Here is a 53,873-nt window from a genome sequence, read left to right as displayed (position 1 = left end):
TGATGGCGAAGAGGTCACACCCGTTCCCATACCGAACACGGAAGTTAAGCTCTTCAGCGTCGATGGTAGTTGGGGGTTTCCCCCTGTGAGAGTAGAACGTCGCTAGGCACTAAGAAGTCGTTACCGAGCAATCGGTAGCGGCTTTTTTCGTTTATTAACCAATAAATAAGGTGCCGAAGGCAATTTGTAGAATGAGTAGCGAGAAAGTAGAGGAACAAAGAGTTCGAGGAAGAAAAGAAGAGAGACTCGGAGCGTATAACATACGCGAGAATCGAACGACTGCGGATGACGAAGAAATCTGCCGTTCATCTGCTTTCGTAGCCCGAACACGGAAGTTAAGCTCGCGCGTCGATGGTAGTTGGGGGTTTCCCCCTGTGAGAGTAGAACGTCGCTAGGCACTAAGAAGTCGTTACCGAGTCATCGGTAGCGGCTTTTTTCGTGTGTGAGCCAGAAAATGAAATGCCGAAGGTAAACTGTAAAAGGAGTAGCGGGAAAGTAGAGGGACAAAGAGTTCGAGTATTTTATTCAGTCTTGTTCAGCAATTAAATAATAATTATTTTTTATGAGCATTAAAACATTTTTTAAGTTGAAAATCATATTTCAATACTTTAAGAGTAGAAACTCTATTAATTTTAAAAGTTCTCCAAAGTGAATTAAAGACTGTGTACACTTTATTCATGTATAATAGAAGAAGGAAATTTGAACGAAATAGTGGGGTAATAAAAGATGCAACAGAAACGTCCGTTAGTCGAAGCATTGGAAAAATTTCATAATCAAAAAAACATTTCATTTCATGTACCAGGACATAAAAATGGACTGTTATCTAATTTACCAAATGCAATGAAAAATTCCATGCAGTACGACTTTACGGAGTTAAATGGACTGGATGATTATCATCATCCAGAAGAAGCTATTAAAGAAGCCGAAGAGTTACTCGCGGAAGTATATGGAGCACAAAAAAGTTTCTTTCTAGTAAATGGAACAACGGTAGGGAATTTAGCAATGATTTATGCTAGTTGCCAGTATGGAGAGCAAATTATTGTCCAGAGAAATGCGCATAAATCGATTTTTCATGCAATTGAGTTAGTTGGAGCAGAACCAATTTTTGTTACTCCAGAATGGGATGATCGAACGAAAACGGCTTCCTATGTTTCAGCTGAAATAATTCAAGAAGCGTTAGAAAAACATCCTTTTACTAAGGCGGTTGTGTTAACGTATCCCAATTATTATGGAGTAGCAACTTCTCATCTTGAAAGCATTATAAGCATATGCCATGCAACCAATATTCCTGTGCTAGTGGATGAGGCACATGGGGCACATTTTCATGCACATAATAATTTTCCGAAATCAGCACTTCAACTAGGAGCTGACGTAACTGTTCAATCGGCTCATAAAACCTTGCCAGCATTAACGATGGGATCTTTTTTACATGTGAATTCCTCATTAATTGATGTAAGTAGAGTAAATAAATATTTGAGAATGTTACAATCGAGCAGTCCTTCCTATCTATTATTAGCATCTTTAGATGATGCAAGAAGTTACGTGGATAGATACAATGAGATGGATTTTAAACAGTTCTTAAATAGAAGGAAGTTATTTATAGAATCTTTAGAGACTCTAAAAGATATTAAAGTCGTACAAGTAGATGATCCACTTAAATTGTTAATACGAGTTGGGAAGTATTCGGGCTTTCAAGTACAAAGTGTATTAGAAAAACAAAATATTTATGTGGAATTAGCGGATACATATCAAGTGTTACTGATTTTACCATTATTAAAGGTTGAGCATGAATTTGGTTTTGCAGAAATTAGAAAACGGATAAAACATGCATTGGATAAATTACGGATAGAGATTCCAATGAGTCCAAAGAACACTCAATTAGTAAAACAAAAATCTATTTCAACATTACATATGAATTTAAGTTTACTAAATGAAAAACGAGGAGAATGGATACCATACGTTAGATCTTTGGGGAGAATTGCAAAGGGAATGATTATCCCGTATCCACCGGGGATTCCGTTAGTAATAGCTGGGGAGAAAATAACAATAGCTATGTTAACGGAGCTAGAGGAGTGGATGGAAAAAGGAGCTTTATTTCAAGGCGAACATCGATTAAATGAAAAGTTAATATATGTAGTGGAGGAATAAGTGTGCAGAACAAAGGGTATTTTATTTCCAGTGAGGGTCCAGAAGGTGCTGGAAAAACAACCGTAATGAATTTACTTGGTAAAAAATTAAAAGATGAAGGCTACGATGTTGTTATGACTAGAGAGCCAGGTGGAATTATGATTTCTGAAAAAATTAGAAACATAATTTTAAATAATGAGCATACAATGATGGATAGCCGTACGGAAGCATTATTATATGCTGCAGCTAGAAGACAGCACTTGGTAGAAAAAGTACAACCTGCTATAGAGGCAGGAAAAATTGTAATTTGTGATCGATTTATAGATAGTTCACTTGCGTATCAGGGCTATGCAAGAGGTATCGGGGTCGAAGAAATATTAGCAATTAATAAATTTGCAATTGGTCAAACAATGCCAAACAAAACAATTCTTTTTGACATCGACCCAAGCATTGGACTTGAGAGAATTGAAGCACATAGTAATCGTGAAAAAAATCGCTTAGATGTTGAAAGTCTTGCTTTTCACGAAAGAGTAAGAGAAGGTTATTTATCGCTTGCTGGCCAATATCCAAATAGAATTCAAGTAATTGATGCTTCTCGTACTTTAGAGGAAGTATTAGAAGAAGTTTATATAGTTATAAAAAGGGAATTAGAAATTATTAGATAATTCATGTTATACTAGTAAGAAGAAAAAATTACAGGGGTGAGTCTCGATGAAATTGATAGTAGCGGTAGTGCAGGATCAGGATAGTAATCGTTTGTCTAATGCTTTAACAAAAGCCAAGTTTAGAGCAACAAAGCTTGCAAGTACAGGTGGTTTTTTACGCTCTGGAAATACTACATTTTTAATCGGTACAGATGACTCATTGGTATCATCAGCATTAGAATTAATAAGAGATAATTGTAGAGCGCGCGAGCAAATGGTTGCACCAGTATCTCCTATGGGAGGAAATGCAGATTCGTATATTCCTTATCCAGTGGAAGTAGAGGTTGGGGGAGCAACTGTATTTGTTCTACCGATTGAACAATTCCATCATTTTTAATAAATGAAGGAAGGGATAGAAAACGTTGAAAATAAATCAAGATTTACGATTAGGAATAGATAAAATTCGAAAAGAATCTATTCAAAATAATACACAGGCTACAAAGTTTGGACAAATGATAACTAAACACGAACAACGAATGCAAACCGACACAATGACTAGGCTGCTAGGGGATATTTCAACTGCTGGCGACCGCCTTGCACGCTCAAGAAATTTACGTGATATGGCAAAATTTAAAATGCTAATACGAAAGTTTTTACAAGAAACTGTGGATTTTGGTATGGGATTAAAGCAATCACATACATGGAACCGGTTTGGTGAAGGTAGAAAATTGAAAATTGTAGAGACAATTGATGAGAAATTAGTAGAATTAGCAGAAGAAATTCTAGACCAAGAGAAAAGCTCCATTGATTTATTAGATAAAATTGGAGAAATAAAAGGTCTACTTATCAATCTTTACACGTAAGTTTCCCGTGTTTTCGCGTTATGCGAAGCACGGGATTTTTAAAAGAGAAGGTGATGTACATGGAAATCTGGTCGATAGAGGGTGTAGAAAGACTACAGCCTGTTACGGTAAAGCAAATACAATCCATTGTTTTGAAAAATCGTATTGGACATGCCTATATAATAGATGGCGCCAAAGGGACAGGAAAAACGAAGGTTATGCAATTTTTTGTCCAACTTATTTTATGCGAAAATCCGACAAAAAATGTTCCATGTGAAACATGTCGATCGTGCAAAAGGTTAAAATCAAACAATCATCTAAATTTTATTCAACTCGAACCAGACGGGCAATTTATTAAAAGAGGACAAGTTGATGAATTAATACAAGAGATGAGTAAAACAGCTATTGAGACTGGCCGTAAAATATATGTTATACATCATGCAGATCAATTGAACTCTAGTGCGGCAAATACTTTGCTAAAATTTTTAGAAGAACCACATAGTGAGATAACTGCCATACTTTTAACTGATAGAGTTCATGCATTAATACCAACAATACGTTCTAGATGTCAACAATTTAGTTTAGCTTCCATGCCACAGTCTATCTTAAAACAGAAATTAGTAGAAGAAGGAATTACAGATTCTATGGCCTCTACTGTTTGTAAAATGACGAACCAAGTCGATGATGCAATAAATTTAGCGAAAGACGAGCATTTTGGACTTGCACGTAAATCAGTGTTAAAATTGGTTGAAGCAAGTGGTAAAAGTGTGCAAGATGCCCTAATGTGTATTCAGGAGGATTTTGGACCACTTTTAAAAGAGAAAGAACAAGCAGAACAAGCATTAGATTTACTACTGTTTGCCTATCGTGATATAGTAGCAATAAAAGCAAGTCCCATCGCAGTGTGTACTTATCCGGATATGATACATTATTGGAAACAGATTGCTCTACATACAACGTATGAGCAATTATCCAGACAACTAGAAATGATTTTACATGCTAAGCAAAACTTGCATAAAAACATGAACCGGACACTGATGATGGAGCAGTTAATGCTGAATCTGCAGGAGGGATTTACTTTTGTATAATGTTGTAGGAGTTCGCTTTAAAAAAGCGGGTAAAATATATTATTTTGATCCAGTGGATTTTACGTTACAAAAAGATGATTATGTAATTGTAGAAACTGCTAGAGGAGTAGAATACGGCAAAGTTGTGGTTCCTATAAAGCAGGTAGGAGAGCACGATGTTGTGCTTCCTTTAAAACAAGTCGTAAGACCTTCTACTGATAAAGATCGAATACAAGTGGAAGAAAATCGAATAGAATCTGCACAAGCTTTAGCTCTAGGAACAGAAAAGATATTAGAAAGAGAACTTGAGATGAAGCTTGTAGATGTTGAATATACATTCGACAGAAATAAGATTATTTTTTACTTTACTGCAGAAGGTCGGGTAGATTTTAGGGATTTAGTAAAAGATTTAGCTTCTGTATTTAGAACTAGAATTGAGTTAAGACAAATTGGTGTTCGTGACGAAGCAAAAATGTTAGGTGGTATAGGTCCATGTGGACGTATGCTATGCTGTTCGACGTTTCTAGGAGATTTCGAGCCAGTCTCTATTAAAATGGCAAAGGATCAGAATTTATCACTAAATCCATCTAAAATTTCAGGATTATGTGGTCGTCTTATGTGCTGTTTAAAGTATGAAAATGACGAGTATGAAACAGCAAGAGAGCAAATGCCAGATATTGGAGAAAAAGTGGAGACTCCAGATGGTCTTGGTAAAGTTGTGAGTATGAATATTTTAGAAAGAGTTTTACGTATAGAGTTAAATGATCCACAAAGAGTGTTAGATTACACGTTAGACGAAATTATTAACCATACGGAAAATCCGGTACAATGGTCGGGGCAATGAGGTGAATGTGTGATGGACCGTAATTTTTTGGATACAATTATAGAATTTGAAAAACAATTAGAGTCCACGCAGCTGCAATTTCGCGCTTTAAAAGAATTTGTAGCGATAATGGTAGAAGAACGTCAGGCGCTGCAACAAGAAAATAATCATTTAAGGCAAAGACTCGATGAAATGCATGAAAAAGAATTATTGCTTGAAAAAATGCAGGAAGAACAAGAACAAATGAGTAAAACAGATATTGGTGAAGGCTATGATAATTTGGCTAGACTATATCAGGAAGGCTATCATGTTTGCCATGTTCATTTTGGAAGTTCTCGTAAGGAAGAAGATTGTTTATTCTGCTTGTCGTTTTTGAGTAAACAAAATATATGATCAATTGACTGATGCCACTCCGTAAGTGGGTGTCAGTCTTTTGTTTTGTTGGAGGAGTCAATTATGGATCAATGGTTAAAGGCCGACGAGCGTCTTGATTATTTACTGGCGGAAGAATTGAGAATCATTCAAAGTCCATCTGTTTTTTCATTTTCGTTAGATGCAGTGCTACTATCAAGATTTGCTTATGTGCCAATTAAAAGAGGGAAAATTGTAGACTTATGTACTGGAAATGGTGCAATTCCATTGTTTTTAAGTGCACGTACAAATGCCGAAATTATCGGTATTGAGTTACAGGATCGACTAGCAGATATGGCGACTAGAAGCGTACGATACAACAGTTTAGAAAAACAAATAACGATTATACAAGGCGATGTCAAAGGGATTGCAAGTCAAATTGGCTCAGAGAAATATGACGTCGTTACGTGCAATCCGCCTTATTTTCCTGCACATGAAGCGAGTGAAAAAAATTTAAAAGAACATTTAGCGATTGCTAGACATGAAATTCACTTAACTTTAGAGGAGGCAGTTCAATCAGCTAGCGAGTTATTAAAGCAAGGTGGAAAAGCAGCATTTGTTCATCGTCCAGGTAGACTTTTAGATATAGTTACTGCAATGAGAGCTCATCGCTTGGAGCCGAAGCGAATCCGATTCGTTTATCCTAAAGAAGGGAAAGAAGCAAATACATTATTAATAGAAGGAATAAAAGATGGTAAACCAGATTTAAAAATCTTGCCTCCTTTATATGTGTATGGTGAAAATGGAGAATATACAGAAGAAGTGACAGAGATGCTTTATGGAAAAGAATAAAAAAGAGCATACATTTTACGTATTAGAGTGCAAGGATGGGTCTTTCTATGCTGGATACACGAATGATTTAGAAAAAAGAATTAGCGTACATAATGAAGGAAAAGGAGCAAAATATACACGAGCGAAAAGACCGGTTCTTTGTATTTATAATGAGATTTACGAAACAAAGCAACAAGCAATGCAAGCAGAATATGCATTTAAACAATTAACAAGACAGCAGAAGATTCATTATATGGGAGGACAAGCAAACAATGAAATCGCAAAAATCGACCGAACATGAACAGAGTAGCTGTTTGTATTTAGTTGCGACACCTATTGGAAATTTAGAAGATATGACGATGCGCGCAATTAGGATTTTAAAGGAAGTAGACATAATAGCAGCGGAAGATACAAGAAATACAAAAAAACTATGTAATTATTTTGAAATAACAACACCTCTCATAAGTTATCACGATCATAATCTTGAAGTAGGTGGAGAAAAGTTATTAGATTTATTGAGACAAGGAAAACAAATTGCATTAGTAAGTGACGCAGGCTTACCTTGTATTTCAGATCCTGGAGCAGATATTGCAGCAAAAGCTGTTAATGAAGGATTTGCAGTTGTCCCTATTCCAGGGGCAAACGCAGCCCTTAGTGCATTAATAGCATCGGGATTAGTGACACAGCCATTTTTCTTTTATGGATTTTTAAGTAGAAATAAGAAAGAGCGAAAAGAAGAAATTACTAAGATTCAAAAAAGACAGGAGACCATTCTATTATATGAATCTCCACATCGCTTAAAGGAATCCTTAAAAGATATGCAAACAATTATGGATGGAAGCAGAAGAATTGTCCTAGCAAGAGAACTAACGAAAAAATTTGAAGAGTTTTTAAGAGGTACGATAGATGAGGCTGTAGCATGGGCAGAGCAATCAGAAATTCGTGGAGAATTTTGTATCGTGTTAGAAGGAGCAAATGAAGAACAAGTAGATGAGATGGAGTCTTCATGGTGGGAGCAGTTATCTATCGAGGAGCATGTGAATAATATAATGGAGGAGAAGCATTGTTCTTCAAAAGAGGCTATAAAAGAAGTAGCTATTCAAAGAGGGGTATCGAAAAGAGAGATTTATCAAAATTACCATGTAAAATAAATTTGCAAATTTATACTGTTCTATTAAATAATAAAAACATCCGATTCCAAAAGGAAACGGATGTTTTTATTATTTAAGATTGTTTTGAATTTCTTTAATAAGTAATTCTGCGCCTTCAGGGCTTAGAATTAATTTTCCACCAACAAGACGTAGGTTGTCATCTGATACTTCACCAGTTACAGCACAAGTCATGTTTGGCATATATTTTTTTAGGATGATTTTGTCATCATCAACGTATATTTCTAAAGCATCCTTTTCTGCAATACCTAGTGTGCGACGAAGTTCAATTGGAATAACTACGCGACCTAATTCATCAACTTTACGAACAATACCTGTAGATTTCATAATAAAGTTTCTCCTCTCGTGAGTGCATATTTTTCGTCAGAATTCGACATAAATCACTTTCATGTACTTAATCATACCAAGTAATGCCATTTCCGTCAATAATTTAACTTCATAAATTATTGCGTTTATTAATAATAAATTGATGTAATTACAAACTATTTATTAAAAAATTGATGTATTTTTTATGAAAATAGTAATTATTTTGATATATTATCTATTTAAATGGAAAACTACTTTTCACAACTATAATTCGACAATTTTTGACGCTTATTAATTAATTGAAACAATTTCGTCATTTAGATAGAATAAAGTATAAAGTAGATTCAACATTGGAGGCATCCTTACATTGAAAGAACAACAGAAAACATTTTACTTAACAACACCAATTTATTATCCAAGTGGGAAATTTCACATTGGTACTGCCTATACAACAGTAGCATCCGATGCAATGGCGCGATACAAAAGATTAAGAGGTTATGACGTGAGATTCTTGACGGGAATGGATGAACACGGTCAAAAAATTCAAGAAAAAGCACAAGAAGCTGGTATGGAGCCTCAAGTATATGTAAATGAGATTGCAGAGGCCGCTAAAAAAGTCTGGGCATTAATGGATATTTCTTATGACGATTTTATCCAAACGACAGAAGAACGTCATAAAGCTGGTGTAGAAAAGATTTTTCAAACGTTTTTAGATAATGGGGATATTTACAAAGGTGAATATGAAGGATGGTATTGTACACCTTGTGAATCATTTTTCACGGAAACACAATTAAATAATGGGAACTGCCCTGATTGTGGTCGCCCTGTGCATAAAGTAAAAGAAGAATCATACTTCTTTAATATGAAGAAGTACGCAGATCGTTTGTTAGCCTATTACGAAGAAAATGTAGAATTTATCGAGCCTGAGTCTAGAAAAAATGAAATGATTAACAATTTTATAAAGCCAGGATTAGAAGATTTGTCTGTATCTCGTACTTCGTTTGACTGGGGAATCCGTGTACCCGGAGATCCAAAACATGTTATTTATGTATGGGTAGATGCGTTAACAAACTATATTACGTCTCTTGGATATATGTCGAATGATGATACATTGTTCCAAAAATTTTGGCCAGCAGATGTACATGTTGTAGGAAAAGATATTGTACGCTTCCATACGATTTACTGGCCTATTTTCTTAATGGCTTTAGATTTACCACTTCCGAAAAAAGTGTTTGCACATGGATTTATTATGATGAAAGATGGCAAAATGTCCAAATCAAAAGGAAACGTTGTATATCCAGAAATGTTAGTGGAACGCTATGGTTTAGATGCAACACGTTATTTCTTATTACGTGAACTTCCATTTGGACAAGATGGTGTCTTCTCTCCGGAATCTTTTGTAGAACGAACAAACTTTGACTTAGCAAATGACTTAGGGAACTTATTAAATAGAACAGTTTCAATGATCAATAAATATTTTGATGGGAAAATTCCAGTAAACCATGCAGAAGCAACAGAATTTGATGGTGCTTTGTATGATTTTGCAAAAGAAACCGTTAAAAAATACGAATCAAATATGGAAAAAATGCAATTTAGCATTGTGTTAGGCGATTTATGGGCTCTCGTGTCTCGAACAAATAAATATATTGATGAAACTCAACCATGGGTACTTGCAAAGGACGAAGCATTGAAGGGTCAATTGGCAGCTGTAATGACTAATTTAGCAGAAAGCTTGCGTCAGATTGCTACATTAGTTCAACCATTTATGACGAAAAGCCCAAAAGAGATTATTGGACAGCTTGGATTAACAGAAGAACATTTGAATTGGGACCATCTAGCTTCATTTAAAGTGATTAAAGATGGGGCAGAAGTAATTAAAACAGGAGTTCCAATTTTCCCACGATTAGATGTAGAAATAGAGGTAGCTTATATTCGAGAGCAAATGCGTAGTTCTGTACAAACTCCACAAGAAGATTTAGTAGACGAAGAGGTTCAAGAGGAGGAAGAAATCTCCATTGATGATTTCTTTAAAGTAGATTTACGTGTAGCTACTGTAATTGAATGTGAGGCAATTCCAAAAGCAGACAAATTGTTGAAATTACAATTGGATATGGGATATGAAAAACGTCAAGTTGTATCAGGAATTGCTCAGCACTATAAACCAGAAGATCTTATTGGAAAAAAAGTTATTGTAGTAGCAAATTTAAAACCTGTAAAACTTAGAGGTGAACTTTCTCAAGGGATGATTCTTGCTGGTGAAAAAGACGGTTATTTAACACTTGCTACAGTCGATGAGAAATTAGAAAACGGTGCAAAAGTAAAATAATGATTCTATGAGGGGGAAAGCATAAGTTAACTTATGGTGCCTCATTCGATTTTTCAGAAACGCTGTTATAGCAGCGTTTCTGATTTTTCATTTCTAAGAGATTTGCGATTTATGACAGCCAGCTCATTCATTTATAAAATATTCTAGAATAATATTATCAAATAACATTGAAGGATATTTAATTGTTATTACAGGGAATTAATGTATATTTCGAAGTTGGGATTATGCCTTTTTTCATGCAATTGTAATAGTATTGTGATGTAAGCGAAAATATCGCCGTGTAAAATTAACCTAAGTGAGGAGATAACACTATGTATATAGATACACATGTTCATTTAAACGCAGACCAGTACGATGAGGATCTTCAAGAAGTGATTGACAGAGCTTTAGAAGCAAAAGTCTCGAAAATGGTTGTTATAGGGTTTGATCGAAAAACTATTGAACGAGCAATGAAGCTTGCAAAGGATTATTCATTTATTTATACGGTAATAGGGTGGCACCCAGTTGATGCAATTGATTGTACAGAAAAAGATTTACAGTGGATTGAAGAACTTGCAGCGAACGATAAAGTTATAGGTATTGGAGAAACTGGGCTCGATTACTATTGGGACAAGTCTCCAAAAGATATACAGCAAACATTATTCCGTAAACAAATTCGATTAGCTCAAAAGCTAAAATTACCAATTATTATACATAATCGTGAGGCGACGGAAGACGTTCTACGAATTTTGAAAGAGGAAGAGGCGCATTTAACAGGAGGGATCATGCATTGCTTCGGAGGAAGCGTAGAAACCGCTAAACAATGTATAGATATGAATTTTATGATTTCTCTAGGAGGGCCTGTCACTTTTAAAAATGCCAAAAAACCAAAAGAGGTGGCTACTGAAATTCCGTTAGAGTATTTATTGATTGAGACAGATGCACCTTACTTAGCTCCTCATCCCCATAGAGGAAAGCGAAATGAGCCTTCTCTTGTTCCGCTCGTTGCAGAAGAAATTGCACGCTTAAAAGGGTTAACTGTAGAAGAGGTTGCAATAGCAACTACTCAAAATGCCGAGAAATTTTTTCGTTTAAATGATTAAAAAAATGAATCCTTCCCATACTGGAATCAGAGGAAACTTTTAACACTTATGAATAATGAAAAAAATTCGTTAGTGTTGACAAGCTGAAAAGTACTCTATATAATCACACGAGTGAACAAGGAGGCGTTTTTCATGTCAAATAATACCATGAAAAACCTGTTCTTTCATTCATTGAGGAGCAAGCAAACAATAGTCACAATCGCATCTTTACTATTGTTTCTTGCAGTGGTTTCCTTCGTATTATTCGAAGGAACAAAGAAAACTGTTGCTTTAACAGTTAACGGTGAACAACAAGAGATATTAACACATGCAAATACAGTTGGGGAACTACTAGAACAAAATAACATAGTAGTTGCCGACGAAGATTTTTTACAACCCTCAGTGAACACATCAATCAACAACAATTTAGTGATTGAGTGGGAGCAGGCAAGACAAGTAGAAGTCACAGTAGATGGAGAAATTCAAACAATCACTACTACTGATGATTTAGTTTCAGAAGTACTAGCAAAGGCAAATGTTCAAATAAACGAACAAGATGCAATAACACCTGCTGCAGATGCAGAGGTTGGACCTGATAACAAAATTGCTGTTGAAAGAGCGTATGAAGTAACTCTTTTAGATGGCAACGAAGAGAAGAAGGTATGGTCCACTTCGACTACGGTCGCTGACTTTTTAAAACAACATAACATTCAAATGAATGAATTCGACCGAGTTGAACGGAAAATGGATGAATTAGTACTTCCGAATTCTGTAATACAAATAGTGCGAGTAGAAAAGGTCACCGATGTAGTTGAGGAAGAAACAAACTTTGCAGTAGAAACGAAAAAAGATAACTCGCTGCTAAAAGGGCAAGAAAAAGTAGTGCAAGCAGGTGAAAAAGGTACTGTTTCACGAACATATGAAGTTTTGAAAGAAAATGGCAAGGAAGTATCTCGTAATGTAATAAGTGAAAAAATTACAAAAGAGCCGACGAAGAAAGTCGTGGCGGTAGGGACAAAAATCGTAACTGCGAGTGTGTCTCGAGGAGAACGTGCAGCTACTGCACCATCAGGTGGAAGTGAATTTTACGTGACAGCAACCGCATATACAGCTCAATGTAATGGGTGCACTGGAGTTACCGCAACAGGAATTAATTTAAAATCAAATCCAGATGTGAAAGTTGTAGCGGTAGACCCTAGCGTTATTCCACTGGGCTCCAAAGTTTGGGTAGAAGGCTACGGTTACGCAGTAGCTGGTGATACTGGTGGAGCTATTAAAGGCAATAAAATCGACCTATTTATGCCATCAAAATCAAAAGCGTATAACTTCGGCCGTAAGAAAGTACGTATTAAAGTATTAAATTAACTTAATCCAGCGTGGTTCAATCCTGGCTGGATTAAGTTAAGTCCTCGTGATGCCACAGTTTTTTATTAAGAAAGCTCGATAAAAAATCTGTATGCAAATATACTTGGACTATTTATTTCTCTATAGCTTTCCCTTTCGTTGATAGGGGAAGCTTTTTTACGTTATGATAGAAAGCAATAGAAAGACAGAAAAGAGGAAGCTTGATTGCGAATAAAAGAAATAATTGTCGTGGAAGGAAAAGACGACACAACTGCTATTAAACGAGCTGTCGATGCAGATACAATAGAAACAAATGGGTCTGCTATTTCAAAAGAAACTCTGATTAAAATCCAACACGCTCAGGATAAACGGGGGGTCATTGTTTTTACAGATCCAGATTATCCAGGCAGACGCATACGTGCAATTATTGAAGATCATGTACCAGGTGTGAAGCATGCGTTTTTATCGAAAGAAAAAACGATAGCCAAAAATGGTAAAGGATTAGGAATTGAGCATGCAAAAGATGAGGATATCCGCCGGGCTATTGAAAGTGTCTATACTCCAAAGTCGGAAGGTGATGTAGTGCCAAGTGTTCCAGTTGAGGTTTTAGTAGCCGGAAAACTTATAGGTCATCCAAACTCTAAAGAACGAAGAACAAAGCTAGGTGAGTTATTAAAAATAGGATATACAAATGGAAAACAGCTACAAAAGCGCCTTTCCATATTTCAAATTAGTAGACAGCAACTAGACGAAGCAATCTTACAGCTTGATATGGAGGAAAAGTGAATGACTCAGAAGGATATTGCAACGCCAATTCGAACGCAAGAAATATTAAAAAAATATGGATTCTCTTTCAAAAAAAGCTTAGGGCAAAACTTTTTAATCGATCCAAACATCTTGCGAAATATTGTTGGACATGCAGATCTTACAAAAGATTCTGCAGCAATTGAGATAGGACCTGGTATTGGTGCGTTAACAGAGCACTTAGCAAGAGAAGCAGGGAAGGTAGTTGCTTTTGAAATTGACCAACGACTGTTGCCGGTTTTAGAAGACACATTGTCTCCGTATAATAATGTGGAGATTATTCATTCCGACATTTTAGAGGCAAATGTGAAACAAATGTTTGAAGAAAAGTTGTCGGAATATGAAGATGTTATGGTTGTAGCAAATTTACCTTATTACGTGACAACGCCAATACTATTAAAATTGCTAATGGATCGTTTACCAATTCGAGGCATGGTTGTCATGATGCAAAAAGAAGTTGCTGATCGAATAACTGCATCACCTGGTACAAAGGATTATGGTTCACTCTCTATTGCTATTCAATATTACATGAAAGCTGAAGTAGCGATGATAGTACCGAAAACAGTTTTTATGCCACAACCGAATGTAGATTCTGCTGTTATAAAGCTAACTCGACATGAGATACCACCAGTGGACGTAATAGACGAAGACTTTTTGTTTAAAGTATCAAGAGGTTCATTTGTACAAAGAAGAAAAACGATAATAAATAATTTACAATCCTCTTTACCTAACGGAAAAGAAAAGAAAGAACTAATTCTACAATCGCTAGAAAAAGTAGGTATCAATCCGACAAGAAGAGGAGAGACTTTGTCTATTGAGGAATTTGGGCGTTTAGCAGATGAACTGTACTCCCATTTTCATTAATGATACTTGTTACAATATTAGTAATGTTTATAAATAAAAGCACTTATATTATGTAATAAAAGTATTGACAAGAGGTGCTTCTGGTTGTTAAAATGTTTTGTTTGACAAAAAAATAAATAGATGGTATAGTAATATTCAGTGAGGTGTAAGCGAAATGCCAAAAACTTTAGCTGATATTAAGAAGTCATTAGATCATCATTTAGGCAAGCGTTTGCAGTTAAAAGCAAACGGGGGACGCAAGAAAACAATCGAACGAGCTGGCGTATTAAGAGAGACTTATCATGCCGTATTCGTTATCGACTTGGATCAAGATGAAAACTCTTTTGAACGTGTATCTTACAGTTATGCCGACATTTTGACAGAAGCAGTAGAAATCACTATTTTTGACGAAGCAAATAATTTAATAGTTGTAAAATGATTGTTTAGAACTTTTATTTTTTCTATTTTTATATTTCGAAGGAAACTTCTTTTGCATTCTGCTGAATGTAAAAGGAGTTTTTTTCTGTTTTTCGGACATACTAAAAATACTAGTTGTTGAAAAGGAGGATACACCGTATGGCTAGAAAAGGTATAATGTCTGATCAATTGAAAGAAGAGATTGCAAAAGATCTTGGATTTTATGATGTAGTCAAAACCGAGGGCTGGGGTGGAATTAAATCACGTGATGCGGGGAATATGGTAAAGAGAGCAATTGAAATGGCTGAACAAGCAACAAAGTCACCAAAGTAAATGTTGTTCGTTTCCTTTAAGAGGAGTTTACTATACGTTATAACGCGAACAAATAAATCCATAACAACTAGTAGGCGGAGTAATCCGCCTTTTTTTTAGCTATGAAAATATAATCATTTAAATCCTAGTTTTTATTTGTATTATCATAACGTCTTACCATTTGTTCTAGGAGCATAAACTTTTATAATCAGTATCGATTCAGCTTCAGCTCCTAGCCCCTCGAGGTAAAATAACCTTCACCAATGTAGTCAAAGAACGACTTCTATGGTGAAGGTTATTTGCTTGTTGGGGCTAATCAATACGCCTGTGTTCTTCTTATGCTAGTTTCCTTTTTTTCAAATAGAATGTACTGTGGTAAAATAGGGAACAGCATACGTTTGAAAAGGAGCAGATGAAATGTACTATGTAAAAGCACCTGCTAAAATAAATTTAACGCTTGATGTATTACATAAACGTCCGGACGGTTACCATGAAGTCGAAATGATTATGACGACGGTTGATTTGGCAGACCGAATCGGATTAGAGAATAGAGAAGATGGAAAAATACATATTCTTTCTGTTGATCGTTTTGTTCCAAATGATTATCGAAATTTAGCTTATCAGGCAGCTAAACTATTGAAAGAAAAGTACCGAGTGAAACTAGGAGTTACGATAAAGATTGAAAAAAGTATTCCAGTTGCAGCGGGACTTGCTGGAGGAAGTAGCGATGCAGCAGCAACTTTAAGAGGTCTTAATACGTTATGGGGTTTAGGATTGTCATTAGATGAACTCGCACAAATTGGTACAAAAATAGGATCCGATGTTGCTTTTTGTGTTTACGGAGGAACGGCGCTTGCAACAGGTAGAGGGGAAAGGATTCAAGAACTACCGGCACCTGCTAATTGCTGGGTGATACTAGCCAAACCAACTTTAGGAGTTTCTACAGCTGATATTTATGGCAATTTAAAAATAGATCAAATTGTACATCCAAATACAAAGCAAATGATTGAAGCTATTGAGCATAAAAACTTTGATCAAATGTGTGCTTCCGTTGGTAATGTGCTAGAAGATGTCACATTAAAGCTATATCCAGAAGTTGCAGGATTAAAAGGACAGATGCAAAAATTTGGCGCTGATGCTGTATTAATGAGTGGTAGTGGTCCAACAGTGTTTGGTCTAGTTCAACAGGAAACGAAAGTACAAAGAATTTACAATGGACTTCGTGGTTTTTGCGATGAGGTTTATGCTGTTCGATTAATGGGCGAACGGGATACACTTGCTTAAATGCGGATGATTGTGATAAGTTTTCTATAAAACATTCGTGTTTGGAGGTGATTGTGTGAAATGGAAAAGAAGTGAACGACTTGTAGACATGACGCAATATTTGATGGAACATCCCCATAAATTAATTCCTTTAACTTTCTTTGCTTCTTTGTACGAATCGGCCAAATCCTCTATTAGTGAAGATTTAACGATTGTAAAAGAAACTTTTGAAGAGCGGGGGAGTGGGTTGCTTGTAACCGTGCCTGGAGCAGCTGGTGGAGTGAAGTTTATACCTACCATGTCCCGTGTAGATGTAAAAGAAATAACTGTCGATTTAATGGGACAACTTTCAAAAGCAGAGCGCTTATTACCTGGTGGTTATTTGTATATGACAGATTTGCTAGGAAATCCAACGATGATGAACAAAGTTGGGAAAGTATTTGCATCCGCTTTTGCCCATGAAAAAATAGATGCTATTATGACAGTTGCAACGAAAGGTATTCCAATTGCCCATGCTATTGCAAGACATTTAAATGTACCGGTAGTTGTTGTACGTAGAGATAGTAAAGTAACGGAAGGTCCTACCGTAAGCATTAATTATGTATCTGGATCAGCCAGACGTATTCAGACGATGGTTCTTTCAAAAAGAAGTATGGAAAAGGGTCAACGCGTATTAATCACTGATGATTTTATGAAAGTTGGCGGAACAATAAATGGAATGAAGAGTTTACTTGAGGAATTTAATTGTGAGTTGGCAGGGATTGCTGTATTAGTAGAGGCAGAGCATGAAGGTGAACAGTTAGTCGATGATTATTTATCTTTAGTAAAACTACATGAAGTAAATGAAAAAGATGGTACAATTGCTTTAACGGAAGGTAATTATTTCGAGAAGGGTGGCAAATTAGATGAAAGCAGTTTCAACAACTAAAGCTCCTGCAGCTATCGGACCATATGTACAAGGAATTGTAGTAAATGGAATGTTTTACAGTTCAGGTCAAATTCCGCTAACTCCCCAGGGAGAGGTAGTAGAAGGATCTATTACGGAACAAACAGAACAAGTATTTGCGAATTTAGATGCAGTACTTACAGAAGCAGGAACATCTTTATCAAAAGTTGTCAAAACATTAGTGTTTTTAAAAGATATGAATGATTTTGCAGAGTTTAACGAAGCGTATGAAAAGCATTTTGCAGGTCATAAACCGGCTCGTTCTGCAGTAGAAGTAGCGAGACTTCCAAAAGATGTGAAAGTTGAAATTGAAGTAATAGCAGTTATTTAAACTGAATAAAAGGCGTATTTTCTTTGGAAAAAACATGTCAGACTGTAGAAAAACTCGATAAAATTGAGTTTTTCTACAGTCTTTTTTCTTATAAAATTGAATGAATACTAGTTGATTTTCCGAAAAAAGCTACACGCTTTCCGCGGACGAACCGCCAAGGGTCCTCCTCGCTGCGTTTTGGGCTCTGAAAAAGTCCCTATAATTCGACGTTGTACAATATCAAAAAAATAAGAAAATCGTTGAAACGGCTCCCTTTCCGCGGGCGTTGCCTCAGTCTCCTCGCTTCGCTGTGGGGTCTTCGACTAACGCTAATCCCGCAGGAGTGTCGCCTTTTTCAACGATTTTCTAGGGATGAAAAAGTATTTACATTAAAAAATAGACAGTTTTTTAGTACCTTCGCTACGCTCATGCATCCAGATGGGGTTATACAATATTCCAATAAATAAGAAAATCGTTGAAACGGCTCCCTTTCCGCGGGCGTTGCCTCAGTCTCCTCGCTGCGCTGTGGGGTCTTCGACTAACGCTAATCCCGCAGGAGTGTCGCCTTTTTCAACGATTTTCTAGAAATGAAAAAGTGTAACCTAGAAATAGACAGCATTTCAGTGGCCTCGCTAGGCTCGTGTGGTTATTGAACATATGTACTATAGTCCCATACTTCAATCATTGATTGAGAGTTTCAGAAATGTCCAACAATCCTAAAAGTCATTTGTATTCTATATGGCAAGTTTTCTTTGGAAAACATGTTTTTTTTATACAAAAAAATATTGGTGACGAGATGGTAAATATATTAATTATAATATTAAAAAAATTATTGTAAAAAAGAAGGAGATAAAAAAGTTTTGTGGAATAGTAGTATGAGAGTTTTTGCAACTATGAAGAGGGGGTTGGTGAGGAAATGGAAGTAACTGACGTGAGATTACGCAGAGTATTATCAGATGGTCGTATGAGGGCTATCGCTTCCATTACACTGGACAACGAATTTGTTGTACATGATATTCGAGTTATTGACGGGAATACGGGATTATTTGTTGCAATGCCAAGTAAAAGAACTCCAGAAGGTGAATTTAGAGATATAGCACATCCAATAAATTCTGGAACCCGGACAAAAATTCAAGAAGCGGTACTATATGCTTATCATTTAAGCAGCGATCAGGAGGAACAAATTGCAGAAGCTAGCTATTAATAACTAGGAAGTCCGCCTTATTAAGGAGTCTATTTGTCTCCTACATTTAAATAGTTATTTTTCTAGTAAAACCATTTCTATATTAGAAATGGTTTTTTTGTGAATAAAAGTTAATTATATTACTTGTTTTGTCATGTACTTGTCAAGAGATATTTCCTTGAAAAATCGTTTCATTTCCGCTATAGTCAAAAGAGGAAATTAGCCCACTGGAGGGAAGACGGAGAATGACAAATACTTATGCGGTTGTATTAGCTGCTGGTAAAGGAACTCGTATGAAGTCTAGTCTATATAAAGTACTGCATCCTGTATGTGGGAAGCCGATGGTTGAACATGTTGTAGAAAATATGGAAAAGCTAGGCGTTGAAAAAATTGTAACAGTCGTTGGCCACGGAGCAGAGACAGTGCAAAGCGAACTTGGTAGCAGAAGTGAATATGCACTTCAAGCAGAGCAACTTGGTACTGCGCATGCGGTTATACAAGCGGAAGACATACTTGCTAACCTTTCTGGAACAACGATTGTCATATGTGGAGACACACCACTTATTACCTCGGAAACAATGAATGATTTATTAAATCATCATAAACAAACGGGAGCGAAAGCAACCATTTTAACTGCAATTGCGAATGATCCGACTGGATATGGAAGAATTATTCGTGCAGAAGATGGTCATGTAAAAAGCATCGTAGAACAAAAAGATGCTTCAGATGAAGAACAGCTTGTAAGAGAGATTAACTCTGGTACTTATTGTTTCGATAATGAAGCATTGTTTAAATCGTTAAAATTAGTAAAAAATGAAAATGCGCAAGGTGAATATTATTTACCGGACGTAATCGAGATTTTACAAAAAGAAGGCGAAATTATTTCTGCTTTCGCAGCAAAGGATTTTGACGAAATTCTTGGAGTAAACGATCGAATTGCACTTTCTCAAGCAGAACAAATTATGCGATCTCGTATTGCTTATCACCATATGCGTGAAGGCGTAACAATCATTGATCCTCAAAATACATACATTAGTAGCGATGCAGTGATTGGTGCAGATACGGTTATTCAACCAGGAGTTATTATCGAAGGAAAAACTACAATTGGAGAAAACTGTATGATTGGTCCAAACAGTCATATCGTCTCAAGTGTTGTTGGGAATGGAACAACAATCCATTCATCTGTTGTATTATCCAGCGAAGTCGGTGACCATACAGCAATTGGTCCGTTTGCACATATTCGACCGCAATCAGAAGTCGGAAATGATGTGAAAATAGGTAATTTTGTTGAAGTGAAAAAATCGACAGTAGGGAATGGAAGTAAGATTTCTCATTTAAGCTACATGGGAGACGCGTCTATTGGTTCAAATGTAAATATTGGATGCGGGACAATTACTGTAAACTACGATGGTAAAAACAAATTTGTCACTACAATTGAAGATGATGCTTTTGTTGGTTGTAACTCCAATTTAATCGCACCGGTCACTATCGGAAACAAAGCATACGTAGCTGCAGGGTCTACCATTACAAAAGATGTACCAGGTGAGGCGCTCGCTATAGGTCGTGCTCGACAAGAAAACAAAGACGGTTATGCAAACAAACTAAAACTAAAATAACCCATTCCTCAGGAGGATTATCATGGCAGAACAATATGCAAATTCGAAGTTGAAAATATTTACTTTAAATTCTAACAAAAAATTAGCCGAAGAAATCGCTAGAGAAGTAGGAGTTCCACTAGGAAAAAGCACTGTTACTAGATTTAGTGATGGGGAAGTCCAAATCAATATCGATGAAAGTATTCGTGGCTGTGACGTATTTATCGTTCAATCAACTTCAGGTCCTGTAAATGAGCATATTATGGAATTATTAATAATGCTAGATGCAGTAAAACGTGCTTCTGCACGCACAGTTAGTGTCGTATTGCCTTACTATGGCTATGCACGTCAAGATCGTAAAGCACGAGCTCGTGAACCAATTACTGCTAAGCTTGTTGCGAATTTATTAACAACAGCAGGAGCAACAAGAGCTATTGTTTTAGATTTACATGCACCTCAGATTCAAGGATTCTTTGATATTCCAATAGACCATTTAGTAGCTGTTCCAATTTTATCTGACTATTTCTTAAGCAAAAACTTAGATCCATCAGAAGTAGTTATAGTATCTCCAGACCATGGTGGGGTTACGAGAGCACGTAAAATGGCAGACCGTTTGAAAACACCAATTGCAATTATCGATAAACGCCGTCCACGTCCAAACGTTGCAGAAGTAATGAACATTGTAGGTAACGTAGAAGGGAAGACTGCTATATTAATTGATGACATAATTGATACTGCAGGGACTATTTCTATAGCAGCACAAGCATTAATGGAAAGCGGTGCAAAAGAAGTTTACGCATGCTGTACACATCCAGTATTATCAGGTCCAGCAATAGAGCGTATTGATAATTCTGTTATTAAAGAATTAGTTATTACAAATTCCATCCAATTGCCAGAAGAAAAATACTCTCCAAAAATTAAAGAGCTATCAGTAGCAAAATTATTAGGAGATGCAATTGTCCGTGTTTTTGAGGAGAAATCAGTAAGTACACTATTTGATTGATCTTAATATGTTTGAAACATCCTCTATGTGGGTATACATCTAATTAGTAACCTACAGGAGGATGATTTATGAGTACTTTAGTGAAAGCGAAAAAACGTGCACATAAAGAAAATGCAAGTTTGAGAAAAAATGGCTTCATCCCGGCAGTTGTTTATGGTTTTGAAATGGAGTCACAACCAATTGCAGTAGATGAAAAAGACTTGGCAAAAACACTTCGAGAAGTTGGTCGTAATGGTGTTATGAAGCTAGAGGTAGACGGGGAACCTGTCAATGTTGTTATGAATGATTACCAAATGAATATTCTAAAGGGTCAAATGATTCATGCAGACTTTCTAGCGATTAACATGAAAGAAGAACTTGAAGTAAACGTACTCGTAAATATTACGGGTGATTCGATAGGTGTCTCCGAAGGTGGAATACTTCAACAGCCAAATCGAGAAGTGACGATAACTGTAAAACCATCTGATATTCCAGAGAGTATTGAAGTAGATGTGTCGCAAATGGCTATTGGGGATACATTAACTATTGCGGATGTTCGAGACAAAATAAATTATACTCTTGTAAATGAAGATGACTATACACTAGTAACTGTATCAGCTCCTCGTGTAGAAGAAGAAATTGAAGAAACCGAAGAAACCGAAGAAACCGAAACCAAAGAAGAAACACCAACAGAAGAATAATGTACAAAAGAGATTGTCTATAGGCAATCTCTTTTTTCTTGAAAGTTCAGTATCAGTTCTGGCTGATCCTGCTACTTTTTCTCTTGGATATGCTAAAATAGATGAAATATGTATTTAAAGGAATGGAAACGAATGAAAATCATTATCGGTCTTGGGAATCCAGGAAAGCAATATGAAGCAACAAGACACAATATCGGATTTCATGTAATAGATGAATTAGCAAAACGATTAAATATTCCTCTTACTCAATCGAAATTTAATGGTATGTATGGCATCTCACATATTGGTACAGAAAAAGTAATGCTTTTAAAGCCATTAACATATATGAATTTATCTGGTGAATGCATTGTACCTATGATGGATTATTTTGATGTAGAAGACGAAGAAATTGTTGTAATTTATGATGATCTAGATTTACAGGCTGGAAAACTACGTCTCCGTCAAAAAGGAAGTGCAGGAGGACATAATGGTATTAAATCCATTATTCAACACTTAGGTACACAAGAATTTAATCGGATTCGTATTGGCATTGATCGACCTAAGAACGGAATGAAGGTTCCTGACTATGTATTATCTAGATTTAATGAAGAAGAAAAAACGGATATAGAGCATGCTGTGAAGAAAAGTGCAGATGCTTGTGAAGCGTGGATGTCGAAAAGCTTTTTAGAAGTGATGAATAACTTTAATGGTGCATAAATTTTAAGTCTAAGGCCTATACTTCCTAAAAAGGAGGTTTTAGGCATGCCGATTCGTTATAAATGCCGCCATTGTGAAACGGAGATAGGACAATTGCCGTTAGATTCGATCGATGAGCATTTTTTACAAAAAAATGATATTACAGTTGATGAACAAGAACTTTATATAGAACATGGAGCATCAGGAGATTACACTGTACAGTGTATTTGTGAAGAGTGTCAAAGTTCACTTCAAAAATTTCCTAATTATTATGCGTTAAAAAAGTGGATACAGTAAAGTTGCTTTGGCACGATATCGTGCACAAAGCCTTTTTCTGTTTGGATGTTATCAGTTAAAAATGCATATGCATTTGAAGAGCGGGGGTTTGAAATGGAACTTTTAAGCAATTTATTAATAGAAGATGCACATATTCAAAAGCTATTGAAAGAATTGGAGAGCGGTAAAGATCAACAATTACTAACGGGTCTCTCTGGAAGTGCTAGAGCGGTTTTTAGTAAAATGCTATACAGTGCACGTAAAAAAGCAATTCTTATAGTCACACCTAATTTGCTACATGCTCAAAAGATGACAGAGGATTTAGTAAAGTTAGTTGGGGATGATTTAGTGCGCCTATATCCTGCAGATGAGCTTATCGCTGCAGATATTTCGATTGCAAGTCCAGAACTGCGAGCACAGCGTATTGAAGCATTAGACCATATGTTAACGAAAAAAAATGGAATTTATATCGTACCGATTGCAGGATTAAAAAAACATATGCCAACTGTAAAGGATTGGCTTGAAAGTACAGTCTCTATTGCAGAAGGGGAAGAGGTAACACTAGAAACACTGCTGCAAAGACTAGTGGATATGGGGTATGTCCGACAACCTATGGTTACAGCCCCTGGTGAGTTTGCTATAAGAGGTGGGATTATCGATATATATCCTCTCTATTTAGAACATCCAATTCGTATTGAGTTATTTGACACCGAAGTAGACTCTATTCGTACATTCTCTGCGGAGGATCAGCGATCGTTAGAAAAATTGAAGGATATTCGAATATTACCTGCAACGGAGTATGTCCTAACAGAAAGTAAAAAAAAGTTACTTGCGCATAAGTTAGAAGAGTCGTTAGCAGAAAGTCTAAAAAAAGTTAAAATACCTGAAATGAAAGATCAGTTTTATCAAAATATACAGCATGATATTGAACTTTTAAAACAAGGTGAACAACCAAAAGAATATATGAAGTACGTTTCACTGTTAGAAGAAAGTAATAGCTTTTTAGGGAACTATTTTGATCAAAATGGAATGATTTTATTTGACGAGCTCGGAAGAATCCAAGAAGTTACTGAAACGCTAGAAAGAGAGGAAAATGATTGGTTTCTAGCATTGCTGGAAGAAGGAAAGACAGTCCATAATGTTAAGCCCTCTTTTAGTTTGAAAGAAATCATTCAAATGTTACCAGGTGAAAAACTGTATCTCTCCTTATTTTCTCGAACATTTTCAGGTGTAACGATTAAAAGGAATATTAGTTTCTCTTGTAAACCGATGCAAAACTTTCATGGTCAAATGCATCTCTTGAAAAATGAAATAGAGCGATTTACACAAGGGAAGTTTCGGGTCGTTATTCTTGCAGATGGAAAAGAGCGTGTGCAGAAGGTTCATACTGTTCTTGAAGATTATGAAATAGTTTCGAAGATTGGTGCTTCCATCGACGATATGAAAAATTCTGGAATTTTTATAGTAGACGGTGATTTGGAATCTGGTTTTGAATTACCTCTTCAACGAATTGCAGTAATTACAGATGCCGAATTGTTCAAACAAAAACATAAGAAAAAAGCGAGAGCCCAAAAGGTAACCAATGCTGAGCGAATTAAAAGTTATTCTGAAATAAAGCCTGGGGATAATGTCGTACATATTCATCATGGAATTGGGAAGTATATCGGAATAGAGACGCTTCTAGTAAATGGTATTCATAAAGATTATTTGCACATTCGTTATCGTGGTGAGGATAAGTTATTTGTTCCAGTGGATCAAATTGACCTTATTCAAAAATATGTTGCTTCAGGAGAAAAAGATCCAAAGCTTCACAAATTAGGTGGAGCAGATTGGAAAAAAACGAAATCCAAAGTTTCAGCTGCTGTTCAAGATATAGCCGATGAGTTAATAAAACTGTATGCAAAACGAGAGTCGGAAGTTGGATATGCGTTTGAGCCAGATGGTGATATGCAGCGCTCGTTTGAAGCTGCTTTCCCTTATGAAGAAACGGAAGACCAGCTTCGTTCGATTGCAGAAGTAAAGAAAGACATGGAAAGGCCAAGACCAATGGACCGCCTAGTGTGTGGAGATGTTGGGTACGGAAAAACAGAGGTAGCTATTCGATCAGCTTTCAAGTCAGTAATGGAAGGAAAACAGGTTGCTTTCCTTTGTCCAACGACTATACTTGCTCAACAGCATTACGAAACAATGTTAGAGCGATTTCAGGATTTTCCAATTGAAGTTGGTTTGCTAAGTCGTTTCCGTTCCAAAAAACAACAAGCAGAAACATTAAATGGGCTAAAAAAAGGTATGGTAGACGTAGTAGTTGGTACACACCGAATATTATCAAAGGACGTTGTATATCATGATCTAGGTCTTTTAGTTGTCGATGAGGAGCAACGATTTGGTGTAAAGCATAAAGAAAAAATTAAACAATTAAAAACAAATGTAGACGTTTTAACGTTAACAGCTACACCGATCCCACGTACATTACACATGTCGATGATTGGAGTACGTGATTTATCGGTTATCGAGACACCACCTAAAAATCGTTTCCCGGTACAAACATATGTAATGGAATTCAATGGTTCCTTAGTTAGAGAAGCGATTGAAAGAGAACTAGCAAGAGGCGGACAGGCATTTTATCTATACAATCGTGTGGAGGATATCACACGTAAAGTGGATGAAATTCAAATGCTTGTTCCATCTGCGAGAGTTGGCTTTGCACATGGTCAGATGTCTGAAACAGAGTTAGAATCAGTAATCATTAGCTTTTTAGAAGGTGAATATGACGTTCTTGTTACAACTACGATTATTGAGACAGGTATTGATATTCCTAACGTGAACACACTAATTATTCACGATGCAGATAAGATGGGATTATCTCAACTTTATCAATTACGTGGTCGAGTAGGGCGCTCTAATCGTGTGGCATATGCTTATTTAATGCATCAAAGAGATAAGGTTTTAACAGATGTCGCTGAAAAGAGACTACAGGCTATTAAAGAGTTTACTGAGTTAGGATCTGGATTTAAAATTGCGATGCGGGATCTATCTATTCGAGGAGCAGGAAATTTATTAGGATCTCAACAACATGGGTTTATTGATTCGGTTGGTTTTGATTTATATACACAAATGCTTGAAGATGCAATCGAAGAAAAACGTACAGGAACTAAAAAAGAAGATATACCAGATCTTGAGATTGTACTTTCAACAGATGCTTATATTTCAGATGAATATATACCAGATGGATATCAAAAAATTCAAATGTATAAACGTGTGAAAGCCATGGATAAGGAAGAAGAGTATTTTGATCTCATAGATGAATTACAAGATCGTTTTGGAGATCTTCCACTTGAAACTGAAAAATTACTGCGAATTGCCCGCATGAAAGTTTGGGGGAAAAATGCAGGAGTGGAATCAATTAAAGAAGTGAATAAAATTGTTTCCATTCGTTTCAGCGAGGAAGGAACAAAGAGTATAAACGGTGCCATGCTTGTTGAAAAGTCAATGAAGTACGGACGTGCGGTTGGATTTGGTATGGATAATGCAACTCTTGTCATTACAATAGATGAACGCAAAACAGCTAAGTTCAATCCTTTCGATGTATTAGAAGAAATGATGATTCTTTTACCAGATGCAAAAAAAGAAAAAGCAGAAGCGAAATAACAGTTTGCATATTTTTTGGTAATGTGATGCATACTATGGCAGAAATGAAATTTAATACCCAATCTGTCGAAAGTGAGGCACATTACATGAAAGCAACAGGCATCGTACGTCGTATTGATGATTTAGGTAGAGTGGTTATCCCGAAAGAAATACGCAGAACGCTTCGCATCCGTGAAGGAGATCCTTTGGAGATATTTACGGATAGAGAAGGGGAAGTCATTTTAAAAAAGTATTCGCCTATTAATGAGCTTGGAGATTTTGCGAAGGAGTATGCAGAAACTTTATATGAAACATTAGGAACACCAGTATTAATAAGTGATCGTGATGAAATGATTGCCGTGGCTGGGTTATCTAAAAAAGATTATTTGAATAGAAGAATAAGTCCAGATGTAGAAGAAATCGTAGGTAAACGAGCAATTGTTACAGAAAAACACGAAAACTCCGTAGAATGGGTACAAGGAGTTTTTGAAATGGTAAAGTCATACTGTATCGCTCCAATTACCGCATCTGGAGATCCGATCGGAGCAATCTTTTTAATTTCCAAAGTTCACTTTATAGGTGAAGCAGAAATAAAAGCAGTGGAAACAGCAGCAAACTTTTTAGCAAAACAAATGGAAAGTTAGACAATTTCCAAGAAACTTACTGCAATGAAAAGGTCTTTCTCTACTAATAGAGGAAGGCTTTTTTGTATTCATGTATAATGAATGCATTGCTGGAAGGAAGAAGGATTGGCGTATGAGTAATGAATGGAATATGAAAACCTATATGAAAGGAGCAGCAATGCTGACGATTGCGGCGATTATTGTTAAGCTGCTAAGCGCTGTTTATCGTGTACCTTTTCAGAACTTAGTTGGGGACGAAGGATTTTATATTTACCAACAAGTTTATCCGTTCATAGGTATAATCACGACATGGACTTCTTTTGGATTTGCTGTAGCATTATCAAAAATTTTATCTGATTATAAAGCAGCAGGTAAATCATATGCAATTCCAAATATTTTACAGATAGCATTTGTATATATCGGAATTATTTCCATTACGTTTTTTATTTTATTGTTTTTTGGCTCAGAATTTTTAGCGAAAGCGATGGGAGATGCTGGATTAGCTCAGTTATTAAAAGCTGGTGCATATGTCATTCTATTAATGCCAATGCTTGCTGTTTTAAAAGGAGAATTTCAATCAGACGGTCGCATGGGACCCGTAGCATATGCACAAGTCATAGAGCAAGTTGTTCGAGTGACAGTCATTTTGCTGGGGACATGGATTATCATTTCTAATAGTTTGGATTTATATAAAGCTGGAAGCATGGCAATGTATGGAGCTGTTGCTGGGGAGTTCGCAGGCGTTCTATTTCTTTCATTTCTTTACTGGAAAGGTCTTGTCCATAAGCGAGAGAAACAGCAAAAGCAACAAGTACCTACTTGGAAAATTGTGAAGGATTTGACGATGATTAGTATTAGTGCGAGTATTAGCGCGCTTTTATTTTTACTATTGCAGCTTGTTGATTCGTTTACTGTTTTTCAACTGTTATTGGAAAATGGGATGGAGAAACAACAGGCAATGGAGAATAAAGGGATATATGATCGGGGACAGCCCCTTGTACAATTAGGAATTGTTATTGCCTCCACTTTATCTTTAGCGATTGTACCGCTAGTTGCACATCGAATGAACAAAGAAAAAGGAAGAACAGCTATACCATTTATGCAACTGACGTTCCGTGTAGCTTTCACGTTCGGTATAGCTGCAGCTATAGGGCTTATCGTAGTCCTTCCTTATGTAAATGAAATGCTATTCCAATCGAGAGATGAATCAGTCACTTTAATGGTATTTTCTTTTCAAATTGTGTGGATGTCTTTAATACTTACGTTAATGGCAATGCTGCAGGGAAGTGGAAAAGGGAAGATTCCTACTTTATTTTTAATGCTGGGTGTATGTAGTAAATGGCTATTCAATGATATGCTTATATCATCTTATGGCGTGTTGGGAGCAGCTATTTCTGGGAATATTAGTTTGGCTATTGTATTTGTATTAATGTTTTATTATTTTAAAAAGAACTGGAAAATTTCATTTGCACCTTTAGCCTTTTATAAAGGGATTGCGATTGCGTCCCTCATGATGATTGTTTGCGTTACAGTGTATGTGTGGATTGCAGATGCAGTATTATTTGACAGCTTATCTAGCCGTATTCAGTCTGTAGTGATTTCTCTTAGTGCTGTAACGATTGGTGCAACTGTTTTCTTACTAATTATTGCGAAAAGAAGAGTTATCGGTGAAAAAGAGTGGTTTTTATTGCCTTTCGGACGAAGAATGGCTACCTTTCAGCTTTGGTTGAATAAAGAAAAGTAAGGTTGTGATTAGATGAATGAAATTACTATTATTGGGCTTGGAGCAAGTGATTTAGATCAGTTACCCCTAGGTATATATAAGAAACTAAAAGCAGCAGAGTATTTGTATGTTCGAACAGATCAGCATCCTGTGTTGGAGCAATTAAAAGTAGAAGGACTCCTCTGGACAAGCTTCGATTCAGTATATGAAAAAAATGACCGATTTGAAGGGGTATATGAGGAGATTGTAGAGACACTTCTTGAGTTAGCAAGTGAAAAGCCTGTTATGTATGCAGTGCCAGGACATCCCCTAGTTGCTGAACAAACAGTGCAGCTACTAATCCAAGCAGAGAGAAAAGGGGAAGTAAAAATTCGTATCGAAGGTGGACAAAGTTTCTTAGATCCTATTTTTGCAGCTCTTCGAATCGATCCAATAGAAGGCTTTCAATTATTAGATGGAACTAGTTTAAAACGCGATGAAATTCAAATGAACTCTCATGTCCTAATTGGACAAGTGTATGATGCATTTAGTGCATCAGAAGTAAAATTAACACTTATGGAAAAATATCCAGATGAGTATGAGGTCACAATTGTTAAGGCTGCAGGATCCTCCCAAGAGAAATTAACAAAAGTACCATTGTATGAGTTAGACAGAGTAATGGAACTGGATAATTTAACAACTTTGTATGTGCCTCCGCTAAAAGAACAGGAAAATCGTTTGAAGGAATGGCAAACACTTCGTCAAATAGTGGCTGATTTAAGGGGGCCTAATGGCTGTCCGTGGGATAAAGAGCAAACACATTCCACTTTGAAGAAATACGCGGTAGAAGAAGTGTATGAGCTTTTACAAGCAATCGACGAAGAAGATGATGAGCATATTGTCGAAGAACTTGGAGACGTGTTACTTCAAGTATTTTTACACGCTCAAATTGGTGAGGACAGCGGATATTTCAGCTTAGAAGATGTGCTCCATTCAATATCAGATAAAATGATTCGTAGACATCCTCATGTATTTGGAGATGTTATTGCAAATAATTCAGAAGAAGTGCTACAAAATTGGCAACAAATTAAATTGGAAGAGAAAACAGAGTCCTCTGAGTCGCTATTAGACGGAGAAATGCGGGCTTATTCTTCTTTACTCACATCTTTTAATTATCAAAAGAAAGTGGCAAAAGTCGGTTTTGATTGGCCAGATGTGTCTGGTGCTTGGGAGAAGTTCGAAGAAGAGCTTATAGAGTGGAAGAATGAGCTACGGGACGGTACGAAGGATACACAAGTAGACGAACTTGGAGATGTATTATTTACAATCGTCAATTTAGCTCGTTTTTATGGTCTTTCTCCGGAACAAGCGATGATGCAAGCAAATGAAAAATTTAAAAGAAGATTTCAATATATTGAGTCGAGTGTGAAAAAAGGAAGAGGCAATTTCGCTAATTATAATTTGGAAGAACTCGACGGATTTTGGAAAGAAGCGAAAAAACTAGAGAGGTAGTGTTGATATGAGATTAGATAAATTTTTAAAAGTATCTCGATTGATTAAACGTAGAACATTAGCAAAGGAAGTTGCAGATCAAGGAAGAATCACGATTAACGGGAAAGTTGCGAAAGCAAGTTCAGATGTGAAGGCTGGAGATGAACTGTCCATTCGATTTGGACAAAAAGTAGTGACGGCTTCGATTGATGCAATTAAAGATTCCGCAAAAAAAGAAGACGCCGCATCGATGTTCACCATAATAAAAGAAGAACGGCTAGAAAAAGTAGACCCGGAATTTATAGATGATGAAGATTAACATGTGAAACCAACTCTACAGCTAGATGATAATAAAAGTGAAAAGTTTTTATAAGAAAAAGCATGGCAGTTTGTCATGCTTTTTTTTTATGTGCATACAATAAGTTAGGACAAGGAGAGGAGAGAGTATATGCAATATCAAGCAGAAAATCAAACAATAACAATTCCATCGGGGGACCATTTAATTTCTTTAAGAAATCGAAAAAGAATGGATCTAACATCTGTTAAAGCGATTGAACGATTTGATCAACAAGAATTTTACGTAAGAACTTCACAAGGGATTCTTCATATTAAAGGAGAAGATCTAAAGATTGTCCATTTAGACGTAGATAAAGGACTACTAACGTTAGAAGGAATAGTTCGAGTGATGCAATATGATGAGGAGCAGCAGTTAGACGGAGCAAGAGGATTACTTCATAAACTATTCGGATGACACTCTCTCTACAGTTTGTTAGCCTAGTTTTGATGATATTGAGTGGAGTATTAATTGGGGCGATAGTTGAAGGAACGCGCTTTCTATGCGAGAGTTTTCCAAAGCGTTCCTTTGTTTTTAAATATCGATCAGGTTTAGAAGTGATTGTTTGGATATTACTTGGAGTGGGAACTTTTTACATGCTATATGAAGTACGGGATGGGATATGGAGGGTGTATGACCCACTAGCCCAAGTTTTAGGTATTCTTTTATATGAACAGATTTTTCAACCTTTGTTTCGATTCCTTGGTAGGACTTTTTTACTCTTAGTTGTCAAGCCAATTTGGTTTATAATACGTTTTATATTAACAATTATTAGGAAAATAATACATTTTATAGTGTTGATAATAGTAACAATCATGAAGCCTTTTCATTTTCTGTATAATAAAATACTGCATTTGGCCCTTCTGAAAATACCGAACTTCCGTTATAATAAAAAGTACACCAAAAATTGAGATACTTTGACGGGAGAGAGCGAAATGGAACAGAAGCAAAGAAATGTATCCGTAGGAAAACAACTTGCATCAATTAACACAGATTACGTTCGCTCAATTGAACGTCAAGAAAATCGCAAACAGGCAAAAAAAGTTCGTTTATATAGACGCTTGGCAACTTTTTGTGTTGTGTCCATTGTAGTTATCGGTTTTTTAGTTTCCACAATAATAACAAGTAATAACGCATTGAACGAAAAAGAAAAGCAAAAAGCTCAAGTGGAAGATGAACTTGCAAAGGTACAAGAAGAGCAGGAAATGCTAAAACTACAAATTTCCAAACTAAATGATGATGAGTACATTGGAAAGATATTAAGAAAAAACTATTTTCTTTCAGAAGAAGGAGAAATTATTTTTACCTTGCCTGAAAGCGAGAAGAAATAAGATAAAAATAACGCTTCGAAAGAGTAGTCTTATTGACACTCTTTTTTTGTTAGCTATAATAAAGATAGAGACTGTATGAAAAAATTCGTACTAACTCGTTAAAGAGTCGCTTAAATTTTAAGGAGGAGCATTTTTTTTATGTCAATTGAAGTAGGCAGCAAGGTACAAGGTAAAGTAACAGGAATCACTAACTTCGGAGCGTTCGTCGAGCTGCCAGGAGGCTCAACAGGTCTAGTTCACATTAGTGAAGTTGCGGATAATTATGTGAAAGATATTAATGAGCATTTAAAGGTTGGAGATGTTGTTGAAGTTAAGGTGATGAATGTTGAAGCGGATGGCAAAATTGGATTATCCATTCGTAAAGCGAAACCTCAAGCGGAAAGACCAGAGAGACCAGAGCGTCCTCAACGTCCACGTAACAACAATCGCCCAAATGATCGTGATCGCCCAAGCAAAGAGAATTTTGAGCAAAAAATGGCACGATTCCTAAAAGATAGTGAAGATCGTTTGTCTACGTTAAAGCGCGCAACAGAATCTAAGCGTGGTGGAAGAGGCGCAAAAAGAGGATAACCTGCTGTCTGTTTTATCGGTAGAAAAAATGTTTAATAGATGAAAGTACAAAAAGTCCAACCCGAGTTGGGCTTTTTTGTTTTGGCATTTGAAAGTGGAGAACGCAAATCACCAGCTGAATAGGTGACCACAACATGAGAGGTGCTCATCGTAAATTCAATCGAGAGCTTAATTTGAGAAGCGTTATCCGCAAACTTAAGCCCGTTAAGCACAAGTTCAATGGTCGTAAGCGCAAATTCCGAAGCACTAAGTGCAAATTAAAAGAGAGAACGCAACTTCGGAAGCGTTATCCGCAAGATCACCCCCGTTATGCGCAAATTCAATGGTCATAAGCGCAAGTTCTGAAGCACTAAGCGCAAATTAAAAGAGAGAACGCAACTTCGAAGCTTTAACCGCAAACTCCACCCCGTTAAGTGCAAATTCAATGGTCATAAGCGCAAGTTCAAAGTCCTTATCCGTAAGTTCTGGTGCCCTAAGAGCAAAATCCTGGACATTCTACTCTAATTCAATCCTCGAATTTTAGGGAAGTAAGTCTGAAAAATAAAAATATAAAAAAGAAGGTAGATTGGAAATCCATCTCGAATTAAAGAGTGAAAGAATTAGTAGGGGTGATTTCATTTGAAAAAAGAAGAAATACTAGAGTACCAACAAAATTATGTAAACTGGCTTGACTCCTTGCAAGACCTGCCTGAAGAAAAAGCATTGGCTCCTTACAAAGAAGGAAAATGGTCTCCTAATGAAATAGTCATGCATCTAGGGGAGTGGGATCGATTTACTTTAGAACAGCGTATACCGAATATGAGAGAAGGTGAGAAGTTTGAATCGTTTCCAAATTTTGAAGCCTTTAATGAAAAGGCCGCAGCCCGTGCTCATGAACAAACATTTAAAGAAACCCTCTCTTATGCAAAACAACAACGTCAATCAATCATTGAGCATCTTCAAGCAATCGATGAAATAGAATGGGACAAAGTCTTCTACATTGGAGAGCATGAAGTATCTATTCGCAGTTACTTCACTGATTTTATTGATCATGACAATCATCACAAAAAACAAATCCTTCATAAATAAAAAGGGACATCTGTTGATGTCCTTTTCTATTTCCCTAAAGAAAATCCTTCAAAGAGACGTCCGCCGTATGGTTGTAAAACATTTTCAACGATTTGGATTATATTATTTTTGTCACCAGTTTTATAATAAAGATCAAAGGCTTCGACAAATTGTTCGGTGAACCCCTCGTCGTAGAGTTTTAATGAGCGAATAATCCATTTGGAAGCACCAACCCACTTGCGATTCGTACGTAAAACAAACTCACTCACTAGTTCAGCTAATGTATTGGCAATAAATATTTCTTCGGCTCTCTTGTTACAGCCAATAAAATCATCTAAAGCATCCGTTATAAAATAACGCTTCATATTGATAATATCGTTAGACCACTGCTCTGGACCATTATTTAGAAGCTGTCTTGCCTCCGCTTGAATGTCCTCCATTATTCCTTCATTTTTCAAAATAAGCCCTTCAGCAACCATTCTAGGCAAAGATGGTCTTGCTCTTTTATAATCGCTCTCAAAGAAACTTTTATAAGAAGACAAATTATGCACGAACACTTCTATTGGCCAACCATTGAAAATAAGTGTTTCTCTGAATGAGGAATTAATACTTTCGCTAAATACTACAATATCTAAATCAGAAGTTACTGTCGGTTCTCCTCGGACTACGCTGCCTGCTAAAACAGCACCTTGGCAATTTGGAAATTTAAGAGAGAGAAAAAGTTTTGCTGCTTCCATGGGTTCTGGTCTTTTTAAATCCATTTATTATACCCTCTTTACAATTAATTGATAATTTATATTAACAAAAAAGCAGTCTCAAAAGTTTTAACTCTTGAAACTGCCTCTTTATAAGATGACCCCTACGGGATTCGAACCCGTGTTACCGCCGTGAAAGGGCGGTGTCTTAACCGCTTGACCAAGGGGCCTTATTAATAATATGTATAGTATTTACACTACTAGTTGTGTATGCAGGAAATAAATAATAAAAGATATGGCGGCAGAGGGAGTCGAACCCACGACCTTTCGGGTATGAACCGAATGCTCTAGCCAGCTGAGCTACGCCGCCGTTTTTTACGAACAAATTACATATTACAAGCGTTTGGTCAAAGTGTCAATACTTCTTTTAAATATTTTGTTTCATTTTCATTAATTGAGTCGAAAACTTTTTATTTGAAATTGTCAGAAATAGACATACTTTTTGTGCACTCTGTAGGTATACTTCCATCAATAGCTGAATAGGAGGTATACGTTTGAAAACGATGTATGAGCAAGAACGAAAAAGAGGTTTAACGTTGAGAAGGGTTTTGGAAAGTATACAAGCTCGAAAAGTATCAATTTCATTTGCCATTGTTTTTTTTATTCTCGCTTTTTTCTTAGCACAAGTCGTGCTATTTGAAGCTTCCGTTCCATTTTTCTTGCCAATATGGGCACTTGTAAGTTTACGATTTCAACGCTTTTTACCTTGGACGATAGCAGGTGCTTTGCTCGGTAGTTTTACTTTAGGATTTGGACAAGTTATCATTCACGCGATGCAAGCATTAATTTTTCCATTCCATTCAAAAAAGGTCATAAAGAAAATACCTTTACCATTGTTTGTGCTTATAGATGTCATTTTTATTCAAGTGATATGGCAATTTATTTCTTACGGGGGAGATATTCCTGTTTCAGTTTGGCTAGCTATTGGATACGAAGGTATCTTGAGCTTATTCATGACTATATTTTTGTTTCAGTTGTTCTTACCACTACCAGATTTTCTTCATAAAAGATGGACTGCCGAAAGAATGGGAGCAGCCTTATTAATAGGAGCTTTAGTTTTAACGGGAATGTCCTCTTTTATTTTTGGATACGTGTCCATTCCATTAGTAATCGCGCATTTAGTAATCGCTGTAGCTTCAGCGGTTGGCGGTGTTCAGCTTGCAACCGTAGTGGCAGTGCTTGCCGGTACGATATTAAGCATATCTAAACTAAGCTTTAGTGGGATGATTGCCGTATATGCGATTACTGGATTTTTAGCAGGACTTCATAAGCCATTTGGTAGGCTTTGGCAGGCGTTTAGTATGCTTGGAGCAACGTTTTTCTTCATTTTATACGATCGTACTTTGCCGTTGGATTCTGTTTATATCGGTTCGCTTGTTACTGCGTCGTTATTGTTTTTTGCTATTCCTTCGAAATGGATAAAATATTTAAAGGACCAGCTTTTCCCTGATACTTCTAATGTCCTTATACGAAGGCAAAAATGGATGACGGAAAAAGTAAATAATCAGTTAAGGGAGTTTCAACACTTTGTAGATTTTATTACTCGTTTTATATCCGACCGATTTGACTCAAAAGGAGTGGATGATCAAGAGCAACCAAAGGCATTATCCGTCTGTCAGTCCTGCTTTCAATTCGAAAAGTGTTGGGGAGAAAAGTCGAATGGCATTCCATTGCTAATGGAGCAATGGGAAAATGACTCTAAAAAAACAAGGATACAAATAGAGAAGAAAATTCAATTCAAGTGTGTAAAGCCAATGCAAATTGTTCAAGAATTAAAAGAAAGAGAGGTAAAAAGACACTTAAATAGCCAGTTGCAACACGGAAAGAAAATGTACGCTTTAAAGCTGAGAGATATGGGAAATCATATGAGTGATCTTATGAACAAATTAGATAATAGTGTTACGTTATATACATCACACGAAGAAGAAGTGAAACAAAAATTTCAACAATGCAATATTCCTTTTTTTCAAATTGATGTGCTAAATATCGCAGTTGGCCAGATGGAAGTAGTCTGTTGCTTACCAATAGAATCAAAAGCAAAAATGGTTGGAGAAAGATTGATACTGCCTATTTTATATGATTTATGGAAGGAACCGTTTGAAATAACAGCTATGAAGGAGATACATCAACCATATGAACATATCCAAATGACTTGCAAGTCTTCCGTTCGTTTTGAAATAACACATGATATTTACACCTCTTCTAGTAGAAATACAATCTATTCGGGTGATGCCCATGCAGTTTTTCCGCTCCACCCTGGGTTACTTGCAGTTATTTTATCTGATGGAATGGGTAATAATATTGAGGCGCATCGAGAAAGTAGAAGAGTAATGCATTTTATGCGAGAATGTTTAAATAAAAAGATGGATCCTGAAACGACTATGCATACTCTTCACTATATGATGAGCTTGCAAGATGATACAGATAGTTATGCGACCGTAGATTTAGCGTTGATTGACTTACAAAAAGGAGAGCTTTGGTCGTGGAAAGCAGGAAGCATGTCAACGTATTTAATTAGAGGAAATGATATGCGAAAAATTGAGAGTAAACATGTTCCGTTTGGATTTTTACCTACTTTTACGATCGAAGCTAGAAAAGTCGATATTAAGGATGGAGATGTTCTATTGATGTTATCCGATGGTGTCTTCTCGTCTAAAACATCTATCGAAAAACAAGAAATGTATTACAAGAAAATACTACAGGACCCAACAATGAATGCAGAGAGGTTCGTGAAAATGCTAGAGGAAACTTACTCATTGCCAGGAGATGATCGAACAGTTATTTTCATGCAAGTGAAGCATATTGTACCGGAGTGGTCCATTTTTTCACCTCGTGAAGCAGCAAAATTTCAAGAAAAAATGGTACACTAAAAAGAAAAGCGGAAGCGCCTTGAACAGCCCCGACAAGTAAATGACAGCTTTCGAGGAGGCAGTTCCTCAGCCACCGGAGAAAGCAGACATTTAACCTCGAGGGGCAAGGCGCAGAAACAAATGAGGGCTCTGAAAAAGTCTAAATTAGTATTTTTTATAATAACTATTTGCTGTATTTATTTAAAAGAATTTAGCGCGACGCATGAGACTCGACGCTCGCCCGCGGAAAGCGAATGCCAGAACGATAAATCCTAATAGCGAATATTTTATTGAAAAATTTACTAGAACTTCACTTTTTCAGCGTCATCGAAGAAAATGGGTAGGTGTCTACAAAAGAAAGGGCCATACTTTTACATCAATGAAGAAAGAGGTGAGAAGATGCTTCCGTTCGTTCGAAAGGTAAAAAACTATATCGACAAGCACCATTTGATAGAAAAGGGAGAGCGTCTTCTTGTCGCATGTTCCGGGGGAGCAGATTCGGTTGCGTTAGTATGCGCGTTGCATGAAATACAAGAAGAATATGCATTACAAATAGGTATTGTGCACACTGACCACCAATTAAGAGAAGAAGAATCTGCGCAGGATATGCAATTTGTCGAACAGCTTGCAGAAAGTTTACAGTTACCTTTCTATGGTACAAAAATAGAGGTTCCTCATAGAGTCGCTCAAGAAGGCGGTAATGTTCAAGTTATTTGTAGAGAAGAACGCTATGCTTACTTTGAAAGTATAATGGCACAATATCAATATCAAAAGTTAGTACAGGGTCATCATGCTGATGATCAGACTGAAACAGTATTAATGTCACTAATGAGGGGGTCACTTACCCCCTCTATAACAGGAATTCCGAGGACACGGCCCTTTTCAATAGGGAAAATAATTCGCCCCTTTTTATGTGTAACTAAAGAAGAGATTTTGGAATATGTACATCTGCTGAGTCAATCCTTTCGACATGATCCAAGCAATGACAAACATACATATACACGAAACCGAGTTCGACATAAAGTAGTTCCTTTACTAAAAGAAGAAAATCCCCAAATAAGCGAAAGTATTCGATTATTTGTTGAGAAACAACAACAAGATGATATACTCCTTCAAACGATGGCGAAAGAAAAGTATGAACAGCTTGTGACAGTTGATTCCGAAGGGACGTTTATTCTTGATACAATGCACTTTGCCGAAGTTCCCATCGCTTTACAAAGAAGAGTTGTTCTACTACTATTAAAATATCTGTACATTAATTCCGATATACTACTAAATGAGCGGTTAATTGAGTCTATTCTTTCTGCTTGTAATGAGCATGAAGGTAACGCGTTAATCCATTTACCAAACGCTTTTTTCCTGATTCGTCATTATAATAAAATACAGTTTACGTCTTCCTCTCGGGAATTGGAGATTTCTAATAAAATAGTTATCCAAGAGGATAGTTGGCAACGTATTGGAGCTGGGTTTTCCATTTATTTAACGAAAAATTTGGAGAAACATTTTTCAGATGAAAAATGGTTTGTGCAATTAGAAAACGATTTACTTCCACTTTCTAGTCGACAAAAAGCTGATGGAGATCGCATCCAAGTGAAAGGGATGTCTTCCCCAAAGAAAGTATCCCGATTGTTTATAGATGAAAAGATATCTGCAGAAGAACGACATGTTTGGCCACTACTTGTAAACCGGAACAATGATATAATTGCAGTAATTGGACTTCGTTATGAAGAGCGATTTTCAAAAGAGTATAATGGACAAAACTATGTCATGTATGTAAAACGAAAATAATTATTTGGGGGGACTAAAATGTTAGAAAAAGACATTCTAGAAATTCTATTGACGGAAGAACAAATTCAAGAAAAAACGAAAGAACTTGGTGCACAATTATCAGCAGATTACGCTGAGAAATTCCCACTAGCTATTGGCATTTTAAAAGGTGCAATGCCTTTTATGTCCGATTTGATGAAACGTGTGGACACTTACATTGAAATGGATTACATGGATGTATCTAGTTATGGAAATGCTACTGTCTCTTCGGGAGAAGTAAAAATTATTAAAGATTTAAATACAAGTGTTGAAGGACGCGACATTTTAATCATTGAAGATATTATCGATAGCGGTATGACTTTAAGTTATTTGGTAGATCTATTCAAATATCGTAAAGCAAAATCGATTAAAATCGTTACTTTACTTGATAAACCATCTGGTCGAAAAGTAGATTTAAAAGCCGATTATGTTTGCTTTGATGTGCCAGATGCATTTGTTGTTGGTTACGGATTAGATTATGCAGAGAAGTATCGTAATTTACCATACGTTGGTGTATTAAAGAAAGAAGTATATTCTTTTTAATTTAATGCTGAACTAAAAGGCTTTTCATTGTACGCCTAAAAATTCGTATGATAAGATTACATATAGTTTTTCTGTTTACCTTGTGAGGAGGCTGGGAATGAATCGAGCATTGCGCTACGCTATATTATACTTATTAATATTTTTTGTAATTGTTGGGATCTTTGCGACGTTTAACACGAGCAATCAACCAACTAAAAATATTCGTTATGACGAATTTATGACTTCTCTTAAAAAAGGAGAAGTAACAAGCATTACTTTGCAGCCTGAAGCAGGGGTTTATGTTGTGGAAGGTGAAATGAAAGGCTATGAAAAAGGGGAAAAATTCTTAACGAAACTCCCTCATGATAGTGATCAATTACAAAAAGAAATTGATACTGCAGCAAAAAATAACTCAGTAAAAATTGACTATAAAGAAACTCCAAAAACGAGTGGATGGGTACAATTTTTCACAGGATTATTACCGTTTTTAATTATCATTATTTTATTCTTCTTCCTATTAAGCCAATCACAAGGTGGTGGTAACCGTGTGATGAACTTTGGTAAGAGTAAAGCAAAATTGTATGATAATGAAAAGAAAAAAGTAAGGTTTACAGATGTTGCTGGGGCAGATGAAGAAAAAGCTGAACTAGTAGAAGTAGTAGATTTCTTAAAAGATCCGCGAAAATTCGTGGAAATTGGAGCTCGTATTCCGAAAGGTATTTTGTTAGTTGGTCCTCCGGGTACTGGTAAAACGTTACTTGCTCGTGCGGTTGCAGGAGAAGCTGGCGTTCCTTTCTTTTCTATTAGTGGATCTGATTTCGTAGAAATGTTTGTCGGAGTCGGAGCTTCTCGTGTTCGTGACTTATTTGAAAATGCAAAGAAAAATGCACCATGTATTATTTTTATCGATGAAATTGATGCGGTAGGTCGTCAACGTGGAGCTGGTCTTGGTGGAGGTCACGATGAGCGTGAACAAACATTAAACCAACTACTTGTTGAAATGGATGGTTTCGGTGCGAACGAAGGTATTATTATTGTTGCTGCAACGAATAGACCGGATATTCTAGACCCAGCACTTCTTCGTCCAGGTCGTTTTGACCGTCAAATTACAGTTGGACGTCCAGATGTTAAAGGGCGCGAGGCAGTACTTCATGTACATGCTCGTAATAAGCCATTAGATGAATCAGTTGACTTAAAAGCAATTGCTCAACGTACTCCTGGATTCTCTGGTGCAGATCTTGAAAACTTATTGAATGAAGCAGCACTTGTAGCGGCTAGACGCAATAAGAAGAAAATTGATATGGCCGACATTGATGAAGCGACGGATCGTGTAATTGCAGGTCCTGCAAAATCAACGAAAGTCATTTCAGACAAAGAACGTAAAATAGTAGCGTTCCATGAAGCAGGGCATGTGGTTATTGGATTGACATTAGACGACGCAGAAATCGTTCATAAAGTGACAATCGTTCCTCGTGGTCAAGCAGGTGGATACGCAGTAATGCTTCCAAAAGAAGATCGTTATTTCATGACTAAACCAGAATTACTGGATAAAATCTCAGGATTACTTGGTGGTCGTGTTGCAGAGGATATTGTGTTTGGGGAAGTGTCAACAGGAGCTCATAATGATTTCCAACGTGCGACTGGTATAGCTAGAAGCATGGTAACGGAATATGGTATGAGTGACAAACTTGGACCAATGCAATTCGGTCAAGCACAAGGAGGAAATGTCTTCTTGGGCCGCGACTTTAACTCGGAGCAAAACTACTCAGATGCAATTGCATATGAAATTGACCAAGAAATGCAAACAATGATAAAAGAGCAATACGAACGTACAAAACAAATTTTAACGGAAAAACGCGATTTATTAGATTTAATTGCGACTACGTTATTAGAAGTAGAAACGTTAGATGCTGCTCAAATCAAACACCTAGAAGAGCACGGAACACTTCCAGAACGCTCATATGAACAGGCGAACGCGGAAGTGGAACCAAAACAAGAAGAAGTTTCGGAAGCAGTAGGAGCTCCTGCAGATCCAACTACTGGTGACTTACCAAGAGAACAAGATACTGTAGAAGAGCCAAAAAATCCGATTCAAGAAGAGCGTAGAGATTAATAGAATTTGAATAATTGATTGTAGACAAAGTGAACATTTAAAGTTTGCGCAGACATGAGTATGCCGCAAATTTGAACTTAGGCTTTGTCTACGTTCTACATATTAGCTGGTTGTTTCTCGTGCTTTTACGAGGCAATCAGCTTTTTTCTTTTATTAGTTGTATGGTATGATGTGGTGGAAAACTTACAAAAAGTGAGGAAAAGCTAGATGATACTAGTACTAGATACGGGGAATACAAACATTGTTTTAGGTGTTTACGATAACGATAAACTAATTCACCACTGGCGGATGGAGACAGATCGACTAAAAACAGAAGATGAATATGGTATGCAAGTAAAGGCTCTTTTTTCCCATGCAAATATTTCTTTTGATCAAATTGAAGGAATTATTATTTCGTCAGTTGTTCCGCCAATTATGTTCTCATTAGAAGCAATGTGCAAAAAATATTTTGGTATAAAACCACTTGTAGTTGGTCCGGGAGTTAAAACAGGATTAAATATTAAATATGAAAACCCAAGAGAAGTTGGTGCTGACCGAATCGTGAATGCAGTTGCGGCAATTCATGAATATGGCAGTCCTCTCATTATTGTCGATTTTGGAACTGCGACTACCTATTGCTTTGTCAATGAAAAAGGGGATTACATGGGTGGTGCCATAGCTCCTGGTATCGGTATTTCAACAGAAGCGCTTTTTACAAGAGCAAGTAAGCTTCCACGAATTGAATTAACTCGTCCTGAGCATGTTGTTGGTAAAAACACAGTTGCTGCGATGCAAGCAGGTATTGTTTATGGTTATGTTGGACAAGTGGAAGGTATTGTGAATAGAATGAAAAAAGCATCTAGGCAAACTCCAAAAGTAATAGCAACTGGTGGTATGGCACCATTGATAGCAGGGGAGACTACTGTCATGGATATAATTGATCCTTTTTTAACTTTAAAAGGGTTGTATTTAATTTATCAACGAAATTTAGATGAAAGAGGTATGAAATAAATGAATGATTATTTAGTGAGAGCTTTAGCTTTTGAAGGAAGTGTTCGTGCATTTGCTGTTCGAACAACTAATACTGTTGGAGAAGCACAACGTCGTCACGGGACATGGCCAACTGCTTCTGCGGCACTTGGAAGATCTATGACTGCTGCGGTTATGATGGGTGCCATGTTAAAAGGGGAGGACAAGCTTACAGTTAAAGTAGAAGGACAAGGCCCAATTGGTCCGATGATTATAGATAGTAATGCAAAAGGAGAGGTTCGTGGATATGTTACGAATCCACAGACACACTTTGATTTAAATGAGGTCGGAAAACTAGATGTTCGACGTGCTGTAGGTACAGAAGGGGCATTAACTATTGTGAAAGATCTTGGTTTGAGAGATTTCTTTACAGGTCAAGTACCAATTGTTTCAGGTGAGATTGCAGAAGATTTTACTTATTATTTTGCTGTATCTGAACAAGTACCATCTTCTGTTGGACTAGGAGTCTTAGTAAATCCAGATAATACAATTTTAGCAGCAGGTGGATTCATTATCCAACTAATGCCTGGTACGGATGATGAAACGATCACAGTTATTGAAGAACATTTAAACAAAATGGAGCCAGTTTCTACTATGATTGAAAAAGGACTAACTCCTGAAGAATTACTTTATGAAATTTTAGGAAAAGACAATGTTCAAATTTTGGACTCTACTCCTGTTTCGTTTGAATGTAATTGCTCAAAAGAACGATTTGGAAGTGCGATTATTAGTTTAGGTGAAAGCGAAATCCGAGAAATGATTGAGCAAGATGGAGGTGCAGAAGCACATTGCCATTTCTGTATGGAGATGTATCAGTACTCAGTAGATGAATTGGAGTCGTTTATTGATGAAATCAACGCGTGATAACTTTAATCCTCAACAAAAACGACATTTAAAAACTAAACCAGTACTGCTCATCATCGGTGCTCTTTTACTTGGCAATTTACTATGGTTTATTGCTTGGTTAATACCAAACGAGAAAGTAAGTGCAACGGAAGAAGTCGCCTCTGTTGATGGGAAAGCTATTACAAAGGAACAGTGGATAGCTTCCATGGAATCGATGTATGGTAAAGAAGTATTACTCGATTTAGTAAACGCAGAAGTAATGGAAGCTGCTGCTAAAAAAAATAATATAAAAGTAACGAACCAAGAAATAGATTTGGAGCTTGCACTTATTCGTTCTACACAGGAAGGAACAGATACATCATTTCAAAAGTTTGATGATGAGACAATGCGAATGAAAATTCGATCACGCTTAATTTTAGAAAAGGTTTTATCAAAGGATATTGTTGTAAAAGAGGATGCCATCAAAGCATTTTATGAGAATAATAAAAACCTATATAATATTCCTACCTCCTACCGTACAAGAGCAATATATGTGTCTTCGGAGGATGAAGGAAAGGAAGTTGTGAAAGAACTTGAAAGCGGTTCGTCTTTTGAGGGGCTTGCAAGAGAACGATCCAAAGACCCGAGCTCTGCAAGTTTAGGAGGGGACATTGGATATGTTTCTAAAGATACAGAATCTGTAGACTCGGCTATTGCCTCCCGATTACCGAAAATAGATGTTGGTAAGTGGAGTAATGTTATTGGCTTAGAGGACGGCAGGTTTGCGGTTGTACAAGTAGTGAGTATTTTTGAAGGCGAGTCATTCTCTTTTTCAGATGTGAAGGACCATATTCATCGGGAACTTGCACTAGATCAGCTTCCACAATCAGTTACTGAAGAAGCATTTTGGCAGGAGTTTAAAGCCAATTGGTCGTATAGTGAAAAATGATTTATATATTCTATTAAAAAAGCGTATCCTAGAGGGTACGCTTTTCTTACAGTTAAGAAAATATAAACTTTCCTCGCAGCAGAAAAAATCATTTGCGATTTTCTTAATTGTTCGAATGTAATTTTATTGACATGTATTCTTTTTCGTTGGTATGATTAAGGAAATAAAACCTATTAAATTAGTAGGGATTGGGAGTGGGACAATGGCGAAGTTAGCGCAATCGGTAGTAGAGTTAATAGGTAAAACACCTGTGGTGAAATTAAACAGAATATCGAATCCTGAAGACGCTGAAGTATATGTGAAATTAGAATACTTCAACCCCGGCAGCAGTGTAAAAGATCGTATTGCTCTTGCGATGATCGAAGCGGCAGAAAAAGAAGGTAAGTTAAAAGAAGGTAGCACGATTATTGAACCAACAAGTGGAAACACAGGTATTGGGCTTGCAATGATTGCTGCAGCAAAAGGTTTCAATGCAGTATTAGTCATGCCAGATACAATGAGTTTAGAGCGTAGAAACTTACTTCGTGCGTATGGTGCTGATTTAGTATTAACACCCGGTGCAGATGGTATGAAAGGTGCTATTGCGAAAGCGGAAGAACTTTCAAACGAAAACGGATGGTTTATGCCACAACAATTCAACAATGAAGCAAACCCAGAGATTCATCGTCTGACAACAGGACCAGAACTTGCAGAAGCATTTGATGAATTACACGGTTTTGTGGCGGGAATTGGAACTGGTGGGACAATTACTGGTGCAGGTAGTGTACTAAAAGAAAAATTTCCGGATATCAAGATTGTAGCTGTTGAACCAAAAGATTCGAACGTGCTATCTGGTGGTAAACCAGGACCACATAAAATTCAAGGTATTGGTGCTGGATTTGTTCCGAAAGTATTGGATACAGAATTGTATCATTCTATTATTCAAGTATCGAATGAAGATGCATATGCTACATCTCGAGAAGTTGCAAAATTAGAAGGTATTCTTGGTGGTGTTTCCGCAGGTGCTGCAATTTATGCAGCAATTCAGCTTGCAAAAGAACTTGGAAAAGGGAAAAAAGTAGTGGCGATTGTTCCTGATAATGGAGAACGTTATTTAAGTACTCCACTTTACCAATTTGAAGATTAATGAAAAACTAGAGAGAAAGCTAATTTGCTTTCTCTTTTTTTGTGGCGAAAAGTAGGTGTTTCAAGTTAAGATGAAGGCAAATCGTTTTTAGGGGGATTTGAAAAAGTGGATTCACTAAAATTACAGACTCACACATTTAACATGTCAAAGGAAGCTTTTTTTTACGCATATAAAGAAATAACAACAGAAGAGACGCATCATTTATTTTTAGAGAGCGGAAGAGGCGGTCAATTATGCGTTGCGGCTTGGAATCCTTTTGCTATAACAAAATCAGTAGATGCTGGTTTGCATATAAAATGGAGAAATGGGAAAGATGAAGTACGCTCAGGAGATGCGCTTTATGAATTAGAAAAGCTCGTTGATTCGTACAAGCTTCCTTATCAGGAAAACCTACCAGATTTCCAAGGTGGAGCGGTTGGTTTTATTAGCTATGATTATGCTCGGAAAATAGAGGTATTACCGACTTTGGCAGCAGATGATTTACAGGTTCCAGATATTTATTTTTATGTCTTTGATTTCTGGACTGTCTTAGATGTTAAGACCGAAACTGTAACATTCATGAAGCTTTCTACTAGTAATGTAGATTTGACTGATCTAGAAGAATCATTCAAGACAGCTGCAGCTAATGGAATCGCAAAAAGAAAATTTCAACCTGGAACCGCTACAGAGGTAGTTGAAGATCAGGCAGAACTATATGTATCCGTGAATTCAACACAGTTCGAATCTGCAGTTCGTCAAGTGCAGGAGTATATTGCACAAGGTGATGTATTTCAAGTGAATCTGTCTGTTCGTCAATCGAAAAAACTTGAAGCGGAGCCTATTACTATGTACGAAGCACTTCGAGCTTTTAATCCTTCTCCGTATATGGCTTACATCCATTCACCAGAATTTGCTGTTGTGTCAGGATCACCTGAGCTATTAATAAAGAAAAAAGGAACAGAATTATCTACACGTCCAATTGCAGGAACGAGACCGCGTGGGAAAAGTGACCAAGAAGATATCTCATTAGCTAATGAGCTCATTGATAATGAAAAAGAACGTGCAGAACACGTAATGCTTGTAGACTTAGAAAGAAATGATTTAGGTCGAGTATCTACCTATGGAACAGTTGAAGTAGACGAATTTATGGTAATTGAGCGATATTCCCATGTCATGCATATTGTGTCGAATGTGAAAGGTATACTCCGTCCTGGAACTTCAAATACAAAAATTGTACAGGCAATGTTCCCAGGTGGAACAATCACGGGTGCTCCGAAAATTCGAACAATGGAAATAATTGAGGAGTTAGAGCCAGTTCGTAGAGGATTGTATACGGGATCGATTGGTTGGTTAGGGTTTTCAGGTGATTTGGAGATGAATATTGTTATTCGAACGGCATTTATTCAAGATGGAATGGCACATATACAAGCTGGAGCTGGTATTGTGATAGATTCCGTTCCAAGCTCAGAATATACAGAGTCCTTAAATAAAGCAAAAGCGCTGTGGCAAGCAAAAGCTATGGCAGAAGGAGTAAGTCTATGATTTTAATGATTGATAACTACGATTCTTTTACATACAATCTCGTTCAATATATAGGAGAGCTTGGTGTAGAAGTGAAGGTTGTTCGTAATGATGAACTAACGATTTCTGAAATCGAGCAACTAGCTCCTAATATTATTGTCGTATCACCTGGTCCTTGTACACCAAACGAAGCGGGAATCAGTCTAGAGACAATCACGTATTTTGCAGGTAAAATTCCGGTTTTTGGAGTTTGTTTAGGGCACCAATCCATTGGGCAAGCATTTGGAGGTAAGGTTATTCGAGCGGAAAGGCTAATGCATGGGAAAACATCACCCGTTTTTCATGATGGAAAAGGTGTAAATACGAATATGCCAAATCCTTTTCAAGCGACCAGATATCACTCTTTATTAGTAGAGAAAGAGTCGTTACCTAACTGTCTTGAAGTGACTTCTTGGACAGAAGAAGGGGAAATTATGGGTCTTCGTCATAAAGAATTTGCTGTAGAGGGTGTACAATTCCATCCAGAATCGATAATGACAGAAGAAGGGAAAAAACTTATTCGAAATTTTATCGAAGCATACAGCCCTTCAAAGATGGAGAGTAACTAGGATGGATGCTTGGAAAGATGGAGAATTATACCGTGCGGACGAGTTAACCATTTCTCCTTACGATCATGGATTTTTGTATGGGCTTGGTTTTTTTGAAACATTTCGTACGTACAATGGGCAAGTATTTTTATGGGAAGAACATTGGAGTCGACTTTCCAAGGCGTTAGAAGATTTTCGTATAACAATGCCATACGATAAAGAAACAATTATAGCTGCAGTAACTGCGTTAACAAAAGTGAATAATAATGAAGACGGGTATTTTCGTTTAAATATTTCGGCAGGTGTACACGATATTGGACTCCAACCTACAAGTTATGAAAAGCCTACTGTGATTCTATTCCGTAAAACTTTGCCTTCCAATCTAAGAGGAACTGAAAAATCAGCCGTGTGGTTGGAAACTGTAAGAAATTCTCCGGAAAGTGGTATACGTCATAAATCACATCATTATGCAAATAATATACAAGCTCGATTCGAAGTTACATCATTGGCGTCTCTTGAAGGTATCTTTTTAACTGTCGACGGGTTTATTGCTGAAGGAATTACATCGAATATATTTTGGGTAAAAAACGGAAAATTATATACTCCTTCACTTCAGACAGGGATATTAGCGGGAGTCACGCGCGATTGGATTATTAATAATTCCTCAATTGAAGTGGTAGAAGGCTTATTTTTACAAGATGCATTAGAAGATGCAGATGAAGTATTTATAACTAATGCAGTTCAAGAGATAGTTCCTATTAAAAATATAGATGAAAAACAATTTTTAGGTAATCAAGGTCCCGTGTATGTTGCGCTACATGAATCGTATGTTAAGTGTATAAGGGAAGAAAGGATGGAACGATGAATTTACAATATCATCCTCAAGTTTTCGAAGCAGGAGGAGTTACATTAGATTTTCAAAAAGAAACGATTGTAATGGGAATACTAAATGTTACGCCGGATTCTTTTTCGGATGGTGGGAAGTTTAATAACATCGAATCAGCGGTTGCGCGTGCAAAGCAAATGGTTGAAGATGGTGCGAAAATTATTGATATAGGTGGAGAGTCTACAAGACCAGGTCACACAGTTATTTCTGATGAAGAGGAAATAACACGAGTCGTTCCAGTTATTAAAGCAATTCGTGCAGAGGTGAACGCAGTTATTTCCATTGATACATATAAATCAGAAGTTGCTAGAGCGGCAGTACTTGCAGGTGCTCATGTTATTAATGACATTTGGGGTGCAAAAAGAGATCCGAAAATAGCAGAAGTAGCTGTAGAATTTGGAGTACCAATAATTTTAATGCATAACAGAGATAACGAAGAGTATAACGATTTATGGCTGGAAGCTAAACAAGATTTAGAAGAGAGTATTCAAATTGCGAAAGCCGCGGGAGTTCGAGATGCTCAAATTTGGTTAGATCCAGGTATTGGTTTTGGGAAAACAACAGAGCAAAATATTTGGATGATGCAACATTTAGATGACTTAGTGGATATGGGCTATCCGGTATTACTTGCTACTTCTCGTAAACGTCTAATCGGGAATGTATTGAATCTTCCTGTGAGCGAGAGAATGGAAGGAACAGGTGCAACGGTATGCTACGGTGTGCAGCTTGGTTGCCATATGGTACGTGTGCATGATGTAAAAGAGATTACTCGTATGACGAAAATGATGGATGTGCTAAAAGGTAAAGTAATATACAGAGAAAGTGAGGCTTAACTTTTATGGATTACATACATTTAAATGATTTAGAGTTTTATGGGTATCATGGGGCTTTACCGGAAGAAACAAAGCTTGGTCAAATTTTTCGTGTAACAATTACATTAGCTTGCGATTTAAAAAACGCGGGTGAAACGGATAATTTAGATGCAACGGTTAACTATGCAGAGGTATTTGAGCTTTGTAAGGAAATAGTAGAAGGAAAGCCGTTTTTATTAATTGAAGCAGTGGCAGAAAAAATTGCCGCAAGGATTTTGAAGGATTATGAAACAAAAGTAACTGGTTGTCGTGTTCAGTTGATAAAACCAAATCCACCAATTGCAGGTCATTATGCTTCTGTTGCAGTAGATATTACGAGAGGTACATTATGAATATTGCGTATATATCAATAGGTTCCAATATTGGAAATCGATTTGATTATCTCGTGCAGTCTGTAAATTTATTAAATGATACTTTGGGTATTGATGTAAATCGAGCATCATCTGTTTATGAAACAGATCCTGTTGGTTATGTAGACCAGGCTGCATTCTTAAATATTGTAGTAGAGTTGAAGACGCAACTCACACCTCATGAATTATTAATGAGATGCAACGAAATTGAAGAAGAACTCGGTCGTACTCGCGAGATTCGTTGGGGTCCCCGGACTGTAGACCTTGACATTTTGTTGTATAATGAAGAGAATATGAAAACAGAGAATCTTATCATCCCACATCCAAGGATGATGGAGAGAGGCTTTGTGCTAATACCCCTTGTGGAACTAAATCCAAATTTAGTTGAGCCTGGGACAAATCATTCTTTATTGAAGTTTGCGCGTGCTCAGAAAGAAGGCGTCCGTATATGGAAAACATTCGATGGGGTCGACGCATTCGTGCATTTCGAAGATTAAAAATGATAAAGCAAGTGGAACTTGCAAAAGAAATGGAAATGTCTGTGTCAATGCTTGGTCAAATAGAACAAGGAAAAAGAGTTCCGAGTGAGAGGCAATTAGAAAAAATTGCGTCTTTACTTGATATAAAGCTAGAAGAATTAAAAGGAGAAGCAAAGGCAGGTGAATGATTATGACAAATGCATCAACAAAGCCATTTAAAATTGGCGATATCGAGATGGATAATAGAGTTGTCCTAGCACCAATGGCTGGTATTTGTAACTCTGCATTTCGACTAACTGTAAAAGAATTTGGAGCAGGGCTTGTTTACGCTGAAATGATAAGTGATAAAGGAATCGTCTATAAAAACGAAAAAACTTTAAGCATGCTTTACATTGATGAGCGTGAAAATCCACTTTCTCTTCAAATTTTCGGCGGTGAAAAAGAAACGCTTGTTGCAGCTGCTAAGTATGTAGATCAGCATACATCAGCAGATATTATTGATATTAACATGGGATGTCCTGTTAATAAAATCATCAAGTGCGAGGCTGGAGCAAGGTGGTTGCTAGATCCAAGCAAGATTTATGAAATGGTTGCAGCTGTAGTTGATAATGTGAAAAAGCCGGTAAGTGTGAAAATGCGTACAGGTTGGGACGATGACCATATCTATGTAGTAGATAATGCTCGTGCGGTAGAACGTGCAGGTGGAGCAGCCGTGGCAGTTCATGGACGTACTCGATTACAAATGTATGAGGGTCACGCAAATTGGGATTTAATACGTCAAGTAAAAGAAGCGGTTAATATTCCTGTAATCGGAAATGGCGACGTTCAAACTCCACAAGATGCAAAACGTATGTTGGATGAAACAGGTGTAGATGGAGTAATGATTGGTCGTGCAGCACTTGGTGATCCTTGGATGATTTATCGTACAGTCGAATATTTAGAAAATGGTGAACTTAAACCAGAACCAACCGTACAAGAAAAAATTGATGTGTGTTTATTACACTTTGATCGACTAACTGCATTAAAGGGCGAAGGAATTGCAGTAAGAGAAATGCGTAAACATGCTGCGTGGTACTTAAAAGGTATTCGCGGAAATGGAATAGCGAGAAATGTGATTAACCAAACAGAATCTGCGCAAGAGCTTGTAGACTATTTACGTTACTTTGCAGAAGAAGCGTCGAAAGAATATAAAGATTCTGATTTAATTCTTGTTTAATACATGAACGAGAGCTGTCACTTCATGTGATGGCTTTTTCCATTTCAATAGATAATCTGAATAATGAAAAAGAATTTGATGTAAGAAAAAGATGAATGGTGTACGGAAATTGTGTACAATAAGTTCAATGTAGAAAATGATACTTGCGGAATTGAGTAAGTAATTGATAGTGGAGGAGTGACGAATATGTCTAATGTAGAAGAATTAAATGATCAGCTTTTGGTGAGAAGACAAAAGATGACAGCTATACAGGAAAAAGGATTAGACCCTTTTGGGAGTAAATTTGAACGTACTCATTTAAGTGATCAAGTTGTTGCTGAATTTGATGCGTACACAAAAGAACAGCTAGAAGAAACATTGCATGAAGTAGTTATTGCAGGACGTATCATGACAAAGCGTGGAAAAGGAAAAGCTGGATTTGCTCATATTCAGGACCTTGCTGGTCAAATTCAAATTTATGTACGTAAAGATGCAATTGGTGAAGAGGCATATGAGTTGTTTAACTCAGCAGATTTAGGAGATATCGTTGGAGTACGCGGTAACGTATTCCGTACACAAGTAGGAGAACTATCTGTTAAAGCAGTTGAATTTACATTTTTAACAAAATCACTACGTCCAATGCCAGAAAAATTCCATGGTTTGAAAGATGTAGAGCAACGTTATCGTCAACGTTATCTAGATTTAATGACTAGTGAAGATAGCAAAAATGCATTTATCACTAGAAGTCGTATCATCCAAGCTATTAGACGTTATTTAGATGGTCAAGGTTATTTGGAAGTAGAAACACCAATGCTACACTCTGTTGCAGGAGGAGCAGCAGCACGTCCATTTATCACACACCATAATGCGCTTGATATGGAACTGTATATGCGTATTGCGATTGAACTGCATTTAAAACGATTAATCGTTGGTGGTTTGGAAAAGGTATATGAAATAGGTCGAGTTTTCCGAAACGAAGGTGTTTCCACACGTCATAATCCAGAATTTACGATGATTGAGTTATATGAGGCATATGCAGATTATCAAGATATCATGAACTTAACGGAAAACTTAATTGCTCACGTAGCTCAAGAAGTTTTAGGTTCTTCTATTGTAAAGTATGGTGAGGACGAGATAAATCTAGCACCAGGCTGGAGACGTTGGCATATGGCTGATGCTGTAAAAGAAACTACGGGAGTAGACTTCTGGAAAGAAATGACGAAGGAAGAAGCTCATGCAGTTGCTAAAGAACATGGTGTTGATGTGAAACCTACAATGGAAGTAGGACATGTTTTAAATGAATTCTTCGAACAAAAGGTGGAAGAAACATTAGTTCAACCAACATTTATCTATGGACATCCAGTAGAAGTATCACCACTTGCGAAGAAAAATCCTGAAGATGGTCGTTTTACAGATCGTTTTGAGTTATTCATTGTTAGACGTGAGCATGCAAACGCGTTTACAGAGCTAAATGATCCGATTGATCAACGTCAACGCTTCGAAGCACAATTAGCAGAAAAAGAAGCGGGTAATGATGAAGCGCATGAAATGGATGAAGATTTCTTAGAAGCACTAGAATACGGCATGCCTCCAACTGGTGGTCTTGGAATCGGGATTGACCGATTAGTAATGTTATTAACAAATTCAGCGTCTATTCGTGATGTATTATTATTCCCAACAATGCGTCATAAAGATTAATTTAGTTGAAAGAATTATGAATGTTAAGGAATTTAAAGTTACTTGAGATAAACTGAAGGAGAGAGTTACTACTATTTGTAGTAGCTCTTTCTTTATAAAACATCCATATCTTGTGTATGTAGATAAGTTGATTAATCTTTTAAAGTTTTTTTAGAAATGCACTTGCCATTCTATTGATAGGGTGGTATAGTTATCAAGTTGTCATTTTCACTGCTGATTTTCTTCGAAAATTAATTTTAAAAAGTTGTTGACATTGATAAACGGATTTGTTAAGATATTAAATGTCGCCAAAACAAGACGACAACATGAACATTGAAAACTGAACATGCAAAACGTTAAGACATATAGCTTGAACGACTAACTTTGTTAGTCCGAGAGCAAACAATTTTGACATCATTTAATGATGATGCCAGCAAAACAAAATGAGCTT

Annotated in this window: 55 protein-coding genes, 2 tRNA genes and 1 rRNA gene; 54 read left to right on the top strand and 4 right to left on the bottom strand. The window is 36.8% G+C overall.

Going from position 1 to position 53,873, the window contains the following annotated elements; translation table 11 throughout:
* The 11 genes from rrf to rsmI all read left to right on the top strand — a co-directional run.
* Window positions 1-108 (top strand): 5S ribosomal RNA (gene rrf / locus FG384_RS16660); the annotation flags it as partial.
* A gap of 618 nt (window positions 109-726) precedes the next feature.
* Window positions 727-2,148: an aminotransferase class I/II-fold pyridoxal phosphate-dependent enzyme gene (locus tag FG384_RS16655; RefSeq protein ID WP_142643833.1), complete on the top strand. Its 1,422-nt coding sequence runs from the start codon at window positions 727-729 to the stop codon at window positions 2,146-2,148.
* A 2-nt stretch (window positions 2,149-2,150) separates the two neighbouring features.
* Window positions 2,151-2,792, top strand: coding sequence for a dTMP kinase (gene tmk / locus FG384_RS16650; protein WP_142643832.1), 642 nt, complete (start codon window positions 2,151-2,153; stop codon window positions 2,790-2,792).
* A 46-nt stretch (window positions 2,793-2,838) separates the two neighbouring features.
* On the top strand, window positions 2,839-3,168 hold the full coding sequence (locus FG384_RS16645) for a cyclic-di-AMP receptor (RefSeq protein WP_142643831.1): 330 nt from the start codon (window positions 2,839-2,841) through the stop codon (window positions 3,166-3,168).
* A 25-nt stretch (window positions 3,169-3,193) separates the two neighbouring features.
* The gene (locus FG384_RS16640; RefSeq protein WP_142643830.1) at window positions 3,194-3,634 is read left to right on the top strand and encodes a YaaR family protein; all 441 of its coding nucleotides are present in this window, start codon (window positions 3,194-3,196) and stop codon (window positions 3,632-3,634) included.
* Between the two features lie 59 nt (window positions 3,635-3,693).
* A complete protein-coding gene (gene holB, locus FG384_RS16635) occupies window positions 3,694-4,701 on the top strand; it encodes a DNA polymerase III subunit delta' (protein WP_142643829.1) in 1,008 nt (335 codons plus the stop codon).
* Window positions 4,694-5,524 (top strand): PSP1 domain-containing protein, encoded by an 831-nt coding sequence (locus FG384_RS16630; RefSeq protein ID WP_142643828.1) that lies wholly within the window; start codon window positions 4,694-4,696, stop codon window positions 5,522-5,524. Before holB ends, FG384_RS16630 begins: the two co-directional genes overlap by 8 nt.
* Before the next feature lie 9 nt (window positions 5,525-5,533).
* Entirely contained in the window at window positions 5,534-5,896 is a 363-nt protein-coding gene (gene yabA / locus FG384_RS16625) for a DNA replication initiation control protein YabA (RefSeq protein WP_142643827.1), read from the top strand.
* A 63-nt stretch (window positions 5,897-5,959) separates the two neighbouring features.
* On the top strand, window positions 5,960-6,706 hold the full coding sequence (locus FG384_RS16620; RefSeq protein WP_142643826.1) for a tRNA1(Val) (adenine(37)-N6)-methyltransferase: 747 nt from the start codon (window positions 5,960-5,962) through the stop codon (window positions 6,704-6,706).
* Entirely contained in the window at window positions 6,693-6,986 is a 294-nt protein-coding gene (locus tag FG384_RS16615; protein WP_142643825.1) for a GIY-YIG nuclease family protein, read from the top strand. Before FG384_RS16620 ends, FG384_RS16615 begins: the two co-directional genes overlap by 14 nt.
* Window positions 6,958-7,836 (top strand): 16S rRNA (cytidine(1402)-2'-O)-methyltransferase, encoded by an 879-nt coding sequence (rsmI, locus tag FG384_RS16610; RefSeq protein WP_142643824.1) that lies wholly within the window; start codon window positions 6,958-6,960, stop codon window positions 7,834-7,836. Before FG384_RS16615 ends, rsmI begins: the two co-directional genes overlap by 29 nt.
* A 69-nt stretch (window positions 7,837-7,905) precedes the next feature.
* On the opposite strand, the gene FG384_RS16605 is transcribed toward rsmI, so the two are convergent.
* Complete coding sequence (locus FG384_RS16605) at window positions 7,906-8,181, bottom strand: AbrB/MazE/SpoVT family DNA-binding domain-containing protein (RefSeq protein WP_142540905.1); 276 nt, start codon at window positions 8,179-8,181, stop codon at window positions 7,906-7,908.
* Window positions 8,182-8,527: 346 nt separating this feature from the next.
* Between FG384_RS16605 and metG the strand changes: the two genes are divergently transcribed.
* The 26 genes from metG to FG384_RS16475 all read left to right on the top strand — a co-directional run bounded on the left by metG (window position 8,528) and on the right by FG384_RS16475 (window position 33,944).
* On the top strand, window positions 8,528-10,486 hold the full coding sequence (gene metG, locus FG384_RS16600; RefSeq protein ID WP_142643823.1) for a methionine--tRNA ligase: 1,959 nt from the start codon (window positions 8,528-8,530) through the stop codon (window positions 10,484-10,486).
* A 311-nt stretch (window positions 10,487-10,797) separates the two neighbouring features.
* On the top strand, window positions 10,798-11,568 hold the full coding sequence (locus tag FG384_RS16595) for a TatD family hydrolase (RefSeq protein WP_142643822.1): 771 nt from the start codon (window positions 10,798-10,800) through the stop codon (window positions 11,566-11,568).
* A 132-nt stretch (window positions 11,569-11,700) separates the two neighbouring features.
* Window positions 11,701-12,912: a G5 and 3D domain-containing protein gene (locus tag FG384_RS16590; protein WP_142643821.1), complete on the top strand. Its 1,212-nt coding sequence runs from the start codon at window positions 11,701-11,703 to the stop codon at window positions 12,910-12,912.
* Window positions 12,913-13,116: 204 nt separating this feature from the next.
* Window positions 13,117-13,677, top strand: coding sequence for a ribonuclease M5 (gene rnmV, locus FG384_RS16585; protein ID WP_142643820.1), 561 nt, complete (start codon window positions 13,117-13,119; stop codon window positions 13,675-13,677).
* Entirely contained in the window at window positions 13,678-14,559 is an 882-nt protein-coding gene (gene rsmA, locus FG384_RS16580) for a 16S rRNA (adenine(1518)-N(6)/adenine(1519)-N(6))-dimethyltransferase RsmA (RefSeq protein ID WP_142643819.1), read from the top strand. It abuts the gene before it with no gap.
* Window positions 14,560-14,713: 154 nt separating this feature from the next.
* On the top strand, window positions 14,714-14,977 hold the full coding sequence (gene veg, locus FG384_RS16575) for a biofilm formation stimulator Veg (protein ID WP_053591096.1): 264 nt from the start codon (window positions 14,714-14,716) through the stop codon (window positions 14,975-14,977).
* A gap of 137 nt (window positions 14,978-15,114) precedes the next feature.
* Window positions 15,115-15,288: a small, acid-soluble spore protein, alpha/beta type gene (locus FG384_RS16570; protein ID WP_142643818.1), complete on the top strand. Its 174-nt coding sequence runs from the start codon at window positions 15,115-15,117 to the stop codon at window positions 15,286-15,288.
* Window positions 15,289-15,684: 396 nt separating this feature from the next.
* Entirely contained in the window at window positions 15,685-16,551 is an 867-nt protein-coding gene (gene ispE / locus FG384_RS16565) for a 4-(cytidine 5'-diphospho)-2-C-methyl-D-erythritol kinase (RefSeq protein WP_142643817.1), read from the top strand.
* A 55-nt stretch (window positions 16,552-16,606) separates the two neighbouring features.
* Window positions 16,607-17,458 carry a pur operon repressor gene (purR, locus tag FG384_RS16560; protein ID WP_142643816.1) on the top strand — a complete coding sequence of 284 codons (852 nt, stop codon included), beginning with the start codon at window positions 16,607-16,609 and terminating at the stop codon, window positions 17,456-17,458.
* A complete protein-coding gene (locus FG384_RS16555) occupies window positions 17,436-17,807 on the top strand; it encodes a RidA family protein (protein WP_142643815.1) in 372 nt (123 codons plus the stop codon). Before purR ends, FG384_RS16555 begins: the two co-directional genes overlap by 23 nt.
* 895 nt (window positions 17,808-18,702) lie before the next feature.
* Window positions 18,703-18,990, top strand: a complete 288-nt coding sequence (gene spoVG / locus FG384_RS16550) for a septation regulator SpoVG (RefSeq protein ID WP_142643814.1) — start codon at window positions 18,703-18,705, stop codon at window positions 18,988-18,990.
* Between the two features lie 224 nt (window positions 18,991-19,214).
* A complete protein-coding gene (glmU, locus tag FG384_RS16545) occupies window positions 19,215-20,585 on the top strand; it encodes a bifunctional UDP-N-acetylglucosamine diphosphorylase/glucosamine-1-phosphate N-acetyltransferase GlmU (protein ID WP_142643813.1) in 1,371 nt (456 codons plus the stop codon).
* 22 nt (window positions 20,586-20,607) lie between these two features.
* Entirely contained in the window at window positions 20,608-21,567 is a 960-nt protein-coding gene (locus FG384_RS16540) for a ribose-phosphate diphosphokinase (RefSeq protein ID WP_142643812.1), read from the top strand.
* A 68-nt stretch (window positions 21,568-21,635) separates the two neighbouring features.
* Complete coding sequence (locus tag FG384_RS16535; protein WP_142643811.1) at window positions 21,636-22,247, top strand: 50S ribosomal protein L25/general stress protein Ctc; 612 nt, start codon at window positions 21,636-21,638, stop codon at window positions 22,245-22,247.
* A gap of 132 nt (window positions 22,248-22,379) precedes the next feature.
* Entirely contained in the window at window positions 22,380-22,943 is a 564-nt protein-coding gene (gene pth, locus FG384_RS16530; RefSeq protein WP_142643810.1) for an aminoacyl-tRNA hydrolase, read from the top strand.
* Between the two features lie 45 nt (window positions 22,944-22,988).
* A complete protein-coding gene (locus FG384_RS16525; protein WP_142643809.1) occupies window positions 22,989-23,219 on the top strand; it encodes an anti-sigma-F factor Fin in 231 nt (76 codons plus the stop codon).
* A gap of 93 nt (window positions 23,220-23,312) precedes the next feature.
* Complete coding sequence (gene mfd, locus FG384_RS16520) at window positions 23,313-26,846, top strand: transcription-repair coupling factor (protein ID WP_142643808.1); 3,534 nt, start codon at window positions 23,313-23,315, stop codon at window positions 26,844-26,846.
* An 86-nt stretch (window positions 26,847-26,932) separates the two neighbouring features.
* Window positions 26,933-27,469: a stage V sporulation protein T gene (spoVT, locus tag FG384_RS16515; protein ID WP_142643837.1), complete on the top strand. Its 537-nt coding sequence runs from the start codon at window positions 26,933-26,935 to the stop codon at window positions 27,467-27,469.
* A gap of 112 nt (window positions 27,470-27,581) precedes the next feature.
* Window positions 27,582-29,192, top strand: a complete 1,611-nt coding sequence (locus FG384_RS16510; RefSeq protein WP_142643807.1) for a putative polysaccharide biosynthesis protein — start codon at window positions 27,582-27,584, stop codon at window positions 29,190-29,192.
* 12 nt (window positions 29,193-29,204) lie between these two features.
* Window positions 29,205-30,662 (top strand): bifunctional methyltransferase/pyrophosphohydrolase YabN, encoded by a 1,458-nt coding sequence (gene yabN, locus FG384_RS16505; protein ID WP_142643806.1) that lies wholly within the window; start codon window positions 29,205-29,207, stop codon window positions 30,660-30,662.
* A 7-nt stretch (window positions 30,663-30,669) separates the two neighbouring features.
* Entirely contained in the window at window positions 30,670-30,960 is a 291-nt protein-coding gene (locus FG384_RS16500; RefSeq protein WP_142643805.1) for an RNA-binding S4 domain-containing protein, read from the top strand.
* A 129-nt stretch (window positions 30,961-31,089) separates the two neighbouring features.
* Window positions 31,090-31,392: a sporulation protein YabP gene (gene yabP, locus FG384_RS16495; RefSeq protein ID WP_142643804.1), complete on the top strand. Its 303-nt coding sequence runs from the start codon at window positions 31,090-31,092 to the stop codon at window positions 31,390-31,392.
* Complete coding sequence (gene yabQ / locus FG384_RS20475) at window positions 31,389-31,886, top strand: spore cortex biosynthesis protein YabQ (RefSeq protein WP_142643803.1); 498 nt, start codon at window positions 31,389-31,391, stop codon at window positions 31,884-31,886. Before yabP ends, yabQ begins: the two co-directional genes overlap by 4 nt.
* Window positions 31,887-31,910: 24 nt before the next feature.
* The gene (locus tag FG384_RS16485) at window positions 31,911-32,306 is read left to right on the top strand and encodes an FtsB family cell division protein (protein WP_142643802.1); all 396 of its coding nucleotides are present in this window, start codon (window positions 31,911-31,913) and stop codon (window positions 32,304-32,306) included.
* A gap of 138 nt (window positions 32,307-32,444) precedes the next feature.
* Window positions 32,445-32,876: a S1 domain-containing RNA-binding protein gene (locus tag FG384_RS16480; RefSeq protein ID WP_142643801.1), complete on the top strand. Its 432-nt coding sequence runs from the start codon at window positions 32,445-32,447 to the stop codon at window positions 32,874-32,876.
* A gap of 618 nt (window positions 32,877-33,494) precedes the next feature.
* Window positions 33,495-33,944, top strand: coding sequence for a DinB family protein (locus FG384_RS16475; RefSeq protein ID WP_142643800.1), 450 nt, complete (start codon window positions 33,495-33,497; stop codon window positions 33,942-33,944).
* 26 nt (window positions 33,945-33,970) lie between these two features.
* Here the strand turns inward: FG384_RS16475 and FG384_RS16470 are convergent, their stop codons facing one another.
* The 3 genes from FG384_RS16470 to FG384_RS16460 all read right to left on the bottom strand — a co-directional run bounded on the left by FG384_RS16470 (window position 33,971) and on the right by FG384_RS16460 (window position 34,988).
* Window positions 33,971-34,684 (bottom strand): nucleotidyltransferase domain-containing protein, encoded by a 714-nt coding sequence (locus FG384_RS16470; protein ID WP_142643799.1) that lies wholly within the window; start codon window positions 34,682-34,684, stop codon window positions 33,971-33,973.
* 92 nt (window positions 34,685-34,776) lie between these two features.
* Window positions 34,777-34,848 (bottom strand) — tRNA-Glu (locus FG384_RS16465).
* Between the two features lie 66 nt (window positions 34,849-34,914).
* Window positions 34,915-34,988 (bottom strand) — tRNA-Met (locus FG384_RS16460).
* Window positions 34,989-35,181: 193 nt separating this feature from the next.
* Here FG384_RS16460 and FG384_RS16455 point away from each other — a divergent pair.
* From FG384_RS16455 to lysS, 17 genes are all read left to right on the top strand, one after another.
* The gene (locus FG384_RS16455) at window positions 35,182-37,548 is read left to right on the top strand and encodes a SpoIIE family protein phosphatase (protein WP_240793459.1); all 2,367 of its coding nucleotides are present in this window, start codon (window positions 35,182-35,184) and stop codon (window positions 37,546-37,548) included.
* 378 nt (window positions 37,549-37,926) lie between these two features.
* On the top strand, window positions 37,927-39,315 hold the full coding sequence (gene tilS / locus FG384_RS16450) for a tRNA lysidine(34) synthetase TilS (RefSeq protein ID WP_166462469.1): 1,389 nt from the start codon (window positions 37,927-37,929) through the stop codon (window positions 39,313-39,315).
* 18 nt (window positions 39,316-39,333) lie between these two features.
* On the top strand, window positions 39,334-39,876 hold the full coding sequence (gene hpt / locus FG384_RS16445; protein ID WP_142643796.1) for a hypoxanthine phosphoribosyltransferase: 543 nt from the start codon (window positions 39,334-39,336) through the stop codon (window positions 39,874-39,876).
* A gap of 97 nt (window positions 39,877-39,973) precedes the next feature.
* Complete coding sequence (gene ftsH, locus FG384_RS16440) at window positions 39,974-41,968, top strand: ATP-dependent zinc metalloprotease FtsH (protein ID WP_142643795.1); 1,995 nt, start codon at window positions 39,974-39,976, stop codon at window positions 41,966-41,968.
* 207 nt (window positions 41,969-42,175) lie between these two features.
* Complete coding sequence (locus FG384_RS16435) at window positions 42,176-42,958, top strand: type III pantothenate kinase (RefSeq protein WP_142643794.1); 783 nt, start codon at window positions 42,176-42,178, stop codon at window positions 42,956-42,958.
* Window positions 42,959-43,840, top strand: a complete 882-nt coding sequence (hslO, locus tag FG384_RS16430; RefSeq protein WP_142643793.1) for an Hsp33 family molecular chaperone HslO — start codon at window positions 42,959-42,961, stop codon at window positions 43,838-43,840.
* Window positions 43,824-44,750 carry a peptidyl-prolyl cis-trans isomerase gene (locus FG384_RS16425; RefSeq protein ID WP_142643836.1) on the top strand — a complete coding sequence of 309 codons (927 nt, stop codon included), beginning with the start codon at window positions 43,824-43,826 and terminating at the stop codon, window positions 44,748-44,750. The genes hslO and FG384_RS16425 overlap by 17 nt, the downstream gene beginning before the upstream one ends.
* A gap of 202 nt (window positions 44,751-44,952) precedes the next feature.
* Window positions 44,953-45,876, top strand: coding sequence for a cysteine synthase A (cysK, locus tag FG384_RS16420; protein ID WP_142643792.1), 924 nt, complete (start codon window positions 44,953-44,955; stop codon window positions 45,874-45,876).
* A 141-nt stretch (window positions 45,877-46,017) separates the two neighbouring features.
* On the top strand, window positions 46,018-47,397 hold the full coding sequence (locus tag FG384_RS16415) for an anthranilate synthase component I family protein (protein ID WP_142643835.1): 1,380 nt from the start codon (window positions 46,018-46,020) through the stop codon (window positions 47,395-47,397).
* Window positions 47,394-47,984, top strand: coding sequence for an aminodeoxychorismate/anthranilate synthase component II (pabA, locus tag FG384_RS16410; RefSeq protein ID WP_142643791.1), 591 nt, complete (start codon window positions 47,394-47,396; stop codon window positions 47,982-47,984). The genes FG384_RS16415 and pabA overlap by 4 nt, the downstream gene beginning before the upstream one ends.
* A 1-nt stretch (window position 47,985) precedes the next feature.
* On the top strand, window positions 47,986-48,828 hold the full coding sequence (gene pabC, locus FG384_RS16405) for an aminodeoxychorismate lyase (protein WP_142643790.1): 843 nt from the start codon (window positions 47,986-47,988) through the stop codon (window positions 48,826-48,828).
* On the top strand, window positions 48,825-49,682 hold the full coding sequence (folP, locus tag FG384_RS16400; RefSeq protein ID WP_142643789.1) for a dihydropteroate synthase: 858 nt from the start codon (window positions 48,825-48,827) through the stop codon (window positions 49,680-49,682). Before pabC ends, folP begins: the two co-directional genes overlap by 4 nt.
* A 5-nt stretch (window positions 49,683-49,687) precedes the next feature.
* Window positions 49,688-50,053: a dihydroneopterin aldolase gene (folB, locus tag FG384_RS16395; protein ID WP_142643788.1), complete on the top strand. Its 366-nt coding sequence runs from the start codon at window positions 49,688-49,690 to the stop codon at window positions 50,051-50,053.
* The gene (gene folK / locus FG384_RS16390; RefSeq protein WP_142643834.1) at window positions 50,047-50,568 is read left to right on the top strand and encodes a 2-amino-4-hydroxy-6-hydroxymethyldihydropteridine diphosphokinase; all 522 of its coding nucleotides are present in this window, start codon (window positions 50,047-50,049) and stop codon (window positions 50,566-50,568) included. Before folB ends, folK begins: the two co-directional genes overlap by 7 nt.
* Window positions 50,520-50,738 carry a helix-turn-helix domain-containing protein gene (locus FG384_RS16385; RefSeq protein ID WP_142643787.1) on the top strand — a complete coding sequence of 73 codons (219 nt, stop codon included), beginning with the start codon at window positions 50,520-50,522 and terminating at the stop codon, window positions 50,736-50,738. Before folK ends, FG384_RS16385 begins: the two co-directional genes overlap by 49 nt.
* A gap of 2 nt (window positions 50,739-50,740) precedes the next feature.
* The gene (dusB, locus tag FG384_RS16380; protein WP_142643786.1) at window positions 50,741-51,766 is read left to right on the top strand and encodes a tRNA dihydrouridine synthase DusB; all 1,026 of its coding nucleotides are present in this window, start codon (window positions 50,741-50,743) and stop codon (window positions 51,764-51,766) included.
* Window positions 51,767-51,952: 186 nt separating this feature from the next.
* Complete coding sequence (lysS, locus tag FG384_RS16375; protein ID WP_142643785.1) at window positions 51,953-53,443, top strand: lysine--tRNA ligase; 1,491 nt, start codon at window positions 51,953-51,955, stop codon at window positions 53,441-53,443.
* The last annotated feature ends 430 nt before the right edge of the window (window positions 53,444-53,873 follow it).

Source organism: Psychrobacillus vulpis, assembly GCF_006861825.1.
GTDB classification, from domain to species: Bacteria; Bacillota; Bacilli; order Bacillales_A; family Planococcaceae; genus Psychrobacillus; species Psychrobacillus vulpis.
Note: the sequence above shows the minus strand (reverse complement) of the source record. Positions and strands in the feature narration are given on the sequence as shown.

Coding starts and splice junctions, on each gene's coding strand:
- FG384_RS16480 (WP_142643801.1), top strand. CDS start 32,445: ATGTCAATTGAAGTAGGCAGCAAGGTACAAGGTAAAGTAACAGGAATC.
- dusB (WP_142643786.1), top strand. CDS start 50,741: ATGACAAATGCATCAACAAAGCCATTTAAAATTGGCGATATCGAGATG.
- FG384_RS16605 (WP_142540905.1), bottom strand. CDS start 8,181: ATGAAATCTACAGGTATTGTTCGTAAAGTTGATGAATTAGGTCGCGTA.
- FG384_RS16590 (WP_142643821.1), top strand. CDS start 11,701: ATGTCAAATAATACCATGAAAAACCTGTTCTTTCATTCATTGAGGAGC.
- mfd (WP_142643808.1), top strand. CDS start 23,313: ATGGAACTTTTAAGCAATTTATTAATAGAAGATGCACATATTCAAAAG.
- FG384_RS16535 (WP_142643811.1), top strand. CDS start 21,636: ATGAGTACTTTAGTGAAAGCGAAAAAACGTGCACATAAAGAAAATGCA.
- yabQ (WP_142643803.1), top strand. CDS start 31,389: ATGACACTCTCTCTACAGTTTGTTAGCCTAGTTTTGATGATATTGAGT.
- FG384_RS16620 (WP_142643826.1), top strand. CDS start 5,960: ATGGATCAATGGTTAAAGGCCGACGAGCGTCTTGATTATTTACTGGCG.
- folB (WP_142643788.1), top strand. CDS start 49,688: ATGGATTACATACATTTAAATGATTTAGAGTTTTATGGGTATCATGGG.
- FG384_RS16455 (WP_240793459.1), top strand. CDS start 35,182: ATGTATGAGCAAGAACGAAAAAGAGGTTTAACGTTGAGAAGGGTTTTG.
- FG384_RS16425 (WP_142643836.1), top strand. CDS start 43,824: ATGAAATCAACGCGTGATAACTTTAATCCTCAACAAAAACGACATTTA.
- lysS (WP_142643785.1), top strand. CDS start 51,953: ATGTCTAATGTAGAAGAATTAAATGATCAGCTTTTGGTGAGAAGACAA.
- FG384_RS16485 (WP_142643802.1), top strand. CDS start 31,911: ATGGAACAGAAGCAAAGAAATGTATCCGTAGGAAAACAACTTGCATCA.
- FG384_RS16435 (WP_142643794.1), top strand. CDS start 42,176: ATGATACTAGTACTAGATACGGGGAATACAAACATTGTTTTAGGTGTT.
- hpt (WP_142643796.1), top strand. CDS start 39,334: ATGTTAGAAAAAGACATTCTAGAAATTCTATTGACGGAAGAACAAATT.
- pth (WP_142643810.1), top strand. CDS start 22,380: ATGAAAATCATTATCGGTCTTGGGAATCCAGGAAAGCAATATGAAGCA.
- FG384_RS16385 (WP_142643787.1), top strand. CDS start 50,520: ATGGAAAACATTCGATGGGGTCGACGCATTCGTGCATTTCGAAGATTA.
- ftsH (WP_142643795.1), top strand. CDS start 39,974: ATGAATCGAGCATTGCGCTACGCTATATTATACTTATTAATATTTTTT.
- cysK (WP_142643792.1), top strand. CDS start 44,953: ATGGCGAAGTTAGCGCAATCGGTAGTAGAGTTAATAGGTAAAACACCT.
- tilS (WP_166462469.1), top strand. CDS start 37,927: ATGCTTCCGTTCGTTCGAAAGGTAAAAAACTATATCGACAAGCACCAT.
- hslO (WP_142643793.1), top strand. CDS start 42,959: ATGAATGATTATTTAGTGAGAGCTTTAGCTTTTGAAGGAAGTGTTCGT.
- folP (WP_142643789.1), top strand. CDS start 48,825: ATGAATTTACAATATCATCCTCAAGTTTTCGAAGCAGGAGGAGTTACA.
- FG384_RS16655 (WP_142643833.1), top strand. CDS start 727: ATGCAACAGAAACGTCCGTTAGTCGAAGCATTGGAAAAATTTCATAAT.
- FG384_RS16500 (WP_142643805.1), top strand. CDS start 30,670: ATGAGATTAGATAAATTTTTAAAAGTATCTCGATTGATTAAACGTAGA.
- FG384_RS16595 (WP_142643822.1), top strand. CDS start 10,798: ATGTATATAGATACACATGTTCATTTAAACGCAGACCAGTACGATGAG.
- FG384_RS16645 (WP_142643831.1), top strand. CDS start 2,839: ATGAAATTGATAGTAGCGGTAGTGCAGGATCAGGATAGTAATCGTTTG.
- FG384_RS16525 (WP_142643809.1), top strand. CDS start 22,989: ATGCCGATTCGTTATAAATGCCGCCATTGTGAAACGGAGATAGGACAA.
- yabP (WP_142643804.1), top strand. CDS start 31,090: ATGCAATATCAAGCAGAAAATCAAACAATAACAATTCCATCGGGGGAC.
- rsmA (WP_142643819.1), top strand. CDS start 13,678: ATGACTCAGAAGGATATTGCAACGCCAATTCGAACGCAAGAAATATTA.
- spoVT (WP_142643837.1), top strand. CDS start 26,933: ATGAAAGCAACAGGCATCGTACGTCGTATTGATGATTTAGGTAGAGTG.
- FG384_RS16510 (WP_142643807.1), top strand. CDS start 27,582: ATGAGTAATGAATGGAATATGAAAACCTATATGAAAGGAGCAGCAATG.
- holB (WP_142643829.1), top strand. CDS start 3,694: ATGGAAATCTGGTCGATAGAGGGTGTAGAAAGACTACAGCCTGTTACG.
- FG384_RS16470 (WP_142643799.1), bottom strand. CDS start 34,684: ATGGATTTAAAAAGACCAGAACCCATGGAAGCAGCAAAACTTTTTCTC.
- FG384_RS16540 (WP_142643812.1), top strand. CDS start 20,608: ATGGCAGAACAATATGCAAATTCGAAGTTGAAAATATTTACTTTAAAT.
- yabN (WP_142643806.1), top strand. CDS start 29,205: ATGAATGAAATTACTATTATTGGGCTTGGAGCAAGTGATTTAGATCAG.
- FG384_RS16555 (WP_142643815.1), top strand. CDS start 17,436: ATGAAAGCAGTTTCAACAACTAAAGCTCCTGCAGCTATCGGACCATAT.
- pabC (WP_142643790.1), top strand. CDS start 47,986: ATGGATGCTTGGAAAGATGGAGAATTATACCGTGCGGACGAGTTAACC.
- spoVG (WP_142643814.1), top strand. CDS start 18,703: ATGGAAGTAACTGACGTGAGATTACGCAGAGTATTATCAGATGGTCGT.
- FG384_RS16615 (WP_142643825.1), top strand. CDS start 6,693: ATGGAAAAGAATAAAAAAGAGCATACATTTTACGTATTAGAGTGCAAG.
- veg (WP_053591096.1), top strand. CDS start 14,714: ATGCCAAAAACTTTAGCTGATATTAAGAAGTCATTAGATCATCATTTA.
- FG384_RS16570 (WP_142643818.1), top strand. CDS start 15,115: ATGGCTAGAAAAGGTATAATGTCTGATCAATTGAAAGAAGAGATTGCA.
- FG384_RS16415 (WP_142643835.1), top strand. CDS start 46,018: ATGTCAAAGGAAGCTTTTTTTTACGCATATAAAGAAATAACAACAGAA.
- rsmI (WP_142643824.1), top strand. CDS start 6,958: ATGAAATCGCAAAAATCGACCGAACATGAACAGAGTAGCTGTTTGTAT.
- glmU (WP_142643813.1), top strand. CDS start 19,215: ATGACAAATACTTATGCGGTTGTATTAGCTGCTGGTAAAGGAACTCGT.
- ispE (WP_142643817.1), top strand. CDS start 15,685: ATGTACTATGTAAAAGCACCTGCTAAAATAAATTTAACGCTTGATGTA.
- pabA (WP_142643791.1), top strand. CDS start 47,394: ATGATTTTAATGATTGATAACTACGATTCTTTTACATACAATCTCGTT.